Annotated in this window: 51 protein-coding genes (1 of these 51 running past the window's edge); 17 read left to right on the top strand and 34 right to left on the bottom strand. The window is 63.9% G+C overall.

What is annotated here, in order from left to right; genetic code table 11:
* The 3 genes from PVZ80_RS23210 to PVZ80_RS23200 form a co-directional block, all read left to right on the top strand.
* Positions 1–666, top strand: partial view of a FecR family protein gene (locus PVZ80_RS23210; protein WP_038630799.1) — the 3' portion only. The gene continues 294 nt to the left of window position 1, outside the view; 666 of the gene's 960 nt are visible here — the last part of the coding sequence; the start codon falls outside the window, past its left edge; the stop codon is at positions 664–666.
* 120 nt (positions 667–786) lie between these two features.
* Positions 787–3360, top strand: a complete 2574-nt coding sequence (locus tag PVZ80_RS23205) for a TonB-dependent receptor (protein ID WP_124339682.1) — start codon at positions 787–789, stop codon at positions 3358–3360.
* A gap of 636 nt (positions 3361–3996) precedes the next feature.
* Positions 3997–4350, top strand: a complete 354-nt coding sequence (locus PVZ80_RS23200) for a DUF6124 family protein (RefSeq protein WP_038581557.1) — start codon at positions 3997–3999, stop codon at positions 4348–4350.
* Between the two features lie 347 nt (positions 4351–4697).
* On the opposite strand, the gene PVZ80_RS23195 is transcribed toward PVZ80_RS23200, so the two are convergent.
* Positions 4698–5003: a ribbon-helix-helix domain-containing protein gene (locus PVZ80_RS23195; RefSeq protein WP_009042529.1), complete on the bottom strand. Its 306-nt coding sequence runs from the start codon at positions 5001–5003 to the stop codon at positions 4698–4700.
* 76 nt (positions 5004–5079) lie between these two features.
* Positions 5080–5661, bottom strand: a complete 582-nt coding sequence (locus PVZ80_RS23190) for a DJ-1/PfpI family protein (RefSeq protein WP_025806788.1) — start codon at positions 5659–5661, stop codon at positions 5080–5082.
* Between the two features lie 529 nt (positions 5662–6190).
* On the opposite strand from PVZ80_RS23190, the gene PVZ80_RS23185 reads away from it, so the two are divergent.
* Complete coding sequence (locus tag PVZ80_RS23185; RefSeq protein ID WP_101281927.1) at positions 6191–7084, top strand: DMT family transporter; 894 nt, start codon at positions 6191–6193, stop codon at positions 7082–7084.
* A gap of 150 nt (positions 7085–7234) precedes the next feature.
* Here the strand turns inward: PVZ80_RS23185 and PVZ80_RS23180 are convergent, their stop codons facing one another.
* The 4 genes from PVZ80_RS23180 to PVZ80_RS23165 all read right to left on the bottom strand — a co-directional run bounded on the left by PVZ80_RS23180 (position 7235) and on the right by PVZ80_RS23165 (position 10784).
* Entirely contained in the window at positions 7235–8452 is a 1218-nt protein-coding gene (locus PVZ80_RS23180; protein ID WP_041988785.1) for a class I SAM-dependent methyltransferase, read from the bottom strand.
* 238 nt (positions 8453–8690) lie between these two features.
* Positions 8691–9308 carry a TPM domain-containing protein gene (locus tag PVZ80_RS23175; RefSeq protein WP_028681786.1) on the bottom strand — a complete coding sequence of 206 codons (618 nt, stop codon included), beginning with the start codon at positions 9306–9308 and terminating at the stop codon, positions 8691–8693.
* A gap of 29 nt (positions 9309–9337) precedes the next feature.
* Positions 9338–10102, bottom strand: a complete 765-nt coding sequence (locus PVZ80_RS23170; protein WP_016702086.1) for a TPM domain-containing protein — start codon at positions 10100–10102, stop codon at positions 9338–9340.
* A 73-nt stretch (positions 10103–10175) separates the two neighbouring features.
* The gene (locus PVZ80_RS23165; protein WP_124307818.1) at positions 10176–10784 is read right to left on the bottom strand and encodes a LemA family protein; all 609 of its coding nucleotides are present in this window, start codon (positions 10782–10784) and stop codon (positions 10176–10178) included.
* Between the two features lie 253 nt (positions 10785–11037).
* Here PVZ80_RS23165 and bglX point away from each other — a divergent pair, with 253 nt between their 5' ends.
* Positions 11038–13359 (top strand): beta-glucosidase BglX, encoded by a 2322-nt coding sequence (gene bglX / locus PVZ80_RS23160; RefSeq protein WP_016702084.1) that lies wholly within the window; start codon positions 11038–11040, stop codon positions 13357–13359.
* 240 nt (positions 13360–13599) lie between these two features.
* On the opposite strand, the gene PVZ80_RS23155 is transcribed toward bglX, so the two are convergent.
* From PVZ80_RS23155 to PVZ80_RS23115, 9 genes are all read right to left on the bottom strand, one after another.
* Positions 13600–14757: a phospholipase D-like domain-containing protein gene (locus tag PVZ80_RS23155; RefSeq protein WP_028681787.1), complete on the bottom strand. Its 1158-nt coding sequence runs from the start codon at positions 14755–14757 to the stop codon at positions 13600–13602.
* A gap of 1 nt (position 14758) precedes the next feature.
* A complete protein-coding gene (locus tag PVZ80_RS23150) occupies positions 14759–15349 on the bottom strand; it encodes a YceI family protein (RefSeq protein ID WP_016702082.1) in 591 nt (196 codons plus the stop codon).
* Between the two features lie 224 nt (positions 15350–15573).
* Positions 15574–16344 carry an IclR family transcriptional regulator gene (locus tag PVZ80_RS23145; RefSeq protein WP_009047428.1) on the bottom strand — a complete coding sequence of 257 codons (771 nt, stop codon included), beginning with the start codon at positions 16342–16344 and terminating at the stop codon, positions 15574–15576.
* Between the two features lie 86 nt (positions 16345–16430).
* Positions 16431–17888: an amidase gene (locus PVZ80_RS23140; RefSeq protein ID WP_016702081.1), complete on the bottom strand. Its 1458-nt coding sequence runs from the start codon at positions 17886–17888 to the stop codon at positions 16431–16433.
* Complete coding sequence (locus PVZ80_RS23135) at positions 17888–19198, bottom strand: citrate-proton symporter (protein WP_009047426.1); 1311 nt, start codon at positions 19196–19198, stop codon at positions 17888–17890. The genes PVZ80_RS23140 and PVZ80_RS23135 overlap by 1 nt, the downstream gene beginning before the upstream one ends.
* Positions 19199–19306: 108 nt before the next feature.
* Complete coding sequence (locus PVZ80_RS23130; RefSeq protein ID WP_435307268.1) at positions 19307–20482, bottom strand: M20 aminoacylase family protein; 1176 nt, start codon at positions 20480–20482, stop codon at positions 19307–19309.
* Positions 20483–20695: 213 nt separating this feature from the next.
* Positions 20696–21025, bottom strand: coding sequence for a hypothetical protein (locus tag PVZ80_RS23125; protein ID WP_053268391.1), 330 nt, complete (start codon positions 21023–21025; stop codon positions 20696–20698).
* On the bottom strand, positions 21022–22119 hold the full coding sequence (locus PVZ80_RS23120; protein ID WP_016702077.1) for a serine hydrolase domain-containing protein: 1098 nt from the start codon (positions 22117–22119) through the stop codon (positions 21022–21024). Before PVZ80_RS23120 ends, PVZ80_RS23125 begins: the two co-directional genes overlap by 4 nt.
* A 169-nt stretch (positions 22120–22288) precedes the next feature.
* Entirely contained in the window at positions 22289–23179 is an 891-nt protein-coding gene (locus PVZ80_RS23115) for an acyl-CoA dehydrogenase family protein (protein WP_009047422.1), read from the bottom strand.
* A 140-nt stretch (positions 23180–23319) separates the two neighbouring features.
* On the opposite strand from PVZ80_RS23115, the gene olsB reads away from it, so the two are divergent.
* Both olsB and PVZ80_RS23105 read left to right on the top strand, forming a co-directional pair.
* Positions 23320–24075, top strand: a complete 756-nt coding sequence (olsB, locus tag PVZ80_RS23110) for an L-ornithine N(alpha)-acyltransferase (protein ID WP_009047421.1) — start codon at positions 23320–23322, stop codon at positions 24073–24075.
* Positions 24075–24869, top strand: a complete 795-nt coding sequence (locus PVZ80_RS23105) for a lysophospholipid acyltransferase family protein (protein ID WP_009047420.1) — start codon at positions 24075–24077, stop codon at positions 24867–24869. The genes olsB and PVZ80_RS23105 overlap by 1 nt, the downstream gene beginning before the upstream one ends.
* A gap of 87 nt (positions 24870–24956) precedes the next feature.
* On the opposite strand, the gene PVZ80_RS23100 is transcribed toward PVZ80_RS23105, so the two are convergent.
* Complete coding sequence (locus PVZ80_RS23100) at positions 24957–25538, bottom strand: acyl carrier protein phosphodiesterase (RefSeq protein ID WP_028681791.1); 582 nt, start codon at positions 25536–25538, stop codon at positions 24957–24959.
* 153 nt (positions 25539–25691) lie between these two features.
* On the opposite strand from PVZ80_RS23100, the gene PVZ80_RS23095 reads away from it, so the two are divergent.
* Genes PVZ80_RS23095 through PVZ80_RS23085 form a run of 3 tightly spaced genes read left to right on the top strand, consistent with a single transcriptional unit; the run spans position 25692 to position 28264 of the window.
* Entirely contained in the window at positions 25692–26006 is a 315-nt protein-coding gene (locus PVZ80_RS23095; protein WP_009047418.1) for an ArsR/SmtB family transcription factor, read from the top strand.
* A gap of 13 nt (positions 26007–26019) precedes the next feature.
* On the top strand, positions 26020–27186 hold the full coding sequence (locus PVZ80_RS23090; RefSeq protein ID WP_028681792.1) for an MFS transporter: 1167 nt from the start codon (positions 26020–26022) through the stop codon (positions 27184–27186).
* 28 nt (positions 27187–27214) lie between these two features.
* Entirely contained in the window at positions 27215–28264 is a 1050-nt protein-coding gene (locus PVZ80_RS23085) for an alkene reductase (RefSeq protein ID WP_028681793.1), read from the top strand.
* Between the two features lie 177 nt (positions 28265–28441).
* Here the strand turns inward: PVZ80_RS23085 and PVZ80_RS23080 are convergent, their stop codons facing one another.
* Positions 28442–29329, bottom strand: coding sequence for a DMT family transporter (locus PVZ80_RS23080; protein ID WP_028681794.1), 888 nt, complete (start codon positions 29327–29329; stop codon positions 28442–28444).
* A 162-nt stretch (positions 29330–29491) separates the two neighbouring features.
* Positions 29492–30124, bottom strand: coding sequence for an efflux system transcriptional repressor EmhR (gene emhR / locus PVZ80_RS23075; protein WP_009047414.1), 633 nt, complete (start codon positions 30122–30124; stop codon positions 29492–29494).
* A 264-nt stretch (positions 30125–30388) separates the two neighbouring features.
* Between emhR and emhA the strand changes: the two genes are divergently transcribed.
* From emhA to PVZ80_RS23055, 4 genes are all read left to right on the top strand, one after another.
* A complete protein-coding gene (gene emhA / locus PVZ80_RS23070) occupies positions 30389–31546 on the top strand; it encodes an efflux RND transporter periplasmic adaptor subunit EmhA (RefSeq protein ID WP_009047413.1) in 1158 nt (385 codons plus the stop codon).
* 3 nt (positions 31547–31549) lie between these two features.
* The gene (emhB, locus tag PVZ80_RS23065) at positions 31550–34696 is read left to right on the top strand and encodes an efflux RND transporter permease subunit EmhB (protein ID WP_273864600.1); all 3147 of its coding nucleotides are present in this window, start codon (positions 31550–31552) and stop codon (positions 34694–34696) included.
* Entirely contained in the window at positions 34693–36153 is a 1461-nt protein-coding gene (adeC, locus tag PVZ80_RS23060; RefSeq protein ID WP_009047411.1) for an AdeC/AdeK/OprM family multidrug efflux complex outer membrane factor, read from the top strand. The genes emhB and adeC overlap by 4 nt, the downstream gene beginning before the upstream one ends.
* 299 nt (positions 36154–36452) lie before the next feature.
* Positions 36453–37718: an OprD family porin gene (locus PVZ80_RS23055; RefSeq protein ID WP_016702071.1), complete on the top strand. Its 1266-nt coding sequence runs from the start codon at positions 36453–36455 to the stop codon at positions 37716–37718.
* Positions 37719–37943: 225 nt separating this feature from the next.
* Here the strand turns inward: PVZ80_RS23055 and pcaC are convergent, their stop codons facing one another.
* From pcaC to PVZ80_RS22995, 12 genes are all read right to left on the bottom strand, one after another.
* Complete coding sequence (gene pcaC / locus PVZ80_RS23050; protein WP_273864599.1) at positions 37944–38336, bottom strand: 4-carboxymuconolactone decarboxylase; 393 nt, start codon at positions 38334–38336, stop codon at positions 37944–37946.
* 11 nt (positions 38337–38347) lie between these two features.
* Entirely contained in the window at positions 38348–39148 is an 801-nt protein-coding gene (gene pcaD, locus PVZ80_RS23045; RefSeq protein ID WP_053268385.1) for a 3-oxoadipate enol-lactonase, read from the bottom strand.
* An 11-nt stretch (positions 39149–39159) separates the two neighbouring features.
* Positions 39160–40524 carry a 3-carboxy-cis,cis-muconate cycloisomerase gene (locus PVZ80_RS23040; protein WP_273864598.1) on the bottom strand — a complete coding sequence of 455 codons (1365 nt, stop codon included), beginning with the start codon at positions 40522–40524 and terminating at the stop codon, positions 39160–39162.
* Between the two features lie 47 nt (positions 40525–40571).
* Positions 40572–41867, bottom strand: a complete 1296-nt coding sequence (locus PVZ80_RS23035; protein ID WP_009047405.1) for an MFS family transporter — start codon at positions 41865–41867, stop codon at positions 40572–40574.
* A gap of 200 nt (positions 41868–42067) precedes the next feature.
* On the bottom strand, positions 42068–42634 hold the full coding sequence (pcaG, locus tag PVZ80_RS23030; RefSeq protein ID WP_273864597.1) for a protocatechuate 3,4-dioxygenase subunit alpha: 567 nt from the start codon (positions 42632–42634) through the stop codon (positions 42068–42070).
* Position 42635: 1 nt separating this feature from the next.
* Positions 42636–43340: a protocatechuate 3,4-dioxygenase subunit beta gene (gene pcaH / locus PVZ80_RS23025; RefSeq protein ID WP_009047403.1), complete on the bottom strand. Its 705-nt coding sequence runs from the start codon at positions 43338–43340 to the stop codon at positions 42636–42638.
* 29 nt (positions 43341–43369) lie between these two features.
* The gene (pcaF, locus tag PVZ80_RS23020) at positions 43370–44575 is read right to left on the bottom strand and encodes a 3-oxoadipyl-CoA thiolase (protein WP_172667003.1); all 1206 of its coding nucleotides are present in this window, start codon (positions 44573–44575) and stop codon (positions 43370–43372) included.
* Positions 44572–45354 carry a CoA-transferase subunit beta gene (locus PVZ80_RS23015; protein WP_174248213.1) on the bottom strand — a complete coding sequence of 261 codons (783 nt, stop codon included), beginning with the start codon at positions 45352–45354 and terminating at the stop codon, positions 44572–44574. Before PVZ80_RS23015 ends, pcaF begins: the two co-directional genes overlap by 4 nt.
* Positions 45351–46208 carry a CoA transferase subunit A gene (locus PVZ80_RS23010; RefSeq protein WP_009047400.1) on the bottom strand — a complete coding sequence of 286 codons (858 nt, stop codon included), beginning with the start codon at positions 46206–46208 and terminating at the stop codon, positions 45351–45353. The genes PVZ80_RS23015 and PVZ80_RS23010 overlap by 4 nt, the downstream gene beginning before the upstream one ends.
* 312 nt (positions 46209–46520) lie before the next feature.
* On the bottom strand, positions 46521–47867 hold the full coding sequence (locus tag PVZ80_RS23005) for an MFS transporter (RefSeq protein WP_028681800.1): 1347 nt from the start codon (positions 47865–47867) through the stop codon (positions 46521–46523).
* 312 nt (positions 47868–48179) lie between these two features.
* Positions 48180–49022 carry a pca regulon transcriptional regulator PcaR gene (gene pcaR, locus PVZ80_RS23000; protein ID WP_009047398.1) on the bottom strand — a complete coding sequence of 281 codons (843 nt, stop codon included), beginning with the start codon at positions 49020–49022 and terminating at the stop codon, positions 48180–48182.
* Positions 49023–49223: 201 nt separating this feature from the next.
* Complete coding sequence (locus PVZ80_RS22995; RefSeq protein WP_124298652.1) at positions 49224–49568, bottom strand: hypothetical protein; 345 nt, start codon at positions 49566–49568, stop codon at positions 49224–49226.
* A 98-nt stretch (positions 49569–49666) separates the two neighbouring features.
* On the opposite strand from PVZ80_RS22995, the gene PVZ80_RS22990 reads away from it, so the two are divergent.
* Both PVZ80_RS22990 and PVZ80_RS22985 read left to right on the top strand, forming a co-directional pair.
* Positions 49667–49867, top strand: coding sequence for a hypothetical protein (locus tag PVZ80_RS22990; protein ID WP_016702061.1), 201 nt, complete (start codon positions 49667–49669; stop codon positions 49865–49867).
* Between the two features lie 353 nt (positions 49868–50220).
* Entirely contained in the window at positions 50221–51696 is a 1476-nt protein-coding gene (locus PVZ80_RS22985) for an inorganic phosphate transporter (protein ID WP_038581614.1), read from the top strand.
* A gap of 152 nt (positions 51697–51848) precedes the next feature.
* Here the strand turns inward: PVZ80_RS22985 and ccoM are convergent, their stop codons facing one another.
* From ccoM to PVZ80_RS22975, 3 genes are all read right to left on the bottom strand, one after another.
* Positions 51849–51965, bottom strand: a complete 117-nt coding sequence (gene ccoM, locus PVZ80_RS33875) for a cytochrome c oxidase subunit CcoM (RefSeq protein WP_007926603.1) — start codon at positions 51963–51965, stop codon at positions 51849–51851.
* A gap of 145 nt (positions 51966–52110) precedes the next feature.
* Positions 52111–52269 carry a hypothetical protein gene (locus tag PVZ80_RS22980; protein WP_023968072.1) on the bottom strand — a complete coding sequence of 53 codons (159 nt, stop codon included), beginning with the start codon at positions 52267–52269 and terminating at the stop codon, positions 52111–52113.
* A gap of 230 nt (positions 52270–52499) precedes the next feature.
* A complete protein-coding gene (locus PVZ80_RS22975; protein ID WP_009047394.1) occupies positions 52500–52841 on the bottom strand; it encodes a hypothetical protein in 342 nt (113 codons plus the stop codon).
* Between the two features lie 219 nt (positions 52842–53060).
* Here PVZ80_RS22975 and rapA point away from each other — a divergent pair, with 219 nt between their 5' ends.
* On the top strand, positions 53061–55907 hold the full coding sequence (rapA, locus tag PVZ80_RS22970) for an RNA polymerase-associated protein RapA (RefSeq protein WP_009047393.1): 2847 nt from the start codon (positions 53061–53063) through the stop codon (positions 55905–55907).
* 161 nt (positions 55908–56068) lie between these two features.
* On the opposite strand, the gene PVZ80_RS22965 is transcribed toward rapA, so the two are convergent.
* Entirely contained in the window at positions 56069–57415 is a 1347-nt protein-coding gene (locus PVZ80_RS22965; protein WP_324727349.1) for a spinster family MFS transporter, read from the bottom strand.
* Positions 57416–57671 lie beyond the last annotated feature (256 nt).

Genomic DNA, 57671 nt, shown 5'->3' with positions numbered 1-57671 from the left:
CTGGGTGCACCGCCGGCGATCTATTCGCAGCAGATCGCCGCGCAACGCCAGGGCATGCGCAGCTTCAACCTGCCCGACGGCAGTACCCTGTACGTCAACGCCAACACCCGTTTGCGCATCGACTTTACGGCGCAGCAACGCAACCTCTATCTGGACCAGGGCCAGCTGTACCTGGAAGTCGCCGCCGACAAGGAACGGCCGCTGTGGGTGCATGCCGGCGCGGCCCGGGTGCGGGTGGTCGGCACCGGCTTCGATGTGCGCCGCGGCGAAAAACAATTGGTGGTCAGCGTCGCCCATGGCCAGGTGGCCTTCGTTCCCGACGAACAAAAAACCGACCCGCTGCTGCTCGGTGCCCGCCAGCGTGGCATCTATGACTACGCCAGCGGCACCCTGCGGGAACAGCCCGTGAACGTCGCCGAGGTCGCCGACTGGCGCGGCGGCCACCTGGCCTTTCGCAATCGCGACCTGGCCAGCCTGGTGGACGAGTTGAACCTCTATCGCCGCCAGCCGGTGTTATTGGCCGACGGCGCCCTGGGCAACTTCAAGGTCTCGGGCAACCTCGATGTGCGGGATCCGGACGCCCTGATCAAGGCCCTGCCGGCGCTGATCCCGGTGAAAACCGTGGCCCTGGCCGACGGCCGCGTGCGCATCGAAGCCCGGCGCTGAAACTCATATGCGAATATTTTTCATTCGCATATGAGGTTTTAGTTTACTGACGCGTCTTCCTCCGGTCTGCGTTGTTTACGCACACCTTTTCTGGCCTTTGTCGCCGCTCCGGGGGATTTCATGTTTCGCGTGCCTTATCACTTGCAGCTCATCTGTTCGCGTCCGACCTTGCTCGCCGCCTGCCTGGCGTTCAGCCTGCAGGGCCAGGCGCAGATTCAGGCCGAATCGTTCGCCTTCGCCCTGCCCGCCCAGCCGCTGGCGGCCTCGCTGAGCCAGGTGGCGCAGCAGGCGAAGATCCAGTTGCTGTTCGACGAAGAGTTGCTGCGCAACGTGAAGGCCCCGGCGCTGAAGGGCGACTTCAGCCCCGAGGCGGCGATCCAGCAACTGCTGGGCGGCAGCCAGTTCAGCCTGGTCAAGGTCGACCAGACCTACGTGGTGCGCCCCGCGGAAAACAGCAGCACCCGCAGTTCGGCGTTGCAGCTGGGCGCCATGAGCGTCATCGGCAGCGGCCTGGAAGTGGACTCCGCCACGGTCGGCCGCTCGACCCTGAACCAGGCCGAGATCGATCGCCACCAGGCCACCAACATTCCCAGCCTGATCGCCACCCTGCCCGGCGTCAGCCTCGGCGGTTCGCTCAAACCCGGTGGCCAGACCATCAACATCTGGGGCCTGGGCGATGCCGAAGACGTGCCGATGAGTGTCGACGGCGCGACCAAGAGCGGCTTCGAACGCTACCAGCAGGGCTCGATCTTCATCGAGCCGGAACTGATCAAGCGCATCGAAGTGGAAAAGGGCCCGCACTCGCCCGAGACCGGCAACGGCGGTTTCGGCGGCACCGTGCACATGGAAACCAAGGACGCCCCCGACCTGCTGCAAGAAGGCCGCGACACCGGCGCCATGCTCAAGTACGGCTACAGCAGCAACAGCCATGAGCAGGCCTACACCGGCGCGGTGTACGGGCGCACCGAGGACCGGCGTTTCGATGCCCTGGCCTACTGGACCAAACGCGACGGCGATGACATGAAGCTGGCCAGCGCCCAGCCGGACCCGCGCAACGCCTACCCGATCAACCCCAAGCGCCTGCCCAACACCGCCCAGGACCTGGACGGCGAGCTGTTCAAGCTGAACATGCAACTGACCGACGAACATCGTCTGGGTTTGAGCTACATGCGCTCCAACAGTGATATCTGGGCGCCCTTCTCGGCCAAGAGCTACCCGACGCCGCCGACCCAGCGCGATATCGACAAGTACGGTTACGACGGCGCCACCCGGCGCTTCCTGGCCCAGCGCAACACCATCGACACCACCTGGCAGGCCAAGTACCAGTACACGCCGCTGGACAACCCGTGGATCGACTTCGAGGCCAAGTACTCCGACTCCAAGACCGACCAGACCGACGAACGCGGCCCGAATGCCTATGCCCAGCCCGCCTCCGGTGGCCGCAAGATCACCGTGGGTTACGAGGACAGGATCCTCTCGCTGAAAAACACCAGCCGCTTCAACACCGGCCCGCTGGAACATGCCCTGACCCAGGGCATCCAGATCCGCAAGCACGACCGCGAAGTGGACATGTGGATGCCGGGCAAGACCTACGAGGTGCCCAAGTACAACAACGGGCATTACCAGCCGGGCTTCATGCCCCATGGCAAGGTCGACAACAACGCCTTCTATATCCAGGACGCCATCACCCTGGGCAACTTCACCCTGACCCCGTCCCTGCGCTACGACCATGTGCGCAACCGCGGGCAGAAAAACGACGCGCCGGTCTACAACAGCCCCGACCCGGTGGTCGGCCACGATTACGGCGACAAGACTTACACCGGTTGGTCGCCACGGCTGTCGGCGTTCTGGACGGTCACCCCGCAATTCGCCCTGTTCGCCGACTACAGCAAGACCTGGCGCGCGCCGGTGATCGACGAGCAGTACGAAGTCCAGGCGGCCGGCACCACCCGCTCCTCCACCAGCCGCGACCTCGACCCGGAGCGCATCACCGCGTTGCGCGCCGGTAACATCACCCGCTTCTCCGACGTCCTGACCCAGGCCGACAGCCTGCAGATCCGCACCACGGTGTTTCGCAATGAGATCAAGGACGAAATCATGAAGAACCTGGGGATCGGCTGCCCCGAGCAACTGAGCGGCGGCAAGAGCATCGGCCAGGTGTGCAACCAGCCGACCATCGGGGTCTACCGCAATATCGGCGACCTGACCATCAAGGGCTTCGAAGTCGAGAGCTTCTACGATTCGACCTACCTGTTCGGCTCGCTGTCCTACTCCTGGATCACCGGCAAGCATGAAGGCGCCTACACCAACCCCTGGGGGCCGAATGTCTGGGCCCGGGACATCCCGCCACGCAAGTGGGTCGCCACCCTGGGGGTGAAAATCCCGCAGTGGGATGCGCAAGTGGGCTGGCAGGGCCAGTGGGTACGCCAGACCGACCGCGTGCCGAGCGACATCTACCCGAGCGGCCCGGCCAGCGCCGCGGGCGATTCCTACTGGGACCAGTACGAGAACGACCGCTACAACGTGCAAGGCCTGTTCGCCAACTGGAAACCGCAGCAGCCATACCTCAAGGGCACCGAGGTCAACTTCACCCTGGACAACATGTTCAACCGCGATTACCGCCCGCCCCTGAGCGGCGAAAACGCCTCCAGCCTGGGGCGTAACGCCAAGATCAGCGTGACGCGGTTCTTCTGAAGCAGCGTTGCCTGATCGATCGCCATCGCGAGCAAGCTCGCTCCTACAAAGGAACGCCTATCCCTGTACGAGCGAGCTTGCTCGCGATGGCAGTACGTCAGACACACCGCGTTGCCCGCATCGCCGGCAAGCCTGGCTCCTACACAAGCCAAGATCGCCACGGACCTGTAGGAGCGAGGCTTGCCCGCGATGACATTCTCACAGCCGCTGGAGGTCCTGCGACCAGCGTGGCCCGGACCATCGCAGCCTCGCAAGCTCGGCAGCGGCTACAGGTATTGGTCAGGGAGAGGTGCTGGGCAGAGAAGAAGTTTCGCTTTGTTTTGTAAGGTATTTCCTAGAAAATCCCCAACGCCTTTGAGCGTCTTGTCCCCCTCAAACCGATCAGGCAGTCTGCCTGGGTCGCTGCAAAATCAGCGGCCCGGATGTGGAAGTTCGGTTCTGGAGAGCGTGCAATTCGTCTCATACGAAAACATCAGTGACCTTCAGTCCTGGTGAGTTCGTTTTATGGCGGCTGTACGTGGGGCACCCTCGGGTGCGCCGGTTCTTCAGTCCGGTCTTCCACACCTGCGTACGGCTGCCACCTCTCATGTGGAAGTGAGACCCGGCGGTTCCTTGAACAACTGGAGAAATCACCTCATGAAAAAGCTCGTCCCCGATCCCCCCCTGCAATCCCCTCGTAAACTGCGCGACCCGGAACTGGATCGCGCCAACGCCAGCCTGATCGCCACCTTGCAAGCCACTCGCCACCGCCCCTTTGGCCTGCGCGATGGCCAGCACAACCCGCTGTTCGCCGTGCAGCCCGGCGTCAATGCCGAAGACGCGCTGATGCACGTTTCCCTGCTGCTCAAATGCGCCGAGGAGGTTTCCGATGAAATCACCGAACGCGCCAGCGGCGTCGAGCGCGGGCTGATCTGGTCCATGGTGCATTCGGTGGAAATGGCCCGGGCAGTGGTGGATGCCCTGCTCGATGGCACGCGCCCGACCTCATGACCTGAAACGAATCCTGTAGCCGCTGCCGAGCCCTGGCGAGGCTGCGATCGGGGCGCAGCCCCGTAAAACCTGGCGACGCGGTATGTCTGATGTATGGCGTCGCCTGGCTTGACGCCTGCTACGTCGGAGTGCCGCCCAAGTCGATCGTAGCCTCGCCAGGGCTCCGCAGCGGCTACAAGGTGCGGGGTTATTTGGTGGTGCTGCGGCGCTGGCTCAGTAAAACCTGGCGACGCGGTATGTTTGATGTATGGGGTTGCCTGGCTTGGCGCCTGCTACGCAGGCGATCGCAGCCTCGCCAAGGCTCGGCAGCGGCTACAAAGCTCGGCAGCGGCTACAGGGGTGCGGGGTTATTTGGTGGCGCTGCGCACTACGCTGAGTTCCGGCGTGGCGCTGCGGCGCTGGCTCAGGTAGCGGGTGCAACTGACCCGCAGGAAGGAGGCGAAATTCACCACCTCGCCGCGGTAATCCATCACTTCTTCGTAGAGCTTGGCGATCAACTGGTTGGTGGTCATGCCATCGACTTCGGCGATTTCGCTGAGGATGTCCCAGAACTGGTTCTCCAGGCGCAGGGTGGTGACCACCCCGCAGATGCGCAGCGAGCGCGAGCGGGACTCGTAGAGGATCGGGTCGGCTTTGACGTAGAGCTCACACATGCTGGGCACTCCTCGGTTGGAAGTAGGACGATGGCGCTGCTTCCTGACGGAAAAGCAGCGCCAGCGGGTCATCCGTTTACAGGGTGATTTTGGTGCCCAGCAGGCCGAGGAAACCGGCCAGCCAGCTGGGGTGCGCCGGCCAGGCCGGGGCTGTCGCCAGATTGCCTTGAACGTGGCTGTCCGTCACCGGGATATCGATATAGGTCCCACCGGCCAGGCGCACTTCCGGGGCGCAGGCCGGATAGGCGCTGCACTCGCGGCCTTCGAGAATACCCGCCGCGGCCAGCAGCTGGGCACCGTGGCAGACGGCGGCGATCGGCTTGCCAGCCTGGTCGAAGGCCTGCACCAGTTGCAGGACTTTTTCGTTCAGCCGCAGGTACTCCGGGGCGCGACCGCCGGGTATCAGCAGCGCGTCGTAATCGGCCGCCTCGACCTTGGCGAAGTCGAAGTTCAGGGCGAACTGATGGCCCGGTTTTTCGCTGTAGGTCTGGTCGCCTTCGAAGTCGTGGATCGCGGTACGCACGGTCTGCCCGGCCTTTTTGTCCGGGCACACCGCATGCACGGTGTGGCCGACCATCAGCAGCGCCTGGAACGGCACCATCACTTCGTAGTCCTCGACGTAATCGCCGACCAGCATGAGGATTTTTTTCGCGGCCATGGAGATGACTCCTCTTCAAGGGAAAACAGGAATGTTCAAGGTAGTCCTTATCCGCGAGGCCGGGTAATAACCCGGTACTACGCCCTCAACGCTTCTGTAGGAGCGAGGCTTGCCCGCGATAGAGGCAACGCGGATTGCCTGATACACCGCGTCATCGTTCATCGCGAGCAAGCTTCGCTCCTACAAAAAAGCGTGATCCATGGCCTGCAGGAACGAGGCTTTCCCACAATAAAAGCGACGCGGATTGCCTGATACACCGCGTTATCGTTCATCGCGAGCAAGCTTCGCTCCTGCAGAAGAGCATGCTCTCCGCTGCCCCGTAGGAACGAGGCTTGCCCGCGATAAAGGCGACGCGAATTGCCTGATACACCACGTTATCGTTCATCGCGGGCAATCGAGCGTCGACCGGCCGCTCCTACAGAAGCCGAACTGTATGGATAACTCTGCGTACAGCTGTAACAGGGTGCCGCGGTGGGTTTATGGCTAGATAAGCGCACCTGCCCTTCCCCAATAAAAAACGGTTGTCATCATGTCTTCCCGCGAAAACACCGGCATGGCCCTGGGCCTGCTCGGCGTGGTTATTTTCAGCCTGACCCTGCCCTTCACCCGCATCGTGGTGCAGGAACTTCACCCACTGCTCAACGGCCTGGGACGGGCGCTGTTCGCGGCGATCCCAGCGGCGCTGCTGTTGCTCTGGCGGCGGGAAAAATGGCCGACCTGGCACCAGATCAAAGGCCTGAGCCTGGTGATCGCCGGGGTGATCCTGGGGTTTCCGGTGCTGTCGGCCTGGGCCATGCAGACCCTGCCGGCGTCCCACGGCGCGCTGGTCAATGGCCTGCAACCCTTGTGCGTGGCGCTGTACGCGGCGTGGCTGTCCCATGAACGGCCGTCGAAAGCCTTCTGGGGCTGCGCCGCACTGGGCAGCGCATTGGTCCTGGGTTACGCGCTGATCAGCGGCGCCGGCAGTATCCAGGCCGGCGACTTGCTGATGCTCGGGGCGATTGCGGTCGGCGGGCTGGGTTATGCCGAAGGCGGCCGGCTGGCCAGGGAGATGGGCGGCTGGCAGGTGATCTGCTGGGCCCTGGTGCTGTCGACGCCGCTGTTGATCGGTCCGGTCTGGTACCTCGCGGCGCAGCATCAGGGCGCGGTTTCGGCAAAGACCTGGTGGGCCTTCGGCTACGTGGCGCTGTTCTCGCAGTTCATCGGCTTTTTTGCCTGGTACGCCGGGCTGGCCATGGGCGGTATCGCCCGGGTCAGCCAGATCCAGCTGCTGCAGATCTTCTTCACCATCGCCTTCTCGGCGCTGTTCTTCGGCGAACAGGTGGAACCGGTCACCTGGCTGTTCGCCGTGGGCGTGATCCTTACCGTGATGCTCGGGCGCAAGACTGCCGTGCAGCAAGCAACCCCAGCACGCGCCCTGTAGCCGCTGCCGCAGGTTCGAGCCGCGTTCGGACGATCGACGGCGTAGCCGGCGCAAAGGCGGTATCCCGGCCCTGTCAGATGTAGCGCGTCGCCTGGTTTGCGGCCCCTTCGGTGCCGATCGCAGCCTGCGGCAGCGGCTACAGGCGCGTGGTCAGCCCAGGTAGCCGTCGGCCCGCAGCAGGGTTTCCAGGCAGTGCTCGCTGATGTGGTAGAAGGCCTTGAGCTCGCCGATCTTCGCCAGCAGCTGGGTCGGGTCCTGGGGCTCGGCGCGTTTGACCGCGAGGATCATCTTGTTCTTGTTGGTGTGTTCCAGGGAGATGAACTCGAAGACCTTGGTCTCGTAGCCACAGGCTTCGAGGAACAGCGCGCGCAGGCTGTCGGTAACCATCTCCGCCTGCTGGCCCAGGTGCAGGCCGTATTGCAGCATCGGCTTGAGCAGCGCCGGGCTCTGCATCTGCGGGCGGATCTGCTTGTGGCAGCACGGCGAGCACATGATGATCGACGCGCCGGAACGAATGCCGGTGTGGATCGCGTAGTCGGTGGCGATATCGCAGGCATGCAGGGCGATCATCACGTCCAGCTCGCTCGGCGCCACGCTGCGCACGTCGCCGCATTTGAACTCCAGGCCCTGATGGTCCAGGCGCGCCGCCGCGGCGTTGCACAGGGTCACCATGTCTTCGCGCAGTTCGACACCGGTCACCTGCCCTTGCGCCTGCAAGGTGTTGCACAGGTAGTCGTGGATGGCGAAGGTCAGGTAGCCCTTGCCAGAGCCGAAGTCCGCCACCCGCACCAGCTGCTGCAGGTCGATCGGCGACGAACTCAGCGCATGGCTGAAGACCTCGATGAACTTGTTGATCTGCTTCCACTTGCGCGACATCGCCGGGATCAACTCGTGCTGCTTGTTGGTCACCCCCAGGTCGGTGAGGAACGGCCGGCTCAGCTCCAGGTAGCGGTTCTTCTCGCGGTTGTGCTCGGCGGACGGCACTTCGCGCTGCTGCTGGGCCTTGCCCTTGAACAGCGAGCTTTTGCCCTTCTTGCTGTATTCGAGCTGCACTTCATCGGTGAGCGACAGCAGGTGTGCGTTCTTGAACGACGCCGGCAGCAGCCCGGCGATCAGCGCCACGCCTTCGCCCAGGGGGAAGTTCTTGGTGATGTCGCGGGTCTTGTAGCGGTAGACGAAGGACAGGCACGGCTGCTCCTTGACCGTCAGCTGCTTGATGATCAGCCGCTGCAAATCCGCCTCGGCCCCCACATGCTTGGCCAGCACCAGTTTGATAAAGGCGTTCTGCGCCAGGCTGGTTTCCAGCAGCTCGAGAAACTGGGCGTGATGATCCGGCGCGAGGCTGGCGGGGGTTGCGGTTGCAGACATGGAAAAAGGCGCCTCGGGCGGTGCGGGTGTGAATCGGGGAATGGCGGGTATTTTAGGGGGGATGGCCCGCCGGGGCACGGAGTTATTTACCCGGCGGCGCAGAATTCCACGGGAGTGGGCTTCCTGTAGCCGCTGCCGAAGGCTGCGCAAGGTCCGCAGGACCTCCAGCGATCTTGCGGACGCCACGGCCTTCGGCCGATCGCAGCCTGCGGCAGCGGCTACAGGAACGGAGGGGAAATCAGGCCAGGACCACCAGGCGGTTGGGCAGTTCGTTGCGCACGTGGGTCACCGGCACATGCACCTTGAGCAGTTCGCCGCAGGCCTCGATGCAGGTGATGAAGCCTTGCAGGGTCTGCCCCTGCTTCACCTGCTGGGTGAAGGTCTGGACGATGGTGTCCCAGGTCTTGTCGTCGAGGCGCTTGGAAATGCCCTCGTCCACCAGGATCTCCACATAGCGCTCGGCTTCGCAGACGAAGATCAGCATCCCGGTGCTGCCGACAGTGTGGTGCAGGTTCTGTTCGAGAAACTGGCGGCGGGCCAGGTTCGAGGCGCGCCAGTGGCGTACCGAGCGCGGGATCAGGCGGGTGGTAATGCGTGGAATGCGAAACACCAGGCAGAGCACGATAAAGGTCGCCCACTGCACCAGCAGCAACAGGTGCATGCTCATCCAGCCGGTGGCGTAATGCACCACGCCCGGCACGATCAGCGCCAGCAGGCTGGCCCAGAGCAAGGGGATATAGGCGTAGTCGTCGGCGCGGGCGGCCAGCACGGTGACCAGTTCGGCATCGGTCTGCTGTTCGACCCGGGCGATCGCCTCGGCGACCTGCCGTTGTTCGTACTCACTCAGTAGTGCCATGTCTTCCCATACTCATCGATTATTTTTAGTCACCAGCCGCCTGACGATCCGCCGCCGCCAAAGCTACCACCGCCACCGCTGAAGCCCCCACCGCCTCCGCCGCCAAAGCCTCCGCCACCAAAACCGCCCCCGCCAAAACCGCCTGAACCGCCACGCCCGCCGCCACCGCTGGGCAGGATGCCAAGCAACTGGCAGACGAAGATCGTCACGATAAACAGCAGCACCAGGAACACCAGGGCGCCGGGATGCCGATCGAAAAACTCACCGCCGCGCTCGCCGCCACCGTCATAGGCGGTGCTCGGCTCGTCCAGCGGATTGCCGCCCAGCACCAGCAACATGGCCGACACGCCGTCGCTGATGCCCTTGCTGAAATTGCCGGCCTTGAAGGCCGGGGTGATCACCTGATGGATGATCACCGAGCTTTGCGCGTCGGTCAGGCGGTCTTCCAGGCCGTAACCGACTTCGATGCGCAGCTTGCGATCATCGCGGGCGACGATCAACAAGGCGCCGTTGTTCTTGTTCTTCTGGCCGATGCCCCAGTAGCGCCCCAGCTGATAGCCGAAGTCTTCGATGCTGGTGCCTTGCAGGTCCGGCAGGGTCACGACCACCACCTGCTCGCCGGTGGACTGCTCGTGGGACGCCAGCTCCTGGGTCAGTTGCTGGCGCACCGCCGGCTCGATCATCTGGGCGTTGTCCACCACCCGCCCGCTCAGCGCCGGGAACTTCAGCTCGGCCTGGGCCGTTATCGCAAACACCCAGAGCAACAGCACCAGGCCAACTCTCAACACGCGCATTGGAACCTCATCCGTGGTAACGCCGGGCCGGATCCCGCGGCCGCTCGGGCGATCCGCGGGCAGCCGCTGTTGATCAGAACTTCACTTCTGGCGCTTTGTCCGCGTCGGGGCTGGTGGCCTCGAAGGTCTCGCGCACCGGCAGGTCGCTGTACATCACGCTGTGCCACAGGCGGCCGGGGAAGGTGCGGATCTCGGTGTTGTACTTCTGCACCGCGAGGATGAAATCGCGACGGGCCACGGCGATACGGTTCTCGGTGCCTTCGAGCTGCGACTGCAGGGCCAGGAAGTTCTGGTTGGCCTTGAGGTCCGGATAACGCTCGGACACCACCATCAGGCGGCTCAAGGCACCGGTCAGCTGGTCCTGGGCCTGCTGGTACTGCTTGAGTCTTTCCGGGTTGTCCAGGGTGCTGGCATCGACCTGGATCGAGGTGGCCTTGGCCCGCGCCTCGATCACCGCGGTCAGGGTCTCCTGTTCGTGCCTGGCGTAGCCCTTGACCGTTTCCACCAGGTTGGGGATCAGGTCGGCGCGACGCTGGTACTGGTTCTGTACCTGGCCCCAGGCCGCCTTGGCCTGTTCGTCGAGGGTCGGGATGTTGTTGATCCCGCAGCCACTGAGCAGGCTGCTGAGCAGCAGCAATGCCATCATCGGCCAGCTTGAGCACAGGCTCTGTCGTACGTTCATGGTGGTGACGCTCCTTGCAACCTAGGGGATGGAACCTGTAACCCTTTGAATCGAGTGCATCGACATAATCTGCCGCCACCACTGGATTGCATCGGGCCAATCGGCTAAAAGATGCCCAGCGCGAAAAAGAGTTCAGAAGTGTGCTGCATTTATCCGAACAACAATAGTCGTTCCTTTATTAGCCGCTCTCCCAATTTTCGGCCGCTCGACGCGTACTGATCGCGTCTGTTTTAGGCCCTAGAGAACAATATTCATGAAGAAGCTGTGTTTGCTGGGCTTGCTGGTCAGCCTGGCCAGTCACCCTGCCCTGGCCGCCACCACGCCGGTAGCGGCCCAGGAAAAACCCTTTTCCGATGCGGTCCTGCAGAACAAGGACGCCTTCATCGACAACCTGCTCAAGCAGATGACCCTGGATGAAAAGATCGGCCAGTTGCGCCTGATCAGCATCGGCCCGGAAATGCCCCGCGAGATGATCCGCAAGGAAATCGCCGCCGGCCGCATCGGCGGCACCTTCAACTCCATCTCCCGCCCGGAAAACCGGCCGATGCAGGACGCGGCCATGCGCAGCCGGCTGAAGATCCCGATGTTCTTCGCCTATGACGTGATCCACGGCCACCGCACGATCTTCCCGATCCCCCTGGCCCTGGCGTCGAGCTGGGACATGGACGCCATCGGCCGCTCTGGGCGCATCGCCGCCCAGGAAGCCAGCGCCGACAGCCTGGACATCACCTTCGCGCCGATGGTCGACATCTCCCGCGACCCACGCTGGGGCCGCACCTCCGAAGGCTTCGGCGAAGACACCTACCTGGTCTCGCGCATCGCCAAGGTCATGGTCAAGGCCTACCAGGGCGACAGCCCGAAGAACGCCGACAGCATCATGGCCAGCGTCAAGCACTTCGCCCTGTACGGCGCGGTCGAAGGCGGTCGCGACTACAACGTCGTCGACATGAGCCCGGTGAAGATGTACCAGGACTACCTGCCGCCCTACCGCGCCGCGATCGACGCCGGTGCCGGCGGGGTGATGGTGGCGTTGAACTCGATCAACGGCGTGCCGGCCACCTCCAACACCTGGCTGATGAACGACCTGCTGCGCAAGGAGTGGGGCTTCAAGGGCCTGGCGGTGAGCGACCACGGCGCCATCGTCGAGCTGATGCGCCACGGTGTCGCCAAGGACGGCCGCGAAGCCGCCAAGCTGGCGATCAAGGCCGGCATCGACATGAGCATGAACGACTCGCTGTACGCCAAGGAACTGCCGGGGCTGATCAAGTCCGGCGAGGTCAGCCAGCGCGACCTGGACAACGCCGTGCGCGAAGTGCTGGCCGCCAAGTACGACATGGGCCTGTTCGCCAACCCCTACCTGCGCATCGGCAAGGCCGAGCAAGACCCGGCCGACACCAACGCCGAAAGCCGCCTGCACCGCAGCGACGCCCGCGATGTGGCGCGCCGCAGCCTGGTGCTGCTGAAGAACGCCAATGAAACCCTGCCGCTGAAAAAGGCCGGCAAGATCGCCCTGGTCGGCCCGCTGGCCAAGGCGCCGATCGACATGATGGGCAGTTGGGCCGCTGCCGGCGTGCCGGCGCAATCGGTCACCCTGTTCGACGGCATGAGCAACGCCCTGGGCGACAAGGCGCAACTGATCTACGCCCGTGGCTCGAACATCACCGCCGACAAGGCCGTGGTCGACTACCTGAACTTCCTCAACTTCGATGCCCCGGAAGTGGTGGACGATCCACGCCCGGCCCAGCAGTTGATCGACGAAGCGGTGAAGGCCGCGCAGCAGGCTGATGTGGTGGTGGCGGCGGTGGGCGAATCGCGGGGCATGTCCCACGAATCCTCGAGCCGTACCGACCTGCACATCCCGGCCAGCCAGCGCGAGCTGATCAAGGCCCTCAAGGCCACCGGCAAGCCGCTGGTGCTGGTGTTGATGAACGGCCGCCCGCTGGCGCTGCTCGACGAGAACCAACAGGCCGACGCGATCCTGGAAACCTGGTTCAGCGGCACCGAAGGCGGCAACGCCATCGCCGACGTGCTGTTCGGCGACTACAACCCGTCCGGCAAGCTGCCGATCACCTTCCCGCGTTCGGTGGGGCAGATCCCGACCTACTACAACCACCTGACCATCGGCCGGCCGTTCACCCCGGGCAAGCCGGGCAACTACACCTCGCAGTATTTCGACGACACTACAGGTCCCCTGTTTCCGTTCGGTTATGGCCTGAGCTACACCACGTTCAGCCTGTCGGACATGGCCCTGTCGTCGACCACCCTGAACAAGAGCGGCAAGCTCGACGCCAGCGTGACCCTGAAAAACACCGGCAAGCGCGACGGCGAAACCGTGGTGCAGCTGTATATCCAGGACGTCGCCGGCTCCATCATCCGCCCGATCAAGGAGCTGAAGGGCTTCCAGAAAGTGCAGCTCAAGGCCGGCGAACAGAAGGTGATCCACTTCAGCATCAGCGAAGACGACCTGAAGTTCTACAACGCCCAGCTCAAGTACGCCGCGGAACCGGGCGAGTTCAAGGTCGAGATCGGCCTGGACTCCCGAGACGTCAAGCAACAGAGCTTCGAACTGCTGTAACCCTCCCCCCGGCCTCGCTCCTATGTAGGAGCGAGGCTTGCCCGCGATAGCGATTCTCCTGACACACCGCGTTGCCCGTATCGCCAGCAAGCTTGGCTCCTACAGAAGCACAAGCCGCGCCAGGTCGGTGTAGGAGCGAGGCTTGCCCGCGATAGCGATTTCCCTGACACGCCGCGTTGCCCGCATCGCCAGCAAGCTTGGCTCCTACAGAAGCAGAAGCCGTACCAGGCCAGGGCGGGGTCAGTCGCGGCGATTGAGCAGGTTCACCACCAGCCGGTCCACCCAGCCCCAGATCCGCTGCTTGATCCGCCGCCACAGCGGGCGGTTTTTCCAGGCTTCGAGGCTGACTTCCTGGCTCTGGTCGAAGTCGGCGAGGAAGCTTGCAAGCACCGCATCGGTCAGTGGCATGTCGAGGGCTTCGAGGTTGGCCTCGAGGTTGAAACGCAGGTTCCAGTGATCGAAGTTGCACGAGCCGATGCTCACCCAATCGTCGATCAGCACCATCTTCAGGTGCAGGAAACGTGGCTGGTATTCGAAGATTTTCACCCCGGCCCGCAGCAGGCGCGGGTAATAACGATGCCCGGCATAACGCACCGACGGGTGATCGGTGCGCGGCCCGGTCAGCAGCAGGCGCACGTCCACCCCGCGTCCGGCCGCGCGGCGCAGGGAGCGGCGAACCTTCCAGGTCGGCAGGAAATACGGGGTCGCCAGCCAGATCCGCCGGTGCCCGCTGTTCAGCGCGCGCACCAGCGATTGCAGAATGTCCCGGTGTTGCCGGGCGTCGGCATAGGCCACCCGGCCCATGCCCTCGCCCTGGGCCGGCACGCGCGGCAGGCGTGGCAGACCGAAGTTCGACGCCGGCTTCCAGGCGGTGCGATAGCGGTTGGCGATCCACTGCCGGTCGAACAGCATCTGCCAGTCGAGCACCAGCGGGCCGCTGATTTCCACCATGACTTCATGCCAGTCGCAGCTGTCCTGCAGCGGGTTCCAGAATTCATCGGTCACGCCGGTGCCGCCGACCACCGCCAGCTCCTGATCCACCAGCAGCAACTTGCGGTGGTCGCGATACAGGTTGCGCACCCCGCGGCGCCAGCTCAGGCGATTGTAGAAACGCAACTCGACCCCGGCGCCGGTCAAGCGCTGGCGCAGGCCCATGGTGAAGGCCAGGCTGCCGTAGTCATCGAACAGGCAACGCACCCGCACCCCGCGCTCGGCGGCCTGGGTCAGGGCCTGGACCATGGCCTCGGCGCAGGCGCCCGCCTCCACCAGGTACAGCTCCAGTTCCACCTGCTCACGGGCCCGGGCGATCGCCACCAGCATCCGCGGGAAAAAACTCGGACCGTCGATCAGCAGCTCGAAACGATTGCCTTCACGCCAGGGAAAGACCGCGCCCGCCATATCAACGCGCCGTGAAGATCAGCACCGCACCCACCGGCACCGACAGGCTGATCGCCGACAGGCCGGCCGCCTTGCGCAGGGTTTCGAGCCCCGGCACCAGGTCGAAATCGGCAGCGTTGAGCACCAGCGGCTCCAGGGTCACCACCTGGAAGCGTCGATCGTCCAGGCGCGTGGCCAGCAGTTCGGCGGTGTATTCGTGCTGTTTGCCGTGCAGGGTGACATTGACCGGCAGGCGCAGTTCGATCTGCGCGCCGGGCGCCAGGTCGTTGATCGGCCGCAGGTTGATTTGCGCGTTGATCAGGGCATCCGGATGCCGCTCGATCTCGAACAGCTCCTTGCGCATGCGCTCGTCGCGCAGCGGAATCCCGCTGTTGATCGAGTCCAGCTCGACTTCCAACTGCGCCATGCCCTTGGCGTCGACCTTGCCGTGCAGGACCAGGAAACGATGGACTTCGGAAACATTGGCATTTTTGGTGGTGACGAAAGACAGGCGCGAGGACTCGTTGTCCAGGTACCAGTTGGCCTGGGCCGGCCAGGCCGCGCAGGCCAACAGCAAAGCGGCCAGGGCCTTGGGGAAAGAGGCGTTGAACATGGAAGACTCATGGGGTCGAGAAATCTGAGCCGAACCTTAACCGGCCCGCGTGCGCTTGCAAACAGCGACAGGGCCGTGAACGGCGAATACTCGGAGTGCATAAAGACGAAAAAGATCCCCGGTCCCCTGTAGCCGCTGCCGTAGGCCACGATGGCCTTGCAGCGGCCCCGAACAGGGCAGCCGGTGGTCCGGATACGCCGCAATGCCAGGCCGAGCGGCTGAGTCTAGATCAAGCTGCGCTCGACATCGTGGACAGTCGCCTCGAGGCTCGCCAGGTGCAAACTCAGCACCCGCTCCACCGGCGCCTGGTCCATCGGCCAGTGCAGGGCCATGCTGCCCACCAGCCGGCCCTGGTCACGAATCGGCAAGGCCACGGCGCGGATCAGGAACGGCAGCCGCACCGGGTACTCCCAATAACCCTCGGTGCGCTGGCCGAAACCCTGATGCTGGGATTGTTCGCAGGCGCGGTACTGGTCCTCCTGGGGCACCCGCTCGCGGACGGCCAGGCGCTGGACTTGCTCGTGATCCAGTTCGGCCAGGCAGGCCTTGCCCATCGCCGAATGGAACAGGCTCGAATAGTGGCCGACGATCTGGCAGTTATGCGGGTAACGCTTGCGCAGCACTGCCGGGATCGAACTTTCCATGACCTCCAGGCGCTCGCCGTCGAAACACGACAGGTCGACCACCAGCCCGGTGCGCTCGCTCAACGCCTGCAACCAGGGCGCGGCACGCTCCACCAACTGCCGCTTGAAGCGTTGCTGCTGGTCGCCGAACAGCCGCCTGGCGCACAGCCGATAGCGCCGGTCGCTCAGGCCGCGATAGATCCAGCCCTGCTCCTGCAACGTCAGGAGCATGCGCGATACCGTGGCCTTGGGCAGCGCCGTCAGGTAGTGCAGTTCCTCCAGGCCCAGGGCCTGGTGCTGGCCCAGCAGCTCGACGATCGCCAAGGCCCGTTCGACCGAACGCACACTGCCGGTTTCTACCTTGCTGGCCATATGCCGACCTCCCTGATAAGCGGATGGATGAGCGTTTTACGCAGCAAGATGCGGGCCCGATAAACCCGCACACCCCGGTTCGAGGGTTACAACGGATGACCAGGCGGCCGGCGCCTGACCCACTGCGTCAGTTGTTCGTGGGCATGACCGAGCTGCAACACCGCCCGGTCGGCCTGGGCCGGGCCGATGATCTGCATGCCCATGGGCAAGCCCGCCGGATTGAAGCCGACCGGCACGCTGAGGCTCGGCAGGCCGGCCAGGGTCGGACCGATCACCACTTCCATCCAACGATGGTAGGTGTCCATCTCCCGCCCTCCGACAAAGCGTGGCCATGGCACCCCTGCATCGAAAGGGAACACCTGGGCGCTGGGCAGCAGCAGGAAATCGTAACGTTCGAACAGGCGCTCCAGGGCCCGGTACCAATCGCTGCGAACCTGCGAGGCGCGGTAGACCTCCGCCGCGCTCAGGCCCAGCCCGCCCTCGACTTCCCACTGCGCCTCGGGCTTGAGCAGGTGGCGCTTCTGCGGGTCGGCATACAGCGGCCCCAGGTTGCCCTGGACCAGCCAATGCCGATGCACCAGCCAGCACTGCCACAGCGCCGCCATGGAAAACGCCGGCTGGCAGGCTTCGACCTCGCAGCCCAGTTGGCGAAAGTCCCCCAGCGCCGCTTCGCACAGCGCCAGCACGCCGTCGTCCATGGCCAGGTAGCCGTCGAAGTCCCCCAGCCAGCCCAGGCGCGCGCCGCGAAAATCCCGTTGCAAGGGCTCGTTGAAGATCGCCGGGTCGTCCTTGAGCGACAAGGGCACCCGCGGGTCGTACCCGGCCTGGGTGCCCAGCAAGCGCGCGATATCGGCCACGCTGCGGCCCATCGGCCCCTCGGTGGCCAGTTGCTGGACGAACAGCTCCGGTGCCGGGCCGTGAGGCACCCGGCCCTGGGACGGGCGCAGGCCAAAGACATTGTTGAAGGCCGCCGGGTTGCGCAACGAGCCCATCATGTCGCTGCCATCGGCCACCGGCAGCATGCGCAGCGCCAGGGCCACCGCAGCCCCGCCACTGCTGCCGCCGGCATTCAGCCTCGGGTCGTAGGCGTTGCCGGTGGTGCCGAACACCTTGTTGTAGGTTTGCGAGCCCAGGCCGAACTCCGGCACGTTGCTCTTGCCGACGATGATCGCCCCGCTGGCCCGGACCCGCGCCACGCAGATGGCGTCGTGGGCCGGTATCTGTTCGGCGAACAGCGGCGAGCCCAGGGTGGTGCGCAGCCCGGCGGTGGCCGCCAGGTCCTTGATCGCCTGGGGCATGCCGTGCATCCAGCCCATGGACTGGCCCCGGTCCAGCTGGCGGTCGCGCTCCTCGGCCTCGGCCAGCAACACCTGGCGCTCGCGCAGGGACACCAGGGCATTGACCCGGGGGTTGCAGCGCTCGATCCGGTCCAGGTAGGCCAACATCACTTCGCGACAGGAAAACCTGCGGGCGTGGATCGCCCGGGACAGTTCGACGGCGCCCAGCTCAACGATGGGCCCAAAGTCTTGTGCTGCGATATCCATCAAGGTTTCACCCCGAAATTCAGTGCGCTCGGTTTCTTCTCTTTGGGTGCCTCATGCAGGCAATAAGTGCCCAGCAGCGTCAACACGCAGGCAAACAATACATAAAACGCCGGGGCCACCGGGGTGCCCAGCACCTTGCTGAGCCAGGTCACGATCAGCGGGGCAAAGCCGCCGAAGACCATGACCGCCACGTTGTAGGCCACCGACACCCCGGTGGAACGCACCTGCACCGGGAACTGTTCGGCCAGCGCGGTCGGCGCCGGGCCGAAGAAGCCGCCGATGGCGCTGCACAGCAGCACCTGCATCACCAGCAGCCGCTCGATCGACGGCGCCGCGGCCACCCAGACGTACAGCGGGTAGACCATGACAAAAAACGCCAGGGTAAAGGCCAGCAACACCGGGCGCCGCCCCAGCCGGTCCGACAGGGCGCCGGACAATGGAATCACCACCGTCATCAGCGCCACCGCGAACATCTGCACCAGCAACACCTGGTCCAGCGGCAAGCCGAGGTTCTTGTGGGCGAAGGTCGGCATGTTCACCAGCACCACGTAGAACGACACCGTCGCGCCACAGGCCAGGCCCATGGACACCAGGATGCTGCGCCGGTGCTCACGTATGACCTGCATCAGGCCCGGGCCGTTGCCGCGCACCTGCTTGCGGGCCTCGACGAAGGCTTCCGGCTCTTCCATGTACTTGCGGATCCACAGGCCCACCGGACCGATCAGCAGGCCAATCACGAACGGCAGGCGCCAGCCCCACAGATCGAGGTCCTCGGGCGAAAACAGATGGGTGACCAGCGCCACCATCGCCGCCCCGGAGAACACCGCCAGGCATTGCCCGACCAGTTGCCAGGAGCCGTACAGGCCCTTGCGATGGGCCGGCGCGCTTTCCACCAGGAAAGCCGTGGCGCTGGCGTATTCGCCGCCGGTGGCGAAACCCTGCAGCATCCGCGCGACCACAATCATCAGCGGCGCGCCCATGCCAATGGCCGCGTAGTTGGGGGCAAAGGCGATCAGGGCGATGGACACTGTCATCAGGCGGATGATCAGCTGCATGGCAGCCTTGCGGCCTTTGCGGTCCGAATACATGCCCAGCAGGACGCCGCCCACCGGCCGCATGAAGAAGCCCACGCCGAAGGTGGCCAGGGCCATCAGCAGCGAGGCGTACTCGTCGTCGGAGGGAAAAAACTGCCGGGCGATGATGCTGGCCAGAAAGCCGTAGACGATGAAGTCGTACCACTCCAAGGCGTTGCCGATCACCGCGGCGACCACTTGCCGGGTACGCGAAACACTGGATCTCGAGGCGTGCATGAGCGCTGTCCTTCTATTCTTGTCGGGCCTCTCGGGTAACGAGTCGGGCCCTTATGGGAAGTGCCGGGCGCCACGGCGCCCGATTCAGCGGCAGAAGAAAGGGAAAACTCAGGCCGGCTCGAGCCAGCTCTCGGCCAGCGCGGCCCAATAGGCGGCGCCGGTCAGCAGGATGTCGTCGTTGAAGTCGTAGCCGGGGTTGTGGACCATCGGCCGGGACAGGCCGTTGCCGATGAACAGGTAGCTGCCGGGGCAGCGTTGCAGCATCCAGGCGAAGTCTTCGCTGCCCATCAGCTTGCGCGTGTTGCCGTCGACCGCCTGCTCGCCCAGCAGCGCCACCCCCACCTGGCGGGCGAATTCGGTCTGCTCCGGGCTGTTGACCAGCACCGGATAGGCCGGGCGGTGTTCGATGCTGGCCGAGCAGCCAAAGCTCTGGGCCTGGGTGTGGATGATCGCCTTGACCCGTTCGAGCATCTGCTCGCGCACCGGCGCGTTCAGCGCCCGCAGGCTCAGGCGCAGCAACGCCTGTTGCGGAATGACGTTGGCCGCCTCGCCGGCCTGCAGCGCACCGACCGTCACCACTGCCGCCTCCTGGGCATCGATGTTGCGCGCCACCACGGTTTGCAAGGCCATCACCACACTGGCCGCGGCCACCAGCGGATCGACCGTCAGGTGCGGCATCGAACCGTGCCCGCCCACGCCTTCCAGGGTCACGGTGAGCAGGTCCTGGGAGGCCATCATCGGCCCTTCGCGAAAGCCCAGGTAACCGGCCGGCAGCCCCGGCATGTTGTGCATGCCGAACAGCGCATCGCAGGGAAAACGCTCCAGCAGGCCGTCGGCGAGCATCGCTTCGGCGCCGCCCTGGCCTTCTTCGGCCGGCTGGAAAATCAGGGTCAGGGTGCCGTCGAACTGGCGCGTGGCCGCCAGGTAGCGCGCCGCGCCGAGGAGCATGGCGGTGTGGCCGTCGTGCCCGCAGGCATGCATGCACCCGCTGTGGCGGCTACTGTAGGCCACGCCGCTGTTCTCGATGATCGGCAAGGCGTCCATATCGGCGCGCAGGCCCAGCCGGCGCGGGCTGCTGCCATTGCGCAGCACACCGACCACACCGGTCTTGCCGATACCGCTATGCACTTGGTAGCCCCATTCCTCCAGGGAACGGGCAACCAGCGCCGCGGTGCGGTTCTCCTCGAAGCCGAGTTCGGGGTGGGCGTGGATATCCTGGCGCACGGCGCGCAGGTCGCTGGCGACGTCGTCGAGCCAGGCAAAGATATGCGGGAAACGGGTCATGACGTATCTCCTTGGCCGGGTGTAATCCCGTTCTTTTTTTCGGAGCGTCTCACGGTGCAGCAAGGCGTGATCGCGGCGTGCCCTCAGATAACCGCGAGCCGTCGCCTGCGACAATCAAATGTGGTTCCACAGGGTGGAACCTTGTGCGGGGAGCCAATCAGCACAGGGGCTGGCAGCCCCGGGAAAGGATTACCGATCGTTGCGTGGCGCCGTTCAGGGCTCCAGTCGACAGCCCTGGCGCTCGCTCAGCCAGACAGCGCTGTGGCTGCGTCCCAGGCCGCTGGCGCTCACCCGCTTGTGCTCGGCATCGTCGTGCAGACTTTTGAGCGGCAGGTACTGCTGCACATAACCTTCGCAATACTCGGCAGCGTTATGCATCACGTAGCGGCAGGAGCAGTACTCCTTGGCGCTGTAGGCACTGAGGATGTCCGGGAAGGCCCGCAGCGCGACCCGCTCGTGCCAGCCCCAGCCGAACAAGGCCAGCAGCGCCAGCAACAGCAGGCTGGCGAAGGGATGGCGCACAACCCACGGACGCCGGCTCATGGCTGCACCTGCCGGGCGAAAGCCGCCTGGGCCAGTTTGAGCAGCTCGTTGTGGCTATAGCTGCCGTCGCGGTCGTCGGCATAACGCACAATCACCAACCCGGCGCTGGGGATCACGTACAACGCCTGCCCCCAATGGCCCAGCGCCGCGAAGGTATCAGCCGGCGCGTCTGGCCAGGGCGATGGGGCGCCGCCGACGGCGCGATTGAGCCACCAGTGGCCACCGGGCACCAGCTCGTCCTGGTTCGCCTGATAACCGGCGAACGGCGTGCGACTGAATTCGACCCAGTCCCTGGGCAACAACTGGCGCTCGCCCCAACGTCCGTCGCGCAGCATCAACAGGCCGACCCGCGCCAGATCGCGGGCAGTGAGGTAGGCATAGGAGGAACCGACAAAGGTGCCGGTGGCGTCGCTTTCCCACACGGCGTGGGTAATGCCCAGGGGCTCGAACAGCGCCTGCCAGGGATAGTCGGCATAACGCTGGGCTCCCAGCATGCCTTTCAGGGCCGCCGACAGCAGGTTGCTGTCGCCGCTGGAATAACGAAACACCTGCCCCGGCGGGCTGAAGGCCGGGTGCTCGGCGGTAAAGGTCGCCATATCGCCGTGGCCGCGGGTGTAGAGCATGGCCACCACCGAGGACTTGAGTGGCGCGTACTCGTAATCCTCCTGCCAATCCAGGCCCGAGGCCCAGTGCAGCAGGTCGGCCAGGCTGATGTCCGGATGCTGGCGCAACGCCGGAAGGAAGCGGACGGCCTTGTCCTGCAACTGGAAACGCCCTTCGCCATAGGCCACGCCCAGCACCGCGGCCAACAGGCTTTTGCTGATGGACCAGGTCAGGTGCGGGGTGTCGGCACTGGTCGGGCCGGCGTAACGCTCATAGATCAACTGGCCATCGCGGATCACCAGCAAGGCATCGCTGCGGATGCCCAGGCGGGTCGCCTCGTTGCGGGGTGCGAAGGCGTAGGCCTCCAGCGCCTCGAGGGCCGGGCCGCTGGCTGCGGGGCCCGTGCTCCATTGCGCGCCGGGCCAGTTTTCGGCCCAGGCCGGTGGGAGCATGAATAGCAGCGCGAGCAGCAGGGTCGAGCCTTTGAGCATGGCGGGAACTCGGGCAAGGGAACCCGCTGAGGGTAGACCAGGGAGATGACAGTTTTTTGCCACCCGCGGCCCTTCGGGCCTATCGCGAGCAAGCTCGCTCCTACATGAGCAGCGTCGCTTTTCTGTAGGAGCGAGCTTGCTCGCGATGGGCCGCGCAGCGGCCCCTCCTTTATAAGGCCAGCGCCTTGGCCAGGCGTTTGCTCCGCGCCCCCGCCGCCAGGTCCAGCACCGCCCGATCGCGCTTCCACAATTCAGCCCACTCCGGCGGGCCATCGGCAAAGGCTTGCTCAAGGGCCGGCTTGAGCCCGTCGAACTGGGCGAACAGCCCACCCAGCAACACATGCCCACTGCCCAGCGACGGGTTCTGCCGGCTGACTTCCGCGCAACCGGCGAGCAAGGCCAGCAATTGCAGGAGCAGGGTCTGCGGCCAGTCGTTGTCCTGGCCGACGCCATACAGCCAGGCCGTCATGGCGCTGAGCACATAGATGTCTTCCAGGGTGCGGAAGGGTTTGACGTAGGCATCCCAGCCGTCGCCCGCCAGCAGTTCGCACAGGGCGTTATCCAGTTGCAGGCGGCCGTGGCTGATGTCCGGCATCAGCGGGATCGCCGGCAGCTTGTCGACCTTGACCCCAGGCTCGCCAGCGTAGACCACCGCCAGGCTCAGGCGCGGCGACTCACCTTGGGCCTCGCAGCGGGCGGCGATCAGCAGCCAGTCGGCGGCATCGCCCGCGGTGACGAAGTCCTTGCGCCCGCTCAGGTGCAGGTCCCGCAGCCGAGTCTGCATGTCAGCCGGGCGCAGGCTGCGCTGCTCGGTGGCACACAGTGCGCCCAGGCTCAGCGGCGCGCTGGGCCAGAGCATGCGCAACGCCGCCTGGTAGCCCACCAGGAAGGCCAGCCCCGGAGTGGCCATCAGCCGTCCGCCGCGCACCGCCAGCTCGAAGGGCGTCACCGGTCCCGACGCCTGTAACAACAGCTCCTGTAACAACGCGGCATAACCTTCGGCCAGGTCCGGGTGGGCGGGCAGTCGGCGACGGCTGTGCAGCAGGGCTTGCCAGGGCATAAGCGGGTCCTCAGGGGCTGTCATATAAGCATCACCAAAGCTTCATGGCGATGACACCGGGGCTACATAGCCTGACTTTGCACAACAAAGTCGATCGGCTGCAACCCAAGGCGGGTCAGTGGCCCGCACGGAGATTCACAATGACTCAGATCGCCCGCATCAGCGACACCGGCAATGAACGCCGCCTGCAAGCCGAGCGCCTGGTTGGCGCCGCGGCCCTGCAAGAAGCCCAGGCCCTGCGCTTCAACGTCTTCAGCGGCGAGTTCAACGCCAAACTGAAAGGCGCGGAGCTGGGTCTGGACATGGATGACTATGATGTCCACTGCAGCCACATCGGCGTGCGTGACTTGAGCAGCGGCCGCCTGGTCGCCACCACCCGCCTGCTCGACCACCAGGCCGCCAGCAGCCTGGGGCGTTTCTACAGCGAAGAAGAATTCAGCCTGCACGGCCTGGTCCAGCTCAAGGGCCCGATCCTGGAGATCGGCCGCACCTGCGTCGACCCGGCCTACCGCAACGGCGGCACCATCGCCGTGCTCTGGGGCGAGCTGGCCGAAGTGCTCAACCAGGGCGGCTACAGCTACCTGATGGGTTGCGCCAGCATCCCGATGCAGGACGGCGGCGTGCAGGCCCACGCGATCATGCAGCGCCTGCGCGAACGCTACCTGTGCACCGAACACCTGCGCGCCGAACCGAAGAACCCGCTGCCGAACCTCGACCTTCCGTCCAACGTCATCGCCGAGATGCCGCCGCTGCTCAAGGCCTACATGCGCCTGGGCGCGAAGATCTGCGGCGAGCCGTGCTGGGACCAGGACTTCCAGGTGGCCGACGTGTTCATCCTGCTCAAGCGCGACGAGCTGTGCCCGCGCTACGCCCGCCACTTCAAGGCGGCCGTGTGATGCGCCGGCTACGGGTCTACGGGCGCATCGCCCGCGTGCTGCTGGTGGTGGCGCTGGGCCTGAGCATGGCCTGCGTGTTCGGCGTGTTCGAGCGCCTGGGCATCGCCAATTCCATGGTCCGCCGCCAGCGCTGGTCGCGCTTTTTCATGGCGCGCCTGAGCAATGCCTTGCCCTTCGGCGTGACGGTGCACGGCGAGTTGCCCAAGCAGCCGATGCTCTGGGTCAGCAATCACGTGTCCTGGACCGACATCCCGTTGCTCGGCGCGCTGACGCCGCTGTCGTTCCTGTCCAAGGCCGAAGTGCGCACCTGGCCGGTCGCCGGCTGGCTGGCCGCCAAGGCTGGCAGCCTGTTTATCCGCCGCGGCTCGGGCGACAGCCAGTTGATCCGCAAGCAGATGACCCGCCATTTGCAGCAGACCCACCCGCTGCTGATGTTCCCCGAAGGCACTACCACCGACGGCCGCAGCCTGCGCACCTTCCACGGGCGCCTGCTGGCCAGTGCCATCGAGGCCGATGTGGCCTTGCAGCCGGTGGCCATTCGTTACCTGCGCGATGGCGATATCGATCCGCTGGCGCCCTTCGTCGGCGATGATGATTTGCTGTCGCACCTGATGCGCCTGTTCGCCAACGATCAGGGTCGGGTGGAAATCCATCTGCTCAAGCCGATTGCCTGCCAGGGCCAGGAGCGCGCCGCGTTGGCGTTCCAGGCGCAACAGGCGGTGCAGAAGGTCCTGTTTGGCGATATCGCCCAGCCAGCCGAACCACGGCGTGCCGGCGAACTGATCGCTGCCTGAACCCAGTACCTGTAGGAGCGAGCTTGCTCGCGAAAAAACCTGAGCCTTGAACCGTATTCAAGGGCCTCATCGCGAGCAAGCTCGCTCCTACACGGGATGGATGTGTTGCGCGGCGAATGCCTGCAACTGCGGGTAGAACGCCCGGAAATCCTCGCTCAACGGCTGATACAGCCGCTCCAGCTCGCCCATCGCCGCCGCCAGCTCTTCCGGACGTGACAGGCGCCGGGCAATCCCACGCAACACCTGCTCCAGCACCTCGAACTCGCGGTAGGAACCCAGCCAGTCATGGGCGGCCATGTGCGGCGCGATCTGCGCCAGGCGCCCGGGCAATCGGGGTTCGGCCGCCAGCACCCGGTACACGTCCGAAGTGAACAGTTCCAACGGCCGGTCGGCATAGAACGCCCAGTCCCGCGCCAGGCAGTGGTCGAAAAACACGTCCAGCACAATGCCGGCGTAACGCCGGCGGGTCAGGGAAAAACGCGACAGCGATTCGCCCACCAGCGGATGGCGGTCGGTAAAGATGTCGATGCTGCGATGCAGCTGGATGGCCGCCTCGATCTCCGGGTCGAACTGGCCCTGCAGGCGCCCTTTGACGAAGTCGCCATACAAACTGCCGAGTAATTGACCGGGGCGCTGGCCGCCGAGGTGCAGATGTGCGAGATAATTCATTCGCGCAGCTTAGCACTGCGCCTCACATATCGTTATAACCCGATATACCGATTAACGCTGATCTCAGATCAAAATCATATTGGTATATCGCGAAATAGCGATTTAAAGTTCGCCTCATCGCGATATAACGTTTTACGGAAAACGAGCACCGCCATGTCCATCGACCTCGACGAAATAATAAAAGCCCTGGCGCACCCAGTACGACGAGACATCCTTATCTGGCTCAAGGACCCGAAGGTCCAGTTCCCCGATCAGACCCACAACCACGAGTACGGCATCTGTGCCGGACAGATCGACCAACGCTGCGGCCTGTCGCAGTCGACCGTCTCCGCGCACCTGGCGACCTTGCAGCGGGCGGGCCTGATCAGCAGCCAGAAAGCCGGCCAATGGCACTTTTTCAAACGCAACGAGGATGTGATCCAAGCCTTCCTCGAAGCGCTCACCCAAGAACTCAGCAGCAGACGCTGACAAGGACCCGACAATGCCCCTCTCGCTCCTCATCCTGGCCTTGAGCGCCTTCGCCATCGGCACCACCGAGTTCGTCATCATGGGCCTGCTGCCCGATGTGGCGAACGACCTGGGTGTGTCGATCCCCGGCGCCGGCTGGCTGGTGACCGGCTACGCCCTGGGCGTGGCCATCGGCGCGCCCTTCATGGCCCTGGCCACCGCCAGGCTGCCGCGCAAGGCCGCCCTGGTAGCGTTGATGGGGATTTTCATCGTCGGCAACCTGCTGTGTGCGCTGGCCAGTGACTACAACGTGCTGATGTTCGCCCGTGTGGTCACCGCCCTGTGCCATGGCGCCTTCTTTGGTATCGGTTCGGTGGTCGCGGCAGGCCTGGTGCCCGCCAACAAGCGTGCCTCCGCCGTGGCCCTGATGTTCACCGGCCTGACCCTGGCCAACGTGCTCGGCGTACCGCTGGGCACTGCCCTGGGCCAGCAGGCCGGATGGCGTTCGACCTTCTGGGCGGTGACCGTGATCGGCGTGATTGCCCTGATCGGCCTGATCCGCTTCCTGCCGGCCAAGCGCGACGAAGAGAAGCTCGACATGCGCTCGGAACTGGTCGCCCTCAAGGGCGCCGGGATCTGGCTGTCGCTGAGCATGACCGCACTGTTCTCCGCCTCGGTATTCACCCTGTTCACCTATGTCGCCCCGCTGCTGGGCGAGGTGACCGGCGTCTCGCCCCAGGGCGTGACCTGGACCCTGGTGCTGATCGGCCTGGGCCTGACCCTGGGCAACATCGTCGGCGGCAAGATGGCCGACAAAAGCCTGTCGGGCACCCTGGTCGGCGTGCTGATCGCCATGGCCGTGACCAGCTCCGTGCTGACCTGGACCAGCGTCGCGCTGATCCCCACCGAAGTCACCCTGTTCCTCTGGGCCACCGCCTGCTTCGCCGCGGTGCCAGCCCTGCAGGTCAATGTGGTGACCTTCGGCAAGGCCGCGCCGAACCTGGTGTCCACGCTGAACATCGGCGCCTTCAACATCGGCAACGCCCTGGGCGCCTGGGTCGGCGGCAGCGTCATCGCCCACGGCTACGGCCTGGTCAACGTGCCGCTGGCGGCCGCCGCGCTGGCGATCCTGGCCCTGCTGGTGACGCTGATTACCTTTCGCCAGGGCGGCAACGCCGATCTGGCTCCTGCGACCAACTGATACGTTCATCTAAAGAAGGGTGTATTTCATGACGACTATTTTCGATCCGATCAAACTCGGCGACCTCGAGCTGGCCAACCGCATCATCATGGCGCCGCTGACCCGTTGCCGCGCCGACGAAGGTCGCGTGCCGAACGCGCTGATGGCCGAGTACTACGTACAACGCGCCTCCGCCGGCCTGATCCTCAGCGAGGCCACTTCGGTGACCCCGATGGGCGTCGGCTACCCGGACACCCCGGGCATCTGGTCCAACGACCAGGTGCGCGGCTGGAGCAACGTGACCAAGGCCGTTCACGGCGCGGGCGGCAAGATCTTCCTGCAGCTGTGGCACGTGGGCCGGGTTTCCCACCCAAGCTACCTGAACGGCGAAGCGCCGGTCGCGCCAAGCGCCATCCAGCCCAAGGGCCACGTCAGCCTGGTGCGTCCGCTGGCCGACTACCCGACCCCGCGCGCCCTGGAAACCGCTGAAATCGCCGATATCGTCGACGCCTACCGGGTCGGCGCCGAGAACGCCAAGGCCGCTGGTTTCGACGGCGTGGAAATCCACGGCGCCAACGGCTACCTGCTGGATCAGTTCCTGCAAAGCTCCACCAACCAGCGCACCGACCAGTACGGCGGCTCCCTGGAAAACCGTGCCCGCCTGCTGCTGGAAGTGACCGACGCCGCCATCGAAGTCTGGGGCGCCGGCCGTGTCGGCGTACACCTGGCGCCACGGGCCGACTCCCATGACATGGGCGACGACAACCTGGCCGAAACCTTCACCTATGTCGCTCGCGAACTGGGCAAACGCGGTATCGCCTTTATCTGCTCCCGCGAGAAAGAAGGCGCCGACAGCCTCGGCCCACAACTGAAAGAAGCCTTCGGCGGCCCGTATATCGCCAACGAGCGCTTCACCAAGGACAGCGCCAACGCCTGGCTGGCCAGCGGCAAGGCCGACGCCGTGGCCTTCGGTGTGCCCTTCATCGCCAACCCGGACCTGCCGGCCCGCCTGAAGGCCGATGCACCGCTGAACGATGCGCGTCCTGAACTGTTCTACGGCAAGGGTCCGGTCGGCTATATCGACTACCCGACGCTGTAAGGCGCTTCAATTAAAAAGCCCCGGACTCGCGAGAGCCGGGGCTTTTTGCTGCCCCTCCTTTTGTAGGAGCGAAGCTTGCTCGCGATGAACCCTCGAGCAACGGGTAGTTTCAGGCATACCGCATTATCGTTGACCGACATCGCGAGCAAGCTTCGCTCCTACAAAAACGGGGCGCGATTAGCTGCGCTTGCGCTGGCCCCAGGCCACGGCCAGGCCGCTGAAGCAGATCACCGCGATCCCGACTATGGCGAAGCTGTCCGGGGTGTGATCGAAGATCAGGTAGCCGTACATGCCCGCGAACAGGATCTGCCCGTAGCTGAATGGCGCCAGCATCGCCGGCGCGGCATGGCGGAAGGCCTGGGTCAGCAACAGGTGGCCAAGCATGCCGCAGGTGCCGAGGCCGATCATGAACAAGGCGTGCCACAGGGTCGGTGTACTCCAGAAGAACGGCAGCGCCGCGCTCATGATCAGGCTGTTGAGAATTCCGGTGAGGAAGTTGCTGGTGGTGGGGCTGTCGACGCCGCTGAGCTTGCGGGTGAGCAACTGATAGAAGCCGAAACACAAGGCCGAGCACAGCGGCAGCAGGATCGCCGGGGTGAACAAGGCGCCGCCCGGACGAATCACGATCAAGACCCCGACGAAACCGGCCAGCACCGCCAGCCATTGGCCGCGGGTCACCCGCTCGCCCAGCAGCGGCACGGACAAGGCGGTGACCAGCAAAGGCGCTAGGAAGTTGACCGCGGTGGCCTCGGCCAGGGGGATATAACGCAGGCCGGTGGTGAAAAACAGGCTGGTGCCGATCAGGCACAAGGCGCGCAACAGTTGCAGGCCTGGCCGCTTGGTACGCACCACGGCGGAGAAACCGCTGCGCGGCACGAACACCACCAGCATCAACAGCGTGTGCACCACATACCGGGCCCAGACCACCATGACGATGGGGTAGAACCCGGACAGGTATTTGGACAGGGTGTCATGACTGGCGAACAGCAAAACCGCCAGGCAAATCAGTGCGATACCTTTTACCGGTTGCTCGGCACCCTTGTAAGCCGCGGTACTTACACTCATTCACACACCCGCAACAATTTCCCTACAAAATACGTAGCTCGCTATCTATCAAGATAAAGTCGCCACGTATATAAAGGCATCCCGGTGAGCCGTGACGAATGAAACATCGCGTTTTATAACGCGCAAACGTTGACATCTGCCGACGTAATTCCGCATTTTGTCTCAATTACGCAGGCTGGGACTCAGGCGCAGCATGTCCAATCCGGTATCGATCCAGCGCTCCGCTTCCTTATGGAGTTCGAAACTGTCCGGCGCCAACAGCCACTGATAAAGAATGCCATCAATATAGGCGTGGATGCTGATGGCCGCCCGGGCAGTATCGAGGTTCTCGGGCAGTTGTCCTCGCTTCACGGCATTGCGCAACCCCAGCTCGATATGCACGTTGCAATCCAGGCTGGCCGCGCGACGCTGGCGCCGCATGTCGCACATTTCATCGGTGATTTCGCACTTGTGAAACAAAATCTCATTAATGCGTCGGGTTTTCGGGTCCAGGGCAATTTGATGAAACAAATGAATCAGCAGCTTGCGCATGCACCCCAGCGGATCGACTTCTTCTTCGTCTTCACTGGCCCTGGCCATTTCATTCAGCGGCTCGCGCAAGGTATCGAGCATGGCCTGCACCAGATCCGCCTTGTTGCTGAAATGCCAGTAAATGGCTCCACGCGTGACACCGGCCAACGCCGCGATATCGGCCAGGGTGGTACGCGCCACACCGCGCTCGTAGAAAGCTTTTTCGGCCGCCTCGAGTATCTGTTTGCGGGTTTCTTGAGCTTCCTCTTTGGTACGACGGACCATGGCAGTAAACCTCGATCAGGATGTTTCAGCGATGCATGAAGCTCATCTGAATAAATATGGAACGGCATCTCGGGTGCCGTTTGCCCAGCCTACAATTCAACGTTTGCAACGGCTTTTGTAACCGAATGGGTACGCCGCCAAGGTATTTACAAACAACCATGAACGTAAGTATATTCCTTAGCAAGCTACTTATCCACTCAGCACCCGTTTTTTACCCTTCCACTTTTCGAGTGCGCATTTTGCGCGCCTGACCCGAGGATCTTCATGCAACTCAAGCCAGCTGTTACCGCTCTGGTCACTGCCGTCGCCCTGGCATCGCTGCTCAGCGGATGTAAAAAGGAAGAGGCGGCTCCCGCCCCACAAGCCCCTCAGGTCGGCGTAGTCACCCTGCAACCTCAAGCCTTTACCCTGACGTCCGAGCTTCCAGGGCGCACCACTGCGTTCCGGATCGCCGAGGTCCGTCCTCAGGTCAACGGCATCATTCTCAAGCGCCTGTTCAAGGAAGGCGGCGACGTCAAGGAAGGTCAGCAGCTCTATCAGATCGATCCGTCGGTCTATGAGTCGACCCTCAAGAGCGCCCAGGCCAACCTGCAATCGACCAAGTCGATCTCCGATCGCTACAAGCAGCTGGTCGACGAACAGGCCGTAAGCCGCCAGGAATACGACACCGCCGTCGCCAACCGCCTGCAATCGGAAGCCGCGCTGCAGAGCGCCCAGATCGACCTGCGCTACACCAAGGTGCTGTCGCCGATCTCCGGGCGTATCGGCCGTTCTTCGGTCACCGAAGGCGCATTGGTCAGCAACGGTCAATCCGCCGCCATGGCAACCATCCAGCAACTCGATCCGATCTACGTCGACGTCACCCAGTCGTCGGTGGAACTGCTCGAGCTGCGCCGCGAGCTGGAAAGCGGTCGCCTGCAGAAGGCCGGCGACAACGCCGCCAAGGTCAAGCTGACCCTGGAAGACGGCAGCCAGTACAAGCTCGATGGCAAGCTGGAGTTCTCCGAAGTGTCGGTCGACGAAACCACCGGCTCCGTGACCCTGCGCGCGGTATTCCCGAACCCTGAACACACCCTGCTGCCAGGCATGTTCGTGCACGCGCAACTGCAGGCCGGCGTGAATGCCGCGGCGATTCTCGCCCCGCAACAAGGCGTGACCCGCGACCTCAAGGGCACACCGACCGCCCTGGTGGTTGGCCCGGACAACAAGGTTGAACTGCGTCAGCTCAAGGCCAGCCGCACCGTCGGCAACCAGTGGCTGATCGAGGACGGCCTGAAGGCCGGTGATCGCCTGATCACCGAAGGGCTGCAATTCGTCCGACCTGGCGTCGAAGTCAAAGCCAGCGAAGCGACCAACGTTCCAGCAAAAAACCCGGCCACTGCACAGGCAACTGACAAAGCTGCAGGCGGCAAAGGGGAGTAAACCATGTCGAAATTTTTTATCGACCGTCCGATTTTCGCCTGGGTAATCGCCCTGGTGATCATGCTGGTCGGGGCTCTATCGATCCTCAAATTGCCGATCAACCAATACCCGAGCATCGCGCCTCCAGCGATCGCCATCTCCGTGACCTACCCAGGTGCTTCCGCACAGACCGTGCAGGACACCGTGGTCCAGGTTATCGAGCAGCAGCTCAACGGTATCGACAACCTGCGTTATGTGTCCTCGGAAAGTAACTCCGACGGCAGCATGACCATTACTGCGACCTTCGAGCAGGGCACCAACTCGGACACCGCGCAGGTCCAGGTGCAGAACAAGCTGAACCTGGCCACCCCGCTGCTGCCGCAAGAAGTGCAGCAACAGGGTATCCGCGTGACCAAGGCGGTGAAGAACTTCCTGTTGGTGATCGGTGTGGTTTCCGAGGACGGCAGCATGTCCAAGGACGACCTCTCGAACTACATCGTGTCCAACATGCAGGACCCGATCTCGCGAACCGCAGGCGTGGGTGACTTCCAGGTGTTCGGTGCCCAGTACGCCATGCGTATCTGGCTCGACCCGGCCAAGCTGAACAACTTCAACCTGACTCCGGTTGACGTGAAGAACGCCGTGGCGGCGCAGAACGTCCAGGTGTCGTCCGGCCAGATCGGTGGCTTGCCAGCCCTGCCAGGCCAGCAACTGAACGCCACCATCATTGGCAAGACCCGCCTGCAGACTGCCGAGCAGTTCAAGGCGATCCTGCTGAAGGTCAACGCGGACGGCTCGCAAGTGCGCCTGGGCGATGTCGCCGATGTCGCCCTGGGGGGGGAAAACTACTCCGTCAGTGCTCAGTTCAACGGTGCCCCGGCTTCCGGCCTGGCCGTGAAACTGGCCAACGGCGCCAACGCCCTGGACACCGCCAAGGCCCTGCGCAAGACCATCAGCGACCTGGAGCCGTTCTTCCCGCAAGGCATGAAAGTGGTATTCCCGTACGACACCACCCCGGTGGTGACCGAGTCGATCAAGGGTGTGGTCGAGACCCTGGTCGAAGCGATCGTGCTGGTGTTCCTGGTGATGTTCCTGTTCCTGCAGAACTTCCGCGCCACCGTCATCACCACCATGACCGTTCCGGTGGTGTTGCTGGGTACCTTCGGCATCCTCGCGGCCGCCGGGTTCAGCATCAACACCCTGACCATGTTCGGCATGGTGCTGGCCATCGGCTTGCTGGTGGACGACGCCATCGTCGTGGTGGAAAACGTCGAGCGGGTAATGGCCGAGGAAGGCCTGTCACCCAAGGAAGCGACCAAGAAGTCCATGGGCCAGATCCAGGGCGCCCTGGTCGGTATTGCCCTGGTGCTGTCGGCGGTACTGCTGCCGATGGCGTTCTTCAGCGGTTCCACCGGTGTGATCTACAAGCAGTTCTCGATCACCGTGGTCTCGGCCATGGCGCTGTCGGTCCTGGTTGCCCTGATCTTCACCCCGGCCCTGTGCGCCACCATGCTCAAGGCCATTCCCCACGGCGAACACGCCGCGCCGAAACGCGGCTTCTTCGGCTGGTTCAACCGTACCTTCGACCGCAGCGTCAAAAGCTACGAGCGTGGCGTGGGCAACATCCTGCGGCACAAGGCGCCTTACCTGCTGGCCTACGCGCTGATCGTGGTCGGCATGATCTGGCTGTTCGCCCGTATCCCGACTGCGTTCCTTCCGGAAGAAGACCAGGGCGTACTGTTCGCCCAGGTACAGACCCCGGCCGGCTCCAGTTCCGAGCGGACCCAGGTGGTCGTCGACGAAATGCGCGCCTACCTGCTGGACAAGGAAAAGGACACCGTGGCCTCGGTCTTCACCGTGAACGGCTTCAACTTCGCCGGTCGCGGCCAGAGTTCGGGCATGGCGTTCATCATGCTCAAGCCGTGGGACGAACGCTCCGTGGAAAACAGCGTGTTCAACCTGGCCGCCCGTGCCCAGCAGCACTTCTTCAGCTTCCGCGATGCGATGGTGTTCGCCTTCGCCCCACCGGCGGTACTGGAGCTGGGTAACGCCACCGGTTTCGACGTGTTCCTGCAGGACCGCGCCGGTATCGGCCACGAGAAACTGATGGAAGCGCGCAACCAGTTCCTCGGCATGGCGGCGCAGAGCAAGATCCTCTCCCAGGTGCGTCCGAACGGCCTGAACGACGAGCCGCAGTACCAGCTGGAAATCGATGACGAGAAGGCCAGCGCCCTGGGCGTGACCATCTCCGACATCAACAACACCTTGTCGATTGCCCTGGGCAGTAGCTACGTCAACGACTTCATCGACCGCGGTCGGGTAAAGAAGGTGTACATCCAGGGCCAGCCTAACGCTCGCATGAGCCCCGAGGACCTGAAGAAGTGGTACGTGCGCAACAGCGCCGGGACCATGGTGCCGTTCGCCTCCTTCGCCAAGGGCACGTGGATCTACGGTTCGCCGAAACTGGCCCGTTACAACGGCGTGGAAGCGGTGGAAGTCCTGGGTGCCCCGGCGCCGGGCTACAGTACCGGTGAAGCCATGGCCGAAGTCGAAGCCATCGCCAAGAAGCTGCCGGCCGGTGTCGGTATCTCCTGGACCGGCCTGTCCTACGAGGAACGCCTGTCGGGCTCGCAAGCGCCTGCGCTGTACGCCTTGTCGCTGCTGATGGTGTTCCTGTGTCTGGCGGCGCTGTATGAAAGCTGGTCGATTCCGATCGCGGTCATGCTGGTGGTGCCGCTGGGGATCATCGGTGCGCTGATGGCGACCAGCCTGCGCGGCCTGTCCAACGACGTGTACTTCCAGGTGGGGCTGTTGGTGACCATCGGTCTGGCGGCGAAAAACGCCATTCTGATCGTCGAGTTCGCCAAGGAACTGCACGAACAGGGCCGCAGCCTGGTGGACGCGGCGATCGAAGCCTGCCGCATGCGTCTGCGTCCGATCATCATGACCTCCCTGGCCTTCGTGCTCGGTGTGGTACCGCTGGCCATCTCCACCGGCGCAGGCTCGGGTAGCCAGCATGCGATCGGTACCGGGGTGATTGGCGGTATGCTCACCGCGACTGTCCTGGCAATATTCTGGGTACCTTTGTTCTTCGTCACCGTGTCCAAGATGGGCCGCCGCAAGGCAGACGAAGCGCAAACTACTGAAACTCCTGAAGAGGCTGGCCAATGAGCAAGTCGCTACTCTCCCTCGCAATCACCGCCGCCGTGCTGAGTGGTTGCTCGCTGATACCGGATTATCAGCAGCCGCAAGCGCCGGTCGCGGCGCAATACCCGCAAGGGCCGGCCTATTCGCCTGCGGAGGCAGCCAACCAGGCAGCCGCCGAACAGGGCTGGCGGCAGTTTTTCCATGACCCTGCCCTGCAGCAGCTGATCCAGACCGCGCTGGTGAACAACCGCGACCTGCGGGTCGCGGCGCTGAACATCGACGCCTACGCCGCGCAGTACCAGATCCAGCGCGCGGACCTGTTCCCGGCGATTTCGGCCAACGGCAGCGGCAGTCGTCAACGTACCCCGGCGCGGATGTCGCAGACCGGTGAAGCGGCCATCTCCAGCCAGTACTCGGCAACCCTGGGTATCAGCGCTTACGAGCTGGACCTGTTCGGTCGCGTTCGCAGCTTGAGCGAGCAGGCCTTGCAGACCTACTTCTCCAGCGAAGAAGCCCGGCGCAGCACGCAGATCAGCCTGGTGGCCAGCGTGGCCAACGCCTACCTGACCTGGCAGGCCGACAAGGAACTGCTCAAGCTGACCCAGGACACCCTGGCGGCCTACGAGGAGAGCTACCGCCTCACCTCGCGCAGCAACGAAGTCGGCGTGGCCTCGGCCCTGGACCTGAGCCAGGCGCGGACCTCGGTGGAAAACGCCCGGGTGCAACTGGCGCGTTACACCCGCCAGGTGGCCCAGGACGAAAACAGCCTGACCCTGCTGCTGGGTACCTCGATCCCGGCCAACCTGCCGAGCGCGCAGCCGTTGTCGGCCGACCTGCTCAGCGAGTTGCCGGCCGGCCTGCCGTCGGAACTGCTGCAACGCCGTCCGGACATCCTCGCCGCCGAGCACAACCTGAAAGCCGCCAACGCCAGTATTGGCGCGGCACGCGCGGCGTTCTTCCCGAGCATCAGCCTGACCGCCAATGCCGGGACCTTGAGCCCGGACATGGGCGGCCTGTTCAAGGGCGGCTCGGGCACCTGGTCGTTCGCGCCGCAGATCAATATCCCGATCTTCAACGCCGGCAGCCTGCGCGCCAGCCTGGATTACTCGAAAATCCAGAAAGACATCAACGTGGCGCAGTACGAGAAGTCCATCCAGACCGCCTTCCAGGAAGTCTCCGATGGCCTGGCCGCACGTCAGACCTACAACCAGCAGTTGCAAGCCCAGCGTGACTTCGTCAACGCCAACCAGGACTACTACCGTCTGGCCGAGCGTCGCTACCGCATCGGTGTCGACAGCAACCTGACCTTCCTCGACGCCCAGCGCTCGCTGTTCAGCGCGCAGCAAGCGTTGATCACCGACCGGCTTGCGCAGCTGACCAGCGAGGTCAACCTGTACAAGGCCCTGGGTGGCGGTTGGAACGAGCAAGGTTCGCAGAAAGCCGAAGTGAGCAAAGAGGCACCGCCACTGAAGCTGTTCTGAGTGCATGACGCTTGAAAAAAGCCCACCTTCCGGTGGGCTTTTTTATGGGCCGAAGACGGCCGCCACTTGTGTTCGTTAATCGCCCAAAACCCGCCAAGGCCAATTGAACAGGCCCGTTGATCCAACGCACCATTCCCCGCACCTACAAAAACCAATAACAACAGGTTCGTCATCATGACCCCGCGCCCTGCCCGCTCCGGCTGATTCCGTTCCATCCACCCTCCCGGTTTCAACCTTGTCTGCAACCTGACGTTGCGGCAGCGCCCTGCCTCACCCCTAACAATTAGAGAGCCCGATCCATGAAGCCATCCACTCGCACTCCCTATTCCCTGCTGCCCAGCCTGCTGGCCGTCAGCATCGCCGGCACGGCCCTGCCGGTCATGGCCGCGGAGTCCGGCTTTCTCGAAGACGCCAAGGTCAACCTGAACCTGCGCAACTTCTACATCAACCGTAACTTCACCAACCCGGGCAAGAGCCAGGGCAAGGCTGAAGAGTGGACCCAGAGCTTCATCCTCGACGCCAAGTCCGGCTTCACCCAGGGCACCATCGGTTTCGGCATGGACGTGCTGGGGCTGTACTCGCTGAAGCTCGATGGTGGCAAGGGCACCGGCGGCACCCAGCTGCTGCCCCTGGATCACGACGGGCGTCCGGCCGACCACTTCGGCCGCACGGGCGTCGCGTTCAAGGCCCGCCTGTCGCAGACCGAAGTCAAGGTCGGCGAATGGATGCCAGTGCTGCCGATCCTGCGCTCGGACGACGGTCGCTCCCTGCCCCAGACCTTCCGCGGCGGCCAGATCACCTCGAAGGAAATTGACGGCCTGACCCTCTACGGCGGCCAGTTCCGCGCCAACAGCCCGCGTGACGACAGCAGCATGAGCGACATGTCGATGACCGGCAAAGCGGCCTTCACCTCCGACCGTTTCAACTTCCAGGGCGGCGAATACAGCTTCAACGACAAGCGCACCCAGGTCGGGGTGTGGAACGCCCAGCTCAAGGACATCTACAGCCAGCAATACCTCAACCTGATCCATAGCCAGCCGCTGGGCGACTGGACCCTGGGCGCCAACATCGGCTTCTTCTACGGCAAGGAAGATGGCAGCGCCCGCGCCGGCGACCTGGACAACAAGACCTGGTCGGGCCTGTTCTCGGCCAAGTACGGCGGCCACACCTTCTATGTCGGCCTGCAGAAACTCACCGGCGACAGCGCTTGGATGCGCGTCAACGGCACCAGCGGCGGCACCCTGGCCAACGACAGCTACAACGCCAGCTACGACAACGCCCAGGAAAGATCCTGGCAACTGCGCCATGACTACAACTTCGTCGCGGTCGGCATACCCGGCCTGACCCTGATGAACCGCTACATCAAGGGCGACAACGTGCACACCGGCACCATCACCGACGGCAAGGAATGGGGACGCGAGAGCGAGCTGGCCTACACCGTGCAAAGCGGCACGCTGAAGAACCTCAACGTCAAATGGCGCAACTCGACCATGCGCCGCGACTTCAGCACCAACGAGTTCGACGAGAACCGCCTGATCATCAGCTACCCGATCAGCCTGCTGTAAACCCACTCGCTCGCCCACACCAAAAACAAGGCCAGCCCCATTCCCCGGGGCTGGCCTTGTTTTTTTGCAGGAGCGAAGCTTGCTCGCGATGATCGTCAACGATGGCGCGTACTGACTGGCTGAACGCCGCACCCTCAGGTTCATCGCGAGCAAGCTCGCTCCTGCAGGGAAAACGCAGCGGCGCCGAGTTGCTCGGCGCCGCCTTTCTTTACAAGTCGCGGGTCATCAGGCGCGGGATTCGACGCCCAGCTCGTCCCACACCGACTCGGCCAGGTGGAAGGTCGCGTTGGCCGCCGGAATACCGCAGTAGATCGCGCTCTGCATGATCACTTCCTTGATCTCGGCGCGGCTCACGCCGTTGTTGGCGGCGGCGCGCAGGTGCAGCTTGAGCTCTTCGTTGCGGTTCATGCCGATCAGCATGGCGATGGTGATCAGGCTGCGGGTGTGGCGTGGCAGGCCCGGACGTGTCCAGATATCGCCCCAGGCGTGCCGGGTGATCATTTCCTGGAACTCCGAGTTGAACTCGGTCAGGGTGTTCAGGCTGCGATCGACATGGGCGTCGCCCAGCACCGCGCGACGCACTTGCATGCCTTCGGCGTAACGTTGTTGCTCGTCCATCGGGGGCATCCTCAAATGTTCTGGTCAGCCAGCAGAAATGCCACGACCCGCTCGCTGAACGCCGCGCCGGCCTGGACGTTGGACAGGTGCGCCGCATGGAACTCGGCGTATTCGGCGCCGCGCACGCGCTCCTGAATGAAATGCCCGCCGGAGGGCGGCGTGACCGCATCTTCGGTACCGGACACCACCAGGGTCGGTGCCTCGATCGCCGACAGTTGATCGCGGAAATCCGCATCGCGCACCGCCGCGCAGTTGGCGGCATAACCCTGGGGCGAGGTGGCCGCCAGCATGTCGGTGATCAGCTTGGCCTGGTCCGGGTGCGCCACGGCGAAGGCCGGGGTGAACCAGCGGGCGATCGAGGCATCGCGCAATGCGACCATGGCCGCCTGGCCATCGCGCAGCACGGTTTCGATGCGCGGGTTCCATACCGATGGATCGCCGATCTTCGCCGCGGTGTTGCACACCACCAGCTTGTTCAGGCGCTCGCCGGCATTGATGCCCAGCCACTGGCCGATCAGCCCGCCCATGGACAGGCCGCAGAAATGCGCGCGCTGGATATGCAGCGCATCCAGCAGCGCCAGCACGTCACGGCCCAACTGCTCGATGCTGTAGGGGCCTTCGGTGACCAGGGATTTGCCGTGGCCACGGGTGTCGAAACGCAGCACGCGGAAGTGCTTGGTAAAGGCCGGAATCTGCATGTCCCACATGTGCAGGTCGGTACCCAGGGAGTTGGACAGGACCAGCACCGGCGCATCGACCGGGCCGTCCAGTTGGTAATGCAGTTCGCCATCGGCGAGTTGTACGAATGCCACGGCAGTCTCCTTCAGGCGTTCAAGGCTAAATGTTCGGCCACGGCGCGCTCGACCCAGGCGTGTGCCTGGCCGAGGTAATGCGCCGGGTCCAGCAGGCGATCCAGTTCTTCCGCCGACAGCTCGGCGGTCACTTGCGGCTCATCCCCCAGCACCGCGCGCAGATGCCGTTGTTCGGCCACCGCACGCTTGCAGCACTGCTCCAGCAGATGGTGTGCGGTCTCGCGGCCCAGGCGCTGGGCCAGGGCGATGCTCACGGCTTCCGCCAGCACCAGCCCCTGGGTCAGGTCGAGGTTCCTGGCCATGCGCGCGGCGTCGACTTCCAGCCCGTCGGCCACCAGCAGCGCCTGTTGCAAGGCACCGGACACCAGGCAGCAGATCTCCGGCAGGGTTTCCCATTCGGCGTGCCACAGGCCCAGGCTGCGTTCGTGCTCCTGGGGCATGGCGCTGAACATAGTCGCCAGCAGCCCGGGAACCCGGGTCGCCGCGCCGATCAATACCGCCGCGCCCACCGGGTTGCGCTTGTGCGGCATGGTCGAGGAGCCGCCCTTGCCCGGCGCCGACGGCTCGAAGACTTCCGCCGCCTCGGTCTGCATCAGCAGGCTGATGTCACGGCCGAGCTTGCCGAGGCTGCCAGCGATCAGGCCAAGCACCGAGGCGAACTCCACCAGCCGGTCGCGCTGGGTGTGCCAGGGCTGTTCCGGCAGGCTCAGTTGCAACTCCTCGGCCAGGGCCTGGGCAATGGGCAGGGCCTGCTCGCCCAGAGCCGCGAGGGTGCCCGAGGCCCCGCCGAACTGCAGCACCAGCAAGCGCGGCTTGAGCTGCGCCAGACGCTCGCGGCTGCGGGTCACGGCCCCCAGCCAGCCGGCGATCTTCATGCCGAGGGTGACCGGCGTGGCATGTTGCAGCCAGGTGCGGCCGGCCATGGGTGTGTCGGCATAACGTTGGGCCTGGGCGGCCAGGATGCCGCCGAGGCGCGCCAGGTCGTTGTCGATCAGGCTCAGCGCCTGCCGCAGTTGCAGGACCAACCCGCTGTCCATCACATCCTGGCTGGTGGCGCCCAGGTGCACATAACGCTCGGCGCTGGCATCGGTCTTGGCGATCTGCTTGCCCAGGGCCTTGACCAGTGGGATCGCTGAGTTGCCCGCAGTGGCGATGGCCTGGCCCAGGGCGGAAAAATCATAGAGTCCGGCGCGGCAGGCCGCCTCGATCGGCGCCACCGCCGCGGCCGGAATCACTCCGACCCGAGCCTCGGCCCGGGCCAGCGCGGCCTCGAAGTCGAGCATGGCCTGGACCCGACCCTGGTCGCAGAACACCGCGCGCATATCGCGGGTGGTGAAGTAGGCATCGAACAGTTGGTTGCTCGCCGGTGTACTCATAAACAATCCTTTGGGGCGTGCGTCCGCGACGGACGCGCGCGGACAGGTCAAAGATCGTGGTGCAGGTACGCCGCCTGTTTAGGCAGACGCAGGCTGAACAGGAAGGCAATCGCCATCATCGCCGTCACGTACCAGTAGAAGGTGTTTTCCATGCCCAGGGATTTCAGGCCCAGGGCCACGTATTCCGCCGAACCGCCGAACAGCGCGTTGGCCACCGCATAAGCCAGGCCTACCCCCAGCGCCCGCACTTGCGGCGGGAACATCTCGGCTTTTACCAGGCCGCTGATGGAGGTGTAGAAACTGACGATCGCCAGGGCCAGGGTGATCAGCACGAAGGCCAGGAACGGGCTGCTGATGGTTTTCAGGGTCAGCAGGATAGGCACGGTGCACAGCGTGCCCAACGCGCCGAACCAGAGCATCGAGTTACGCCGGCCGATCTTGTCCGCCAGCATGCCGAACAGCGGCTGCATGCACATATAAAGGAACAGCGCGCCGGTCATGATGTAGCTGGCGGTCTTGGCGTGCATGCCGGCGGTGTTCACCAGGTATTTCTGCATATAGGTGGTGAAGGTGTAGAAAATCAGCGAGCCGCCGGCGGTGTAGCCGAGCACGGTGACAAAGGCCTTCGAGTGATGCTTGAACAGCGCGGCCACGCTGCCGGCGTCCTTGTCTTCACGCATTTCCTTGCTGGTGGTTTCTTTCAGCGAACGCCGCAGCAGCAGGGAGATCAGGGCCGCGATGGCGCCGATCACGAACGGAATGCGCCAGCCCCAGGCCTTGAGTTCCGCCTCGTCGAGAAACTGTTGCAGGATCACCACCACCAGCACCGCCAGCAGTTGCCCGCCGATCAGGGTCACGTACTGGAAGGAGGCGAAGAACCCGCGCTGGCCCTTGAGCGCGACTTCGCTCATGTAGGTCGCGGTGGTGCCGTATTCCCCGCCCACCGACAGGCCCTGGAACAGCCGCGCCATCAGCAGCAGCGCCGGCGCCCAGGCACCGATGCTGGCGTAGGTCGGCAGGAAGGCGATGACCAAGGAGCCGGCGCACATCATCAGCACCGAGATCATCATGGAATTCTTGCGCCCGTGCTTGTCGGCCACCCGGCCGAACAGCCAGCCGCCGATAGGACGCATCAGGAACCCGGCGGCGAACACGCCGGCGGTATTGAGCAGTTGCACCGTGGGGTCGTCGGAGGGGAAAAACGCCGGGGCGAAATAGATCGCGCAGAAGGCGTAGACGTAGAAGTCGAACCATTCGACCAGGTTGCCGGAGGAGGCGCCGACGATCGCGAAGATCCTCTTGCTGCGTTCCTCGGTCGTGTAGTGACTGGTTAACGTTGTCATGGCTTTTCACTCTTTGGGGACGTGGTGAGTCTAGACATACTTTGTAACAGTCCCGTTCCGCAAGACGACCTTGGGGGGTATCGGCCTATTCGGCCTTATCGCGAGCAAGCTCGCTCCTACAGGATGTGGGTCGATCACGATGCCGTGATTCAACTGCGGTCATGTAGGAGCGAGCTTGCTCGCGCTCCCCCCAGGCACACTCAATAATCGAAAAACACGGTTTCCGCGTCGGTACCCTGCAGGATCACGTTCCACTGGTAGTGACCCGGCGCATCCGCCTTGGCCAGCAAGGTGGCGCGACGCTCTGCGGGCACGCAGGCCAGCAGCGGATCGGCCGCGTTGGCCGGTTCGCCGTCGAAGTAGATGCGGGTCAGCAAGTGCTTGACCAGGCCCCGGGCAAACACCAGCACCACCAGGTGCGGCGCCTGGGTCGAACCCTGCAGGCCAGGCACGCTGCCCGGCTTGATGGTGGTGAAGCGGAAACGCCCTTCCCCATCCACCGGCACCCGGCCGAAGCCCTGGAAGTTCGGGTCCAGGGCCTTGTCCTGATCGTCTTCCGGGTGATCGTACTTGCCGGCCGCGTTGGCCTGCCAGATTTCCAGCATGGCGTCGTTGACGAAGTCGCCGTTGCCATCCACCACCTGGCCGCTGATCGCTATCCGTTCGCCGAGGGTCTCGGCCTGGGTCAGGTCTTCGCGGTTCAGCCAGGTCAGGCCGATGTGGTAGTAGGGGCCGACGGTGTGGGACGTGGTCGCAGTCAGCGTCATCTTATTTCTCCATCGGCGTGGCATCGCGGCCGCGCAAGACGATGTCCCAACGGTAGCCGAGGGCGTAGGACGGAATGGTTTTCTCCAGGTCGAAGCTGGCGATCAGGCGTTCCTTGGCGCTGGTGTCCGGCACGCAGTTGTAGATCGGGTCGTAGGCCAGCAGCGGGTCGCCCGGGAAATACATCTGGGTCACCAGGCGCGTGAGGATACTCGGCCCGAACAGCGAGAAGTGGATATGCGCCGGACGCCAGGCATTGTGGTGGTTACCCCAGGGGTAGGCACCGGGCTTGATGGTCTGGAACTGGTACCAGCCATCGGCGTCGGTGACGGTGCGCCCGGTGCCGGTGAAGTTCGGGTCCAGCGGCGCATCGTGCAGGTCACGCTCGTGGTTGTAGCGGCCGGCGGCGTTGGCCTGCCAGATCTCCACCAGGATCCCCGGCACCGGCAGGCCGTTCTCGTCCAGCACCCGGCCGTGAATGATGATGCGCTCGCCCTGGGGCTCGCCGGCATGCTGGGCGGTGAGGTCGTTGTCCTTGTCCTGCAGGTAATCGGCGCCGATGGTCGGGCCGGTGATTTCCGACAGCGAATGGGGCAGGAACACCAGCGGCTTGGACGGCGAGCGGGTGTTGGTGGATTTGTAGGCCGGGTGCAGGTAATCAGGCTGAGTACCTGGTTGCGGGCGCCGGTAACCGGGCTTGTCGGTCATGCTCGATCCTCGTTCTTATAAAAAGCGCGTCAGACGCGCTCGATGGCCAATGCCAGGCCCTGGCCGACACCCACACACATGGTCGCCAGGCCTTTCTTGCCACCGGTCTTTTCCAGGTGGTGCAGCGCGGTCAATACCAGGCGCGCGCCGCTCATGCCCAACGGATGGCCAAGGGCGATGGCGCCGCCGTTGGGGTTGACCTGGGGCGCGTCGTCCGCCAGGCCCAGTTCGCGCAACACCGCCAGGCCCTGGCTGGCGAAGGCTTCGTTGAGTTCGATCACATCAAAATCGCTGACCGCCACGCCCAGGCGCTCGGTCAACTTGCGCACTGCCGGCACCGGACCGATGCCCATCACCCGTGGCGCGACGCCAGCGCTGGCCATGCCCAGCACCCGGGCACGGGCGGTCAGGCCGTGCTTTTTCACCGCCTCGGCCGACGCCAGGATCAGCGCCGCCGCTCCGTCGTTGACGCCCGAGGCGTTGCCGGCGGTGACGGTCTTGTCCGGGCCATTGACCGGCTTGAGCTTGCTCAGGGTTTCCAGCGAGGTATCGGCCCGCGGATGCTCGTCCTGCTCGACCACCGTCTCACCCTTCTTGTGGACGATGCGCACCGGGACGATTTCCTCGGCGAAGAACCCGGCGGCCTGCGCCGCGGCGGTGCGTTGCTGGCTGCGCAGGGCGAACGCGTCCTGGTCGGCGCGCGACACCTGATAATCGTCGGCGACGTTGTCAGCGGTCTGCGGCATGGCATCCACGCCGTACTGGGCCTTCATCAGCGGGTTGATGAAGCGCCAGCCGATGGTGGTGTCTTCCAACTTCATGTTGCGCGAAAAGGCGGTGTCGGCCTTGCCCATGACAAAGGGCGCGCGGGACATCGACTCGACGCCGCCGGCGATGGCCAGCTCCATCTCGCCACTGGCGATGGCGCGAAAAGCGGTGCCGATGGCATCCATGCCCGAAGCGCACAGGCGGTTGAGAGTCACACCCGGAATGGTTTCCGGCAGCCCGGCCAGCAGCAGCGCCATGCGCGCCACGTTGCGATTGTCTTCGCCGGCCTGGTTGGCGCAGCCGAGGAACACCTCGTCCACCGCGCTCCAGTCCACCGACGGGTTGCGCTCGATCAGCGCCTTGATCGGCGCGGCGGCCAGATCGTCGGCACGCACCGTCGACAGGCCGCCACCAAAGCGGCCGATGGGGGTACGAATGGCGTCACAGATAAACACTTCGCGCATCAGGCTTCTCCCGGGGTCTGGCCATGGGCCGCGGCGGTGCGGGCTTCCAGGTCGCGCAGGGCGGTCAGTTCGATCTCGGTCGGCGCGGCGGTCTCTGCGACCTGGTCGGCGAAACGGATCGCCCAACCGGTGGCGGCGACCACCTGCTCACGGGTCACGCCCGGGTGCAGCGAGGTGACCACGAACTCATGGGTGCCGGCTTCCGGCTCCATGATGCACAGGTCGGTGATGATCCCCACCGGCCCGGCCCCTGGCAGGCCCAGGCGTTTGCGCGAGTCGCCGCCTTCGCCGTGACCGACCGAGGTGATGAAGTCGAGCTTGTCGACAAAGGAGCGCGACGACTGCTTGAGGATGATCAGCACGCTTTTGGCGGAACCTGCGATCTCCGGCGCACCGCCAGCACCTGGCAGGCGGACTTTCGGCTGGTGGTAATCGCCGACCACCGTGGTGTTGATGTTGCCGAAACGGTCGACCTGGGCGGCGCCGAGGAAACCGACGTCGATACGCCCGCCTTGCAGCCAGTAGCGGAAGATCTCGCCGGTCGGCACCACGGTGTCCGCGGTCTCGGCCAGTTCGCCGTCACCGATGGACAGCGGCAGCACGCTGGGCTTGGCGCCGATCGGGCCGGATTCGTAGATCAGCACCACGTCCGGCGACGAAGTCAGGCGCGCCAGGTTGGCGGCCTTGGACGGCAGGCCGATCCCGACAAAGCACACCGAGCCGTTCTGCAGGCGGCGGGCGGCGGCAACGGTCATCATTTCATTGGTGGTGTAAGTCATTATTTGGCCCCCGTTGCTGCGGCCAGCTTGGCCTGGAATTCGCTGAAGTCAGCGCTGCCGCGGATGTATTCGTTGATCCAGGCGGTGAAGGTTTCACGGTCGCGGGCGATCGGGTCCCAGGCCTGGTAGAAGATGTTGTCGCGCTCGGTGTAACCGTGGGCGTAGGACGGATGGGCGCCGCCCGGTACATGGCAGACCGCGCTCAGGGCCCAGGTCGGCAGCACACAGGCGTTCATCGGCGCGTTCAGGTCGTCGACGATTTCTTCCACGGTGACGATGCAGCGCTTGGCGGCCAGGGCGGCCTCCTTCTGCACGCCAAGGATGCCCCACAGCAGCACGTTGCCCTTGCGGTCGGCTTTTTGCGCGTGGATCACGGTGACGTCAGGGCGTACCGATGGCACCGCCGCCAGCACTTCACCGGTGAATGGGCAGGTCACGCTCTTGATCAGCGGGTTGACCTTTGGCAGGTCGGAGCCGGCATAAGCGCGCAACACCGCGAATGGCAGGCCCGAGGCACCCGCCACGTAGGCGTTGGCCAGGTCGGCGTGGCTGTGCTCTTCGATTTCCAGGGCATGCGGCCATTGCTTCTCGACCGCGTCTCGCAGGCGATGCAGGGAACCCACGCCCGGGTTGCCGCCCCAGGAGAAAATCAGCTTGCGGGCACAACCGGCACCGATCAACTGGTCGTAGATCAGGTCAGGGGTCATCCGTACCAGGGTCAGGTCTTTTTTGCCCTGGCGAATGATTTCGTGACCCGCGGCCGTGGGGATCAGGTGGGTGAAGCCTTCGAGCGCGACGGTATCGCCGTCGTTGACGAACTGCTTCACCGCATCGTGCAGCGAAAGGATTTCAGCCATGGAGGGATCTCCCGATTGTTATTGAGCGACTGGAAGAAAAAGGCGCGAGGGATACGCCTGAGTGACTGAAGATTAAGCCGGGGGAAAAACCCAAACAATCCGATAATCGACTGAGCGTTCGTTTATCGAACAGATTGTTGCCTGACTATCGATTGCGCCGCGGCCGCTGCCGCAGGCTGCGATCGACCCGGGCCGCGTTCGGAGAACGGTCGCGAAGACCTCAGGCTCGCTGAAGGCCTTCGGCCTTATCGCAGCCTGCGGCAGCGGCTACAGGTATTCAGCGCCCCCTTCGGGAGCGCTTTGCTCATTCGATCAGGTCGCGTCCGCATGGCTGACCATGCCCTTGATCACCACCGCCGTGGTCGCCAGCGCCGCCGGGATCACCAACGCGGTCAGCACCTGTTCGAAGTTCCAGCCCAGCCCCAAGAGCGTGGCGCCCATCCAGGCCCCGAGGATTGCCCCGAAGCGACCGATGCCGAGCATCCACGACACGCCGGTGGCGCGGCCCTGGGTCGGATAGAAACGCGCGGCAAGGGACGGCATCGCCGATTGCGCGCCGTTGACGCACATGCCGGCGATCAGCACCAGGGTCGCCAGCAAGGTGATGTTGCCCAGGCTTTGCCCAACCGCATAGGCGAAGACCCCGGCCAGCAGGTAGAAGGTGCCGATGACCTTGTGCGGGTTGAAACGGTCCATGGCCCAGCCCACCGCCACGGCGCTGAGTACCCCGCCAAACTGGAACAGCGCGCCGATAAAGGCCGCCTGCTCCATGCTCGCGCCGCTGTCGCGCATCAGGGTCGGCAGCCAGCTGGTCAGCAGGTACACGATCACCAACCCCATGAAATAGGTCAGCCACAACAGCAAGGTGCCAGCGCTGTAGGTCCCGGAGAAAATCACCGCAAACACATTGCGCGCCTTCACCGTCTTCTGTTCCGGCACGCTGAAGCTCGCGGCCTGGCCGACCGTGCCCGGCTCGATGGGCGCCAGGGCCTTGCGCACCTTGTCGGTACCACGATTGCGCACCACCAGGTAACGCGCCGACTCCGGCAGCCAGGCCAGCAATACCACGGCCAGGATCAGCGGCAGGATCCCGCCGATCAGCAGCAGGCTGTGCCAGCCGAACGCCGGGATCAGCTTGGCGGAAATGAAACCGCCACCGGCCATGCCCAGGTTGAAACCACAGAACATGCTGGTCACCAGCAACGACTTGTGGCGCTCGGGGGTGTATTCGGAGAGCAGCGTGGTGGCATTCGGCATGCCGGCGCCCAGGCCCAGGCCGGTGAGGAAACGCAGTACCAACAACTGGTCGACATTAGTGCTGTAGGCCGACGCCAGGCTGAAGGCACCGAACAGCAGCACCGCCCCCACCAACACCACTTTGCGCCCGAAGCGGTCAGCCAATGGGCCGGAGCCCAGCGCCCCGAACACCATGCCGATCAGCGCCGCACTCATCACCGGGCCGAGGCTGGCACGATCGATGCCCCAATCCTGGGACAGCGCCGGCGCGATGAATCCCATGGCCGCGGTGTCGAGGCCATCGAGAAAGACAATCAGGAAACACAGGATCACCACCCGCCACTGATAGCGCGACAGCGGCTGGGCATTGATAAAGGACTGCACATCGAGGCAGTTCCCTACAGCGGATTGAGGCTGGTTCATTATTTTTATTCCACGCGAAAAACGCAGGCGAACAGGTGCCAGCCAAAGCTGGTCGGTTCAAATCGAAAAAGGGTCTTGCGGGATCAGGCCGTCGGCAGGCGAAGGCAGGATAAAGGAGCGCGGCTGGGTGCGCGGGCGATGCTCATGGGGGGGTTGGCCTCTTCATTATTATGGGGTCGCCACGCGGCCATTGGAGAGGCAGAACTCCAGTGGCCGGATGACGCTGCCGCGACATTAATGAGGCAAGGGAAAGAGCGTCAATTCAGCAAGCGCGTATCTGTGCGTTTATCGAACAGCTTAAGCAGGCAGCCCTCAAGCGAACAATTGGGCGCTGAGGTCGCGACTGGCGCTGAGCAGGCCTGGCAAGAAGCGCTGCTCCAGCTCGGCGCGGCTGACGCGGCCGGCATGGGTACTGACATTGAGCGCGGCCAGCACCTGGCCCGAAGCGTCGTACACCGGTACGGCGATGGAACGCAGGCCTTGCTCCAGCTCCTGATCGACAATGCACCAGCCCTGCTGCCGAACCTGTTGCAGGCATTCGAGCAGCGCCTCTGGCGTGTGCAGGGTACGGCTGGTCTTGGCTTGCAGGTCGGCATGCTCGAGGTATTCGCGCAACGAAGCGTCATCCAGCGCTGCCAGCAGGATCCGGCCCATGGATGTGCAGTAGGCCGGCAGGCGCCCACCGACCGAGAGATCGACCGAGATCAGGCGCTGGGTGGTGGCCGAACGGGCGATGTACAGAATGTCGTCGCCTTCCAGGGTGGCCATGTTGCAGGCTTCGTGCAGTTGCTCGCTCATGCGGTCCAGGTAAGGCTGGGCCGACACCGCCAACGGCGTGGAAGACAGGTAGGCGTGCCCCAGCGTCAACACCTTGGGCAGCAACGAATAGGTGCGGCCGTCAGTGGTGGCGTAACCAAGCTTGATCAGGGTATGCAGGCAGCGGCGCACGGCGGCCCGGGGAATCTCCGTGCGGTGGCTGATCTGGGCAATGGTCAGATGGCGCTTGCGCTCCTGAAAGGCCTGGACCACCGCCAGGCCGCGAGCCAGAGAAGTCATGAAATCCGGATCACCCGTCAGCGCCTGAATCCGCTTGGCCGGCGAAGCGACAATCGGTGGCGCGGCGGAAGCGAAGGAATTACGCAATTGATCGTTCATTTCAGGTTCTCTGCGACGGAAGTCTGGCTTATTACAAGCCGTACTGGAGAGGATGCACAAGCCTGCACAGCCAACATTGGGCGATTATCGAACCATCGACCGATAATCGCAATCCACCACGATTAAGTGCTTCTACGCGATGTGGCGTTTTTTCGCCGCCAATAAAACTCTCATTTCTTCCGTGTTAATCCAGGCAACTTGTCAGGCCTTGTTACAGAACTGCAGCGTCACCACTCTCATCATCCGGCTTAAAACTTTCGTGTAACAAAACCCTGATATCAAGTTGACGATTTTTAACTTATTGCCGATAGAGTTATTCATGGCCGCCGCTATAATGAGCAAAGTGATCACCGACGCTTTTCTGCGTTCGGCAGCATCATCAGGGTGCGTATCGGTAAGTGACGCTTCCTGCTGCAAGCGCTTGACGCTCATCTCAATATGCCCGGCCAATGTGCTTGCAAAAAAGTGACTGTTGCTACGACAGCTGTTCTTGTCCGGTGGCGTGGCCGCATGCAACAAGAAGCGGTTTGGCGAGCCCCATCGCAATCCTGGCTCCTTTAATCGAGCCGAGCACGAGGCGCTCGATAAACCCGATCGAGGCAATGCGTATCATCGGGATAATCTCAACTCAGTTAGGTAACACTGTGACGAAAGACGAACTGCGCGCGGAACTTGAGCGCCAGGAACAACGTTACAAGGAAGTTTACGGAGGCGAAGTCACCACCTACGCCGCCCAGCCTGAACCGGAACGCAAACCTTGGCGAAAACGCGCCAGCATTCTCGACCAGGCATTTACCCAAGAACTGCAAAAGATGGAAAAAGAGCTCAAGACAGAACAGCCGTGACGCTCTTCGCCTGAAGCTTTCGCACTGCTCGATGCCCTTGCAGATAAATGCCGATCGCAAGGTCGGCCGGGCATCCGCCGTGCAGCCGCGAATGGGCCCCAAGGGCTCAAAAACTGTCATGGAAGTGAAATTTCATACAAGTGTTTGAGACGTTTGGCTGAGTCTTGCATCCCTGACCTAGAGGATGAGCCCCAGTAAAATCAAGGGTTTGCCCATGCCTCGAAAAAAGGCATGGCCATTGGCCTGCCTTCGGCTTTTTCGTTGAAGAATGTTACCAACCAGCACCTAGTGCATCGATTACCAGGGTTTTCTGGCATAATCGCGCCCCCTTATGACCGGGTCAGAAAACCTTCATGATCGATTTATTCAGCGGACTGGATGCTTGGGTGCTTGTGAGCCTCTTGCTCGCCCTGGCTTTTGTCCTCGCCTACGAGTTCATCAACGGCTTTCATGACACCGCAAATGCGGTTGCCACTGTTATCTACACCAAAGCCATGCCGCCGCACCTGGCCGTATTCTTTTCCGGTGTATTCAATTTCCTCGGTGTGCTGCTGGGCGGCGTCGGCGTGGCCTATGCCATCGTCCATCTGCTGCCGGTCGAGCTGCTGATCAATGTCAACACCGGCCACGGTCTGGCCATGGTCTTCTCGTTGCTGGCCGCGGCCATCACCTGGAACCTGGGCACCTGGTACTTCGGTATTCCCGCCTCCAGCTCCCACACCCTGATCGGTTCGATCCTCGGCGTCGGCCTGGCCAACGCCCTGCTCAACGACATCCCGCTGGGCGATGGCGTGAACTGGCAGAAGGCGATCGACATCGGCGCTTCCCTGGTGTTCTCGCCCATGGCCGGCTTCCTGATTGCCGCCCTGGTGCTGATCGGCCTGAAGTGGTGGCGTCCGATCTCGAAGATGCACAAGACCCCGGAACAACGCCGCAAGGTCGACGACAAGAAACATCCACCCTTCTGGAACCGCCTGGTGCTGGTGATCTCGGCCATGGCCGTGAGCTTTGTGCACGGTTCCAACGACGGCCAGAAAGGCATCGGCCTGATCATGCTGGTACTGATCGGTATCGTGCCCGCGCAGTTCGTGCTCGACCTGAACAGCACCACCTACCAGATCGAACGTACCCGCGACGCCACCCTGCACCTGAGCCAGTTCTACCAGCGCAACCAGGACTCCCTGGGCGAGTTCCTGGCCCTGGGCAAAAGCGTGAAGGACGATCTGCCAGGCAAGTTCCGCTGCAACCCGCAGCAGACCGAACCGACCATCGACGCGCTGCTGGGCACCCTCAAGGGTGTAGCCGACTATCACTCGCTGCCGGCCGAAAGCCGCATCGAAGTGCGTCGCTACCTGCTCTGCCTGGACGACACCGCGAAGAAAGTCGGCAAGCTGCCGAACCTCGCGGCCCGTGAAAAGGCTGACCTGGACAAGTTGCGCAAAGACCTGACCGCCACCACCGAATACGCGCCGTTCTGGGTGATCCTGGCCGTGGCCCTGGCCCTTGGCCTGGGGACCATGATCGGCTGGAAACGTGTGGTGCAGACCATCGGTGAAAAGATCGGCAAGCAAGGCATGACCTATGCCCAGGGCATGTCGGCACAGATCACCGCCGCCGGCCTGATCGGCATGGCCAATATCTTCAGCCTGCCGGTATCGACCACCCACGTGCTGTCGTCGGGTGTCGCCGGGACCATGGTCGCCAACAAAAGCGGCCTGCAAAGCGGCACCGTACGCACCATCCTGCTGGCCTGGGTACTGACCCTGCCGGCGACCGTGGCGCTGTCGGCCGGTCTGTTCTGGCTGGCCTCGAAAGCCCTCGGGACCTGATTCGCTCGGTCCGCGACAAAAAAGGTGCGCCCCTTGGGTCGCACCTTTTTTTGTGCCTGAAGGAAGTGATCGTTCCCCCACAAAACACACAGGCAAAAAAAAGGGCAACCGAAGTTGCCCAAAATGCCTTGCGTGCTCGTTACCGGAAAGACTTAAGGTTTTTTGCGTTTATGCGCATCTTTCCAGATGAAAAATCCAAACCCGGCGAAAAACAGAACCATGAGGCCGACAGTCAGCACTCCGGCGATCACCACATTATCGAAAAACATGACTGGCCTCCTGCTCTTGCCCTGTTGCGATGGGGCTAAGTTAACCAAAGAGGCGGCGGGGAAAATTGACCGGGGTCAATGGTCGCCCAAGACAGGACGACAGGGAGGGGAAATAACTGACTTACATCAACAGATCGCGCCCGGTTCAGCGCTTTTTCGGCTTTTTCGGTTTCTTCTTCGGCTTGCCCAGAGGCATTGCCTGCTCGAAGGCCTGGCGCACTTCATTCAGGCGTTTTTCCTTCAGGTCATGCACACGCTTGGCACGTTCGGCGTTCAGGTCGATCAGGTTGTCGTCTTGGCTCATGGCGTTGGCTTGCATCATTCAGGTCAATGTCGACCACAGCCTCTATATATAGATAGCGCGGCTGCGGCCCTTGCGGGTTTGCCAATAATGCGGCGTGACGCGGCGGCTGACCAGTGATCGGCAGGTATCGAGCGCAATTAAAGGTGGAGGTCCGCCGTATTTGACCAGCATCGTGCGGATTGCGGCATGTGATGCCTTGCCTCGCCGTTGCAGGCATTCAAGAGCGGTATCTAAACCTCGACGTCGACCCACAGCCCCTGGCGTGGCGCATCCTCGATCAGCGGCACCACCGGCACAGTGTTGTCGGCATTCAACTCGTCCCCGGGCACGGCCAGGTGCAGTTCGGGATCGTTCTCGGCCTCACGCTGGCGTTTGTGCTTTTGTTGCTGGCGCTGCTGTTCTTCGCGCAGCAGCAGCGCCGACTGTTCGGCATCGCGCTTTTGCAGGTCGATGGTGCTTTCGTTGGAACTCTGTTGCACCGGCACCACCGGCGGGATATCCGGGCGCGGCCGGATCGGATCCTGCTGGGAGGTCACGGGCACGGCACTCAAGGGCAGCATCGGGGGCAGCATATTATTGGTCTCCTGTCGGCAGGCTGTCGGCTGCTGCGGGGGCGACTTGAGCCATCGGTCGCAAACTTGTGACCCAGTCGTCACCCGATAGTGCCCCGAGCCCCGACAAATGCGCCCGATACGCTACCTTCCAGCGTAGTTGTTTTTGTTAGAGTTCTTTGGCCTGAGGGCGCCGATCCGTTAACATAGTCGGCTTTTTCAAGGCGGGAGTCAGGCAGCATGGCGCAGCAGTATCAACCGGGGCAACGCTGGATTAGTGACAGCGAAGCCGAGCTAGGTCTAGGCACCGTTCTGGCACAGGACGGCCGCTTGCTGACCGTGCTCTATCCGGCCACTGGCGACACTCGCCAGTATGCGCTACGGAATGCGCCCCTCACTCGCGTGAGGTTTTCCCCGGGTGACACCATCACCCACTTCGAAGGCTGGAAAATGACTGTGCGCGAAGTCGACGACGTCGACGGCCTGCTGGTCTACCACGGCCTCAACGGGCAGAACGAAGTCGTCACCCTGCCGGAAACCCAACTCTCGAACTTCATCCAGTTCCGTCTGGCCAGCGACCGTCTGTTCGCCGGGCAGATCGACCCGCTGGCCTGGTTCTCCCTGCGTTACCACACCCTGGAACACACCAGCCGCCAGCTGCAATCGTCGCTGTGGGGGCTGGGTGGCGTACGCGCCCAGCCGATCGCCCACCAGTTGCACATTGCCCGTGAAGTCGCCGACCGTATCGCGCCGCGGGTTCTCCTGGCGGACGAAGTGGGCCTGGGCAAGACCATCGAAGCCGGCCTGGTGATCCATCGCCAACTGCTGTCGGGCCGCGCCAGCCGCGTGCTGATCCTGGTCCCGGAGAACCTGCAGCACCAGTGGCTGGTGGAAATGCGCCGGCGCTTCAACCTGCAGGTCGCGCTGTTCGACGAAGAACGTTTTATTGAAAGCGATGCCGCCAACCCCTTCGAGGATACCCAGCTCGCCCTGGTGGCCCTGGAATGGCTGGTGGACGACGAGAAGGCCCAGGACGCGCTGTTCGCCGCCGGCTGGGACCTGATGGTGGTCGACGAAGCCCACCACCTGGTATGGCACGAAGACCAGGTCAGCCCGGAATACGCGCTGGTGGAACAGCTGGCCGAGGTGATTCCGGGCGTCCTGCTGCTCACCGCCACCCCGGAACAACTGGGCCAGGACAGCCACTTCGCCCGTCTGCGCCTGCTCGACCCGAACCGTTTCCACGACCTGGCCGCCTTCCGCGCCGAGAGCGAAAACTATCGCCCGGTGGCCGAAGCCGTGCAGGAACTGCTGGATAAAGGACGCCTGTCGCCCGAAGCGCACAAGACCATCCACAACTTCCTCGGCAACGAAGGCGAAGCCCTGCTCGCCGCCGTCAACGAGGGCGACAGCGAGGCCAGCGCGCGCCTGGTGCGCGAGCTGCTGGACCGCCACGGCACCGGCCGCGTGCTGTTCCGCAACACCCGCGCCGCGGTGCAAGGCTTCCCCGAGCGCAAGCTGCACCCCTACCCGCTGCCGTGCCCGGACGAATACCTGGAACTGCCGCTGGGCGAACACGCCGAGCTGTACCCGGAAGTCAGCTTCCAGGCCCAGCCGGACGCCAGCGAAGAAGAGCGCTGGTGGAAATTCGACCCGCGTGTCGAGTGGCTGATCGACCAGCTGAAAATGCTCAAGCGCACCAAGGTCCTGGTGATCTGCGCCCATGCGGAAACCGCCATGGACCTGGAAGACGCCCTGCGCGTGCGTTCCGGCATCCCGGCCACGGTGTTCCACGAAGGCATGAACATCCTCGAGCGCGACCGCGCCGCCGCCTACTTCGCCGATGAAGAGTTCGGCGCCCAGGTGCTGATCTGCTCGGAAATCGGCAGTGAAGGTCGCAACTTCCAGTTCGCCCACCACCTGGTGCTGTTCGATCTGCCGTCGCACCCGGACCTGCTGGAGCAGCGGATCGGCCGTCTCGACCGGATCGGCCAGAAACACGTGATCGAACTGCATGTGCCGTACCTGGAAACCAGCCCGCAAGAGCGCCTGTTCCAGTGGTACCACGAAGCGCTGAACGCCTTCCTCAATACCTGCCCGACCGGCAACGCCCTGCAGCATCAGTTCGGCCCGCGCCTGCTGCCGCTGCTGGAAGAAGCCGACGACGGCGAGTGGCAAGCGCTGATCGACGAGGCGCGCACCGAGCGCGAACGCCTTGAGGCCGAGCTGCACACCGGTCGCGACCGTCTGTTGGAGCTCAACTCCGGCGGCGCTGGCGAAGGTGATGCGCTGGTGGAAGCGATCCTCGAGCAGGACGATCAGTTCGCCCTGCCGATCTACATGGAAACCCTGTTCGACGCCTTCGGCATCGACAGCGAAGACCATTCGGACAACGCGCTGATCCTCAAGCCAAGCGAAAAAATGCTCGACGCCAGCTTCCCCCTGGGCGACGACGAAGGCGTGACCATCACCTACGACCGCAACCAGGCGCTGTCTCGCGAAGACATGCAGTTCATCACCTGGGAACACCCGATGGTGCAAGGCGGCATGGACCTGGTGCTGTCCGGCTCCATGGGCAACACCGCCGTGGCGCTGATCAAGAACAAGGCGCTGAAACCCGGCACCGTGTTGCTGGAACTGCTGTACGTCAGTGAAGTGGTGGCACCGCGCTCGCTGCAACTGGGCCGCTACCTGCCACCGGCCGCCCTGCGCTGCCTGCTGGACGCCAACGGCAACGACCTGTCGGCGCGCGTCGCCTTCGAGACCCTCAACGACCAGCTGGAAAGCGTGCCACGGGCCAGCGCCAACAAGTTCATCCAGGCCCAGCGCGACCAGCTGACGCCGAAGATCAACGCTGGCGAAGCGAAGATTGCCCCACGTCACGCCGAGCGCGTGGCCGAGGCGCAACGTCGCCTGGCCGCCGACACCGACGAAGAACTGGCGCGCCTGACCGCGTTGCAGGCGGTCAACCCGACCGTGCGCGACAGCGAGCTGGTGGCCCTGCGCCAACAACGCGAACAAGGCCTGGCCATGCTTGAGAAAGCAGCGCTGCGCCTGGAAGCGATCCGGGTACTGGTAGCGGGCTGATTCCCCCTGCTCTCCCGGTAAATGAAAAGGCCCGCACAATGCGGGCCTTTTTTATCGGCTTCTGTAGGAGCGAGGCTTGCCCGCGATGGGGGCAACCCGTTCTATCTGGCACACCGCGTCATCGTTCATCGCGGGCAAGCCTCGCTCCTACAAAGCACTGTTCAGGCGGTCACCGCAGCCCCCGCTGGCGCGGCCGGCACCAACCCGTCCTTCATCCGCTGCGCATCGCGCACGAAGCAGCGCGAGGCCAGAAACAGGAACAGCATGGTCAGCAGCAACGCCACCGGGATCAGGTACATGGCGTCATGCAGGCCAACCGCCTTGAACGCCTCGGTCATCTGCTCAGCCCCGGCGGCGTACATCGCCGCATGGGCAAAGTGATCGGACAGCGCCCCCACCACCACCGGCCCCAGGCCACCGCCCAGCAGGTACAGGCCGGCGAAGAACAGCGCCATGGCCGTGGCGCGCAGACGGGGTTCGACCACATCCTGGATCGCCGTGTAAACGCAGGTATAGAAGTTGTAGGCAAACAGCCAGCCGACACTGAACACCGCGACGAACACCCCGATTTCGATGCGCCCGGCATGCAGGGCCCAGGCGGTGCACAGGGTCGAGATCAGCATGCTGAAGGCGGCGAACAACAACCGACCGTTGGCCACACGCTGGTGAATCTTGTCGGCGACCCAGCCGCCCAGGGTCAGCCCGAACAGGCCGGTCAACCCGACTATCACCCCGGTCGCCACCGCGGCGTCCTGCAACGGCATCAGGAAATAACGCTGCAGCATCGGCACCAGGAACGAGTTGCAGGCGTAGGTGGCGAAGTTGAAGGTCAGCCCGGCCAGCACCAGCCAGAGAAAGGTCGGGATCGCCAGCACCCGGCGGATCGGCCGGTCGACGCGTTCCTGGGAAACCTTGACGGTTTCCGCCGCACCGCGCTTGGGCTCCTTGATGAAGAACATGAACACCGCCAGCAACAGGCCCGGCACCGCGGCGATAAAGAACGGCGCGCGCCAGCTGTCGAAGACCTTGACCATGGCGCCGATGGTGAAGAACGCCAGCAACAGGCCCAGGGGCAGGCCGAGCATGAAGATACCCATGGCCCGGGCCCGGCGATGGGCCGGGAACAGGTCGCCGATCAGCGAGTTGGCAGCCGGTGCATAGCTGGCTTCGCCGATGCCGACACCCATGCGCACGAGCAGGAAACTCCAGAAACTGCCCACCAGGCCGTTGACCGCGGTCAGCCCGCTCCACACCGCCAGGCCCCAGCCCATGAGTTTGCTGCGCGAGCCGGTATCGGCCATGCGCCCCAGGGGCAGGCCGGCAATGGCGTAGACGATGGTGAAGGCGGTGCCGATGATGCCGATCTGGAAGTCGCTCAGGTGCCATTCCATGCGGATCGGCTCGATGATGATGGCCGGAATGGTGCGATCGAAGAAGTTGAACAGGTTAGCCAGGAACAACAGGAACAGAATGCGCCAGGCATTCGCCGCTTGGGTCGAGTTCTGCATGGGTCGGTCTCTTTTATTGTTATTCGGCCAGACGCAACCGAGCCTGGAAGTTGCAATCTAGTCAGCCCCGCCGCGCTTGTCTGTAATGATTCGTAAGGCTGATACCAGGCAATCCGAAGCGCGGGCCGTCGACCGCGCTCGACGACCGCCCGAACAGCGCCAGCGCCCCCGCCTAAACCGCCGCAAGCCCCCGGATACCGGGGCTAAAGCCCGATTTTTCAAGGGCTTGCGCAGGGCCTGAAAAATACCTCGCGCG

The organism is Pseudomonas sp. B3G-3 (genome assembly GCF_028640915.1).
Taxonomy (GTDB): domain Bacteria; phylum Pseudomonadota; class Gammaproteobacteria; order Pseudomonadales; family Pseudomonadaceae; genus Aquipseudomonas; species Aquipseudomonas chlororaphis_I.
The sequence above is the reverse complement of the archived record's forward strand: the minus strand, read 5'-3'. Positions and strand labels throughout refer to the sequence as shown.

Coding starts and splice junctions, on each gene's coding strand:
- PVZ80_RS23205 (WP_124339682.1), top strand. CDS start 787: ATGTTTCGCGTGCCTTATCACTTGCAGCTCATCTGTTCGCGTCCGACC.
- PVZ80_RS23200 (WP_038581557.1), top strand. CDS start 3,997: ATGAAAAAGCTCGTCCCCGATCCCCCCCTGCAATCCCCTCGTAAACTG.
- PVZ80_RS23195 (WP_009042529.1), bottom strand. CDS start 5,003: ATGTGTGAGCTCTACGTCAAAGCCGACCCGATCCTCTACGAGTCCCGC.
- PVZ80_RS23190 (WP_025806788.1), bottom strand. CDS start 5,661: ATGGCCGCGAAAAAAATCCTCATGCTGGTCGGCGATTACGTCGAGGAC.
- PVZ80_RS23185 (WP_101281927.1), top strand. CDS start 6,191: ATGTCTTCCCGCGAAAACACCGGCATGGCCCTGGGCCTGCTCGGCGTG.
- PVZ80_RS23180 (WP_041988785.1), bottom strand. CDS start 8,452: ATGTCTGCAACCGCAACCCCCGCCAGCCTCGCGCCGGATCATCACGCC.
- PVZ80_RS23175 (WP_028681786.1), bottom strand. CDS start 9,308: ATGGCACTACTGAGTGAGTACGAACAACGGCAGGTCGCCGAGGCGATC.
- PVZ80_RS23170 (WP_016702086.1), bottom strand. CDS start 10,102: ATGCGCGTGTTGAGAGTTGGCCTGGTGCTGTTGCTCTGGGTGTTTGCG.
- PVZ80_RS23165 (WP_124307818.1), bottom strand. CDS start 10,784: ATGAACGTACGACAGAGCCTGTGCTCAAGCTGGCCGATGATGGCATTG.
- bglX (WP_016702084.1), top strand. CDS start 11,038: ATGAAGAAGCTGTGTTTGCTGGGCTTGCTGGTCAGCCTGGCCAGTCAC.
- PVZ80_RS23155 (WP_028681787.1), bottom strand. CDS start 14,757: ATGGCGGGCGCGGTCTTTCCCTGGCGTGAAGGCAATCGTTTCGAGCTG.
- PVZ80_RS23150 (WP_016702082.1), bottom strand. CDS start 15,349: ATGTTCAACGCCTCTTTCCCCAAGGCCCTGGCCGCTTTGCTGTTGGCC.
- PVZ80_RS23145 (WP_009047428.1), bottom strand. CDS start 16,344: ATGGCCAGCAAGGTAGAAACCGGCAGTGTGCGTTCGGTCGAACGGGCC.
- PVZ80_RS23140 (WP_016702081.1), bottom strand. CDS start 17,888: ATGGATATCGCAGCACAAGACTTTGGGCCCATCGTTGAGCTGGGCGCC.
- PVZ80_RS23135 (WP_009047426.1), bottom strand. CDS start 19,198: ATGCACGCCTCGAGATCCAGTGTTTCGCGTACCCGGCAAGTGGTCGCC.
- PVZ80_RS23130 (WP_435307268.1), bottom strand. CDS start 20,482: ATGACCCGTTTCCCGCATATCTTTGCCTGGCTCGACGACGTCGCCAGC.
- PVZ80_RS23125 (WP_053268391.1), bottom strand. CDS start 21,025: ATGAGCCGGCGTCCGTGGGTTGTGCGCCATCCCTTCGCCAGCCTGCTG.
- PVZ80_RS23120 (WP_016702077.1), bottom strand. CDS start 22,119: ATGCTCAAAGGCTCGACCCTGCTGCTCGCGCTGCTATTCATGCTCCCA.
- PVZ80_RS23115 (WP_009047422.1), bottom strand. CDS start 23,179: ATGCCCTGGCAAGCCCTGCTGCACAGCCGTCGCCGACTGCCCGCCCAC.
- olsB (WP_009047421.1), top strand. CDS start 23,320: ATGACTCAGATCGCCCGCATCAGCGACACCGGCAATGAACGCCGCCTG.
- PVZ80_RS23105 (WP_009047420.1), top strand. CDS start 24,075: ATGCGCCGGCTACGGGTCTACGGGCGCATCGCCCGCGTGCTGCTGGTG.
- PVZ80_RS23100 (WP_028681791.1), bottom strand. CDS start 25,538: ATGAATTATCTCGCACATCTGCACCTCGGCGGCCAGCGCCCCGGTCAA.
- PVZ80_RS23095 (WP_009047418.1), top strand. CDS start 25,692: ATGTCCATCGACCTCGACGAAATAATAAAAGCCCTGGCGCACCCAGTA.
- PVZ80_RS23090 (WP_028681792.1), top strand. CDS start 26,020: ATGCCCCTCTCGCTCCTCATCCTGGCCTTGAGCGCCTTCGCCATCGGC.
- PVZ80_RS23085 (WP_028681793.1), top strand. CDS start 27,215: ATGACGACTATTTTCGATCCGATCAAACTCGGCGACCTCGAGCTGGCC.
- PVZ80_RS23080 (WP_028681794.1), bottom strand. CDS start 29,329: ATGAGTGTAAGTACCGCGGCTTACAAGGGTGCCGAGCAACCGGTAAAA.
- emhR (WP_009047414.1), bottom strand. CDS start 30,124: ATGGTCCGTCGTACCAAAGAGGAAGCTCAAGAAACCCGCAAACAGATA.
- emhA (WP_009047413.1), top strand. CDS start 30,389: ATGCAACTCAAGCCAGCTGTTACCGCTCTGGTCACTGCCGTCGCCCTG.
- emhB (WP_273864600.1), top strand. CDS start 31,550: ATGTCGAAATTTTTTATCGACCGTCCGATTTTCGCCTGGGTAATCGCC.
- adeC (WP_009047411.1), top strand. CDS start 34,693: ATGAGCAAGTCGCTACTCTCCCTCGCAATCACCGCCGCCGTGCTGAGT.
- PVZ80_RS23055 (WP_016702071.1), top strand. CDS start 36,453: ATGAAGCCATCCACTCGCACTCCCTATTCCCTGCTGCCCAGCCTGCTG.
- pcaC (WP_273864599.1), bottom strand. CDS start 38,336: ATGGACGAGCAACAACGTTACGCCGAAGGCATGCAAGTGCGTCGCGCG.
- PVZ80_RS23040 (WP_273864598.1), bottom strand. CDS start 40,524: ATGAGTACACCGGCGAGCAACCAACTGTTCGATGCCTACTTCACCACC.
- PVZ80_RS23035 (WP_009047405.1), bottom strand. CDS start 41,867: ATGACAACGTTAACCAGTCACTACACGACCGAGGAACGCAGCAAGAGG.
- pcaG (WP_273864597.1), bottom strand. CDS start 42,634: ATGACGCTGACTGCGACCACGTCCCACACCGTCGGCCCCTACTACCAC.
- pcaH (WP_009047403.1), bottom strand. CDS start 43,340: ATGACCGACAAGCCCGGTTACCGGCGCCCGCAACCAGGTACTCAGCCT.
- PVZ80_RS23010 (WP_009047400.1), bottom strand. CDS start 46,208: ATGGCTGAAATCCTTTCGCTGCACGATGCGGTGAAGCAGTTCGTCAAC.
- PVZ80_RS23005 (WP_028681800.1), bottom strand. CDS start 47,867: ATGAACCAGCCTCAATCCGCTGTAGGGAACTGCCTCGATGTGCAGTCC.
- pcaR (WP_009047398.1), bottom strand. CDS start 49,022: ATGAACGATCAATTGCGTAATTCCTTCGCTTCCGCCGCGCCACCGATT.
- PVZ80_RS22985 (WP_038581614.1), top strand. CDS start 50,221: ATGATCGATTTATTCAGCGGACTGGATGCTTGGGTGCTTGTGAGCCTC.
- ccoM (WP_007926603.1), bottom strand. CDS start 51,965: ATGTTTTTCGATAATGTGGTGATCGCCGGAGTGCTGACTGTCGGCCTC.
- PVZ80_RS22980 (WP_023968072.1), bottom strand. CDS start 52,269: ATGAGCCAAGACGACAACCTGATCGACCTGAACGCCGAACGTGCCAAG.
- PVZ80_RS22975 (WP_009047394.1), bottom strand. CDS start 52,841: ATGCTGCCCCCGATGCTGCCCTTGAGTGCCGTGCCCGTGACCTCCCAG.
- rapA (WP_009047393.1), top strand. CDS start 53,061: ATGGCGCAGCAGTATCAACCGGGGCAACGCTGGATTAGTGACAGCGAA.
- PVZ80_RS22965 (WP_324727349.1), bottom strand. CDS start 57,415: ATGCAGAACTCGACCCAAGCGGCGAATGCCTGGCGCATTCTGTTCCTG.